This window comes from Flagellimonas yonaguniensis (assembly GCF_029193885.1).
GTDB classification, from domain to species: domain Bacteria; phylum Bacteroidota; class Bacteroidia; order Flavobacteriales; family Flavobacteriaceae; genus Flagellimonas; species Flagellimonas yonaguniensis.
This window is the reverse complement of the sequence record NZ_JARFVB010000002.1, coordinates 288,103-345,773: the sequence shown is the minus strand read 5'-3', so window position 1 is coordinate 345,773 and position 57,671 is coordinate 288,103. Positions and strand designations below refer to the sequence as shown.

Sequence of the window (57,671 nt, the reverse complement as noted above, 5' to 3'; positions counted from 1 at the left end):
TTAGAAAAGGATGGGACTTTTGAATATTTGGTCCCCGAAGCAAAGGAAAAAATAACCGAACCGATTCGATATAACTTGGTGCTCCGTGGAGGAGCCAACGAGAGTGATGTCATTAATATGGGCCAATATGGCTTTGCCATTGTTTCGGCTTATGCAGATAAACGTTTGGGGAACCGGAGTGCCATTCAGTTGGGTACAGATGTGTTCTTTTCCAATTTTTTAAAGGAATTGATACGTTACCAAGCTATATCGTTTCCTGAATTGGATGTATCCCCGGATACCGATTACAAGCGCGTAGGTGTGTTTTTGGGGCACGAACTTTTTGTGAACAAATTAAGTGTGGTGGCCCAATTGGGTTATTATGTCTATTATCCTTTTGATTTTGAGGGAAGAATGTACAACCGAATCGGTTTGAAACGATATTTTGGAGATAAGATATTCGGAGCGGTAACCCTAAAATCACATGGTGCCAAAGCAGAAGCCATTGAATTTGGAATAGGTGTCAGATTATAGAATTGAGATGTTGGAAGTTGGAAATTTATTTAGGTTTAAGGATGTCATCTCGAGCGCAGTCGAGAGGTACTTCGTGTTGGCTATTTTTCTAATATTGATTTCTTGCAACGGCGATAACGTTCCCGATTGTTTTCGAAATGCTGGAGAAATGGTAAGGCAACCAGTTGATGTTGCAGAATTTAACGCTATCACGGTTTTTGAAAACCTGAACGTGGTCTTGAAACAGGGTGATGAACAACAGGTCGAAGTGGAAACTGGGGAGTATCTCTTGAACGATGTCTCTGTGGAGGTAAAGGATAACCGCCTTGTGCTTCGCAATGAAAACAGTTGTAATTATGTTAGGGATTACGGCTTGACCACGGTCTATATTACTTCGCCTAACATTACTGAAATTCGAAGCAGTACAGGTCTGTTGATTTCCAGTGATGGGGTTCTGAATTACCCCGGCCTCACACTATTGGCTGAAAGCTATTCCAATCCCGAAACCGAAACCACGGATGGCTCTTTCGATTTAAACCTGAATTCAACCACGGTCAGAATATTGGTCAATGGGATAGCCTATTTCAAGCTTCAAGGAAATACGGAAAATTTGAATGTGACCGTTGCCGCTGGGGATTCCAGGATTGAAGCTAACCAATTAATAGCGAATAGGGCAATTGTTAGCCATAGGGGTTCCAATGATGTTTTTGTGAATCCGCAACAAAGTTTGAGCGGCGTAATCAGGGGAACAGGAAATGTGATCAGTGTAAACATCCCTCCTGAAGTGGATGTTGATGAATTGTTCACAGGTAAGTTGATATTTGAAGATTGATATGGTTTCAAACTATGACATTGATTCCCAGTTTCTATAATATTTCTCTTTAATTTCGAAATTCAAATCGAGTTTTTGGGAAATCTCTTCGCACATATTAAAAATCTCTTCTCTCCTTTTCCAAAGGTAAAATCATTGGAAGGGCTTCAAGGGCTGGATAAAGCGGATATGCTTTTCCATAATCTCATTGCAGAAAAAAAAGTACCAGGTTTGGCCGTTACTGTTTTGAACAAAGGTCAAATGGTGCTTCAAAAAGGGTATGGTTTTGCAGATGTCGATAAAAGAATCAAGGTCCATCCAAAGGATACGGTTTTCCGCATCGCAAGCATTTCCAAATGTATCACAGGATTGGCGTTGGGTAAAATGGAGGAAGATGGTTTAGTGGATTTGGATGAATCTTTCTACTCCTATGTGCCTTACTATCCAAAAAAGAAATACGACTTCACGCTTAGGCAACTGGCAAGTCATACAGCTGGTATTCGAGGGTACCGGGGCAAGGAATATGCACTGAATCGGGATTACTCCATCAAAGATGGAATGGAAGTGTTTAAAAATGACCCTTTGTTTTTTGAACCCGGTACCGGTTATCTTTACAATAGTTTTGATTTTGTGTTATTGTCCTTGGCTATGCAGGAAGCGAGTGGTGTTCCATTTAACGAATATGTGAAAGATCATATTTTGACACCCTTGGGGTTGAAAAATACCTTTTCTTCAGTGGATATCGATTTCAGTTCGAGCGCAGACGAGAACAAAACCCGGTTCTACACCAAACGGGCATTGTGCTTCACCGAAGCTGTTGCCGTGAACAATAACTACAAATTGGCAGGGGGAGGTTATTTGGCCACCTGCGAGGATGTGGCCAAACTGGGGCAGGCGATTTTAGAACAAAAATTACTCGAGGGAGCAACCTACGAGCAGTTACTGACTTCCCAAATCATAGAAGATAAACCCACATATTATGGTCTTGGGTTTCAGGTCAGTCAGGATTCCAACGGTAGGCCATTTGTGGGACACGTTGGCAACAGCGTAGGAGCTTACACCAACCTTTTTGTGTATCCAAAACAAGAAAAAGTTGTAGCTATCCTGATCAATTGCACAGATCCAAAGGTGCAACCTTTTTTAGATGAAGCAATTGATGCTGTTTTCGAGAAGCTAGCTTAGACTTTACTTGCCAACTGCTCCTCAATTTCCAAGGCGTATTTTTTGCAAAGGTCGAAGGTGTCTGTAACGTCCTTCATCGTTGTCCTCGGATTGATGAGGCACATCCGAAGCACAATCTGTCCATTTAAAATAGTGGTGACGAGCAAAGCCTTGCGTGAATCCACAACTTTGCCAGAAATGTATTGGTTGATCTTGTCCAATTCCTTTTCTGAGTATTTTTTGTTGATAGGGTTGTACCTGAAATTGATGACAGCCAAGGTAGCTGGAAACACGACTTCCCAACTTTTACTGCCACGAAGCATCGTTTCCACTTCTTCTGCCAAATCGATATTGTAGCTGATGGCATCGCGAAACTCCTTTAAACCAAAGGTTTTTAAGGACATATAAAACTTCAATGCCCGAAACCTTCTGGTCAATTGAATGCCGTGATCGTAAAAATTGATTTCAGAGGTATTACCTTCAATATCCCTTAAATATTCGGGTTTTTCAGTAAAGGTGTGGCTCAGGTTTTTGTGGTTTCGCACCAAAAGGCAACCCATTTCGTAAGGTTGGAAGAACCATTTATGTGGGTCCACGGTCAAGGAATCAGCTTTTTCAATGCCTTTCATCGCCTGTTTGCCTTTTTGGGATAAAATGGCCGCTCCACCATAGGCACCATCAATGTGAAACCAGATATCCTCTTTCTTGCAAATTTTTCCCAATTCCACCAAAGGGTCCACAGTGCCTGTATTGGTTGTTCCTGCGGTGGCGATCAAACAAAATGGATAAAGACCTTCCAACCTGTCCTTGGCAATACAGTTTTTCAATTTGTTTACGGAAAACTTGAGTTCGCTGTCAGTTGGAATGATCCTGATTTGTTCTTTTTTAAATCCCAACACCCGAATGGCCTTGATATTGGAAGAGTGTGCTTGATCGGATAGATAAATAACCGCTTTGGAAAAATCATCCCCACATTTTATTCTACGAGCTGTTACCACAGCAGTGAGGTTGGCCATGGACCCCCCGCTGGTAAAGATGCCTCCACCTTTTTTCTTGGGAAATCCAAAAATCTTCAACAGCCACTGAATGGTCACGATCTCCAGTTCGGCTGCAGCTGGACTTGCGGCCCATCCTCCAGAGAAAATATTATATCCCGTGGCCAAAGCATCGGCCATTACACTGATATAGTTGCTAGGGCCAGGTACAAAAGAAAACGATCGTGGGTGAGCCATATTGGCGCTATTGGTCATTACTTTTTCCAAAACAAAATCGAGTACCTGTGATGGGTCCATGCCTTGTTCGGGGGCTTCCTCCAAGAACAAAGAGTCCATTTCTTCCCGCGAGCCAAGGGCAACAGGCAATTTTTCGTGTTGGGTAGCATGGTGTTCCACTATGGCATCAACGATCTGATACCCATAACTTTTCATTTCTTCTTTTGAGAGTTCCAATCTGGCGTTGTTCTTCTTCATAGGTCCGTTTTCTACTGAACCGCAAAAGTACCATATTTGGAACGGTTTTCCATCCATTTTGGATGGTTGTTCCATCTGTTAGGGTAAAAGGAAAATCAGGAGGTAAGTTCAGTAAACAAGCTCTCCAGGTTTTTGTTCTTTCTACTGAGTTGGAGTGTTTTTAGTTTATTGTCGTGAGCAAAATCAAAAACGGAAGGCCTCATGTCTTTGGATGTGCCAAAAGTGATTTCGTAGACAAATCCACCTGTGTTTTTTACATTGGAAACATGGGGCATCTGTTGCAGTAATTGTTCCTCTACACGATAATCAAATTCCACTTCAATGATTTGCTCTTCGGCTTCACGAAGTTCCTCCAGTTTTTTGTCGGCCACCAATTCCCCTTTGTTGATGATGATTACCCGGTCGCAAACGGCTTCCACTTCTTTCATAATGTGTGTGGAGAGCAAAATGGTTTTCTCCTTGCCGATTTCGCGAATCAGTTTTCGGATCTCGATCAATTGGTTGGGGTCGAGTCCCGTAGTAGGCTCATCGAGAATCAGAACTTCCGGGTTGTGCAGCAAAGCTGCCGCAAGCCCAACTCGCTGACGGTATCCTTTGGAAAGCTGTCCGATTTTTTTGTGTGCCTCTGGGGATAATCCTGTTTGTTCTATCACATCATTGATTTTGGATTTGTCCACTTTATAGACATTTGCATTGAAAGCCAAGTATTCCTTAACGTACATCTCCAAATACAGTGGATTGTGCTCTGGCAAGTACCCGATGCTTTTTTGAACATCTTTTTCCGCTTCCAAAACGTCGAACCCATTTACGGTGGCTTCTCCAGTATCGGCTTTGTGATAGGTGGTCAAAATCCGCATCATGGTGGACTTTCCTGCACCGTTGGGGCCTAAAAAGCCAACAACCTCGCCCTTGTTGATTGTAAAGGAAACATTGTTCAATGCTTTTTGGGAACCAAAGGTTTTTGTGATATTCTCTACGGTAATGGACATTCAAAATCAATTTAATGACTAGTTGGACATTTTTCAATATTACTTGACCTAAAACCGTCAATTCGAGTGAAATTCTGAAGAATTTTGTATCGAGAATCGGTTTTTTGAACTTGAAATTCTGGTTGTCGATGCAATTTTCATTCGGTTTTGACTTCACTCAACCATCAAAAAGCACTCGAACTGACAAATTTCAATCAAAATGCACAACCTTTTTGTTGATTCCAAAAATACACTTTTAGATGCTTTAATCCATCGGTTTCAAAAGCAAGGATTTTATTCCATGCATCTTTTTAAACATTATCGGTAAGATGGGAATTCTTAAAAAAGGGTGGTTTCTATAAAATAATGTGTAGTGAAAATGTCATTTTTGAAAAAAATCAAAAAAAATTTGGGAATGTATGTGTGTTTCGGATTGAATACCTAAATTAGCCAACAATTAACAACGAGATGACAAACACGTATTTCTGGAACCGTTTTTATTTTTACTTCTTTTTTCAAAGAGGAACGGGACTATTATAGATACGTTTAAAGTATAACCAATTTATAAAGTCCCGATACATCGGGGCTTTTTTTTTGCAATGGAATTAAAAGTCGCCATACAAGGAATTAAGGGTTCCAACCATCATCAGGTTGCCACCGATTTTTTTGGAGATGACATTGAGTTGCTCGAGTGCAACTCTTTTGACGCTGTTATCGATAATTTGATGATAGGTGCTGCGGACAAGGGCATTATGGCCATTGAGAACTCCATCGCAGGATCCATTATCCCCAATTACAATTTGGTTTATCACAACAATATCCATGTGATAGGGGAGCACTACCTGAACATCCACCATAACCTTATGGTCAAGAAAGGACAAACTTTTGATGATATTCAAGAGGTACATTCACACCCTATGGCATTATTGCAATGTAAGGAGTTCTTTAAGGCTCACCCGCAAATAAAATTGGTGGAAAGCGTGGATACAGCCGAGACGGCAAAGCGGATCAAAGAGGAGAAGTTGGAGCATATTGCTGCAATTGCCCCAAAAATGGCAGCCAAATTGTACGATTTGGAAATCATTGCTGACAATATCCAGACCATCGTGAACAATTCCACGAGGTTCATAGTTCTTAAAAAACAGAACAAGGTACTGCCGGAAAAGGAAATCAATAAAGCTTCATTGAGATTTATAACCGATCACAAAAGAGGCAGTTTGGCCACGGTGCTGAACGTGATGAGCGATTGCAACATGAACCTAACCAAGATTCAGTCCTTGCCCGTGATCGAGACCCCATGGAAGTATGCCTTTTTCGTGGATGTGACTTTTAATAAATATGAGCACTTTGCCAAAACCAAATCGTTGATGCAGATCATGGCCGAGGATTTCAAGGTTTTGGGAGAATATAAAAATGCATTGTTGTAATGATAACAGCAGATAGGTTAAATACCGTACAGGAATACTACTTCTCTAAAAAATTAAGAGAGGTCAGGGGATTGATGGCCGAAGGCAAGCCCATTATCAATATGGGGATTGGCAGCCCGGATTTGGCCCCATCGCCACAAGTACTGGAAACCCTTCGGGATTCCATTATCGAGGCTGGGGCGCATCAATACCAAAGCTATCAAGGATTACCACAACTAAGAGAGGCCATTGCGGATTTCTATCAACAAAAATTTCAAGTGACCGTAGACCCATCTTCCGAAATTTTGCCTTTGATGGGGTCCAAGGAAGGCATTATGCACATCAGTATGGCCTTTTTAAATGAGGGGGATGAAGCACTGTTGCCCAATCCTGGGTATCCTACCTACGCCTCTGTTACCAACTTGGTGGGTGGAGCTCCTGTTACGTATGACTTAAAAGCGGAAAATGGGTGGTTCCCCGATTTGGAAGAACTGTCCAAAAAAGATTTGACCAAAGTAAAGTTGATGTGGATCAGCTACCCACATATGCCCACAGGGGCAACGGCGACCAAGGAGCAATTGGAGTCTTTGGTGGATTTTGCCAAGGAAAATGAAATCCTTTTGGTAAACGATAATCCATATAGTTTTGTCCTCTCCAGCAATCCTACCAGTATTTTGTCCATTGAAGGGGCCAAGGATTGCACCTTGGAGCTGAACAGTTTGAGCAAGACCTTCAATATGGCAGGCTGGCGTGTTGGGATGCTGCTGGGTAGTGCAGAGCACATCACTGCGGTGTTGAAAGTAAAGAGCAATATGGATTCAGGAATGTTCTACGGTATTCAAAAAGGAGCTATTGCGGCTTTGCAAAGTGGTCCCGAATGGTTCGAAGCATTGGACAAGGTGTATACCAAACGACGAGAGTTGATGTTTCAATTGGCAGATAAATTAGGCTGTACCTACGATGAAAATGCGGTGGGCATGTTTGTATGGTGCAAATTGCCTGAGGGCGCTCCATCGTCGGAATCATTTATTGATGAGGTGCTTTACGATAAAGATATTTTTATTGCCCCTGGAACCATATTTGGGAGTAATGGAGAAGGCTATATTCGTTTTTCCCTTTGTGTGAAAGAAGAAAAAATCGAAGAAGCCATTGAAAGATTTTAGATTATGAAAGTAGTCATTATAGGAGTTGGATTGATAGGTGGTTCTTTCGCGAAGGATGTGAAAAAGCTACATCCTGACGCTGAAATTATCGGAGTGGACAAGAGTGATTCCCATTTAGATGAAGCTTTGGAACTTCAGATTATTGATAAAAAAGGGGATTACGAGTCTTTGGAAACTGCGGACATGGTCTACGTGGGCATTCCTGTGAATGTTCTGGTTACCGAATTACCCAAAATTTTGGATGCAGTTGGGGATGAAACCGTGGTAATGGATGCAGGATCCACCAAACGATTGATATGCGAACAAGTAGCAGATCATCCCAAGCGGAGAAATTTTATGGCCTGCCATCCCATAGCCGGTACCGAGTTTTCGGGACCAGCCGCGGCGTTTCAAGGATTGTATACGGGTAAGACCATGATAATTTGCGAAGTTGAAAAAACAGCCTTCAAGCTTCAAGAAAGAGCATTGGCCATTTTTCAGGATATAGGAATGCGAATTCGATATATGAATCCCGAAGCGCACGACAAACATATCGCCTACGTATCTCATTTATCACACATTAGCTCTTTTATGTTGGGAAAGACGGTTATTGAGAAAGAAAAAAATGAGCGTGATATTTTTGACATGGCGGGGAGTGGTTTTGAAAGCACCGTTCGGTTGGCGAAAAGTTCGCCCGATATGTGGACACCTATTTTTGAGCAGAACAAAGACAATGTTGTGGAAACGTTGGAAGAATACATCCAGAACCTGACCACGTTCAAACAACTGATATTGGACAATGATTTTGAAAATGTCCACCAAGAAATGAGCAATACCAATAAAATAAAACAAATACTAAAAGGAATACCACTTACAAAAAAATAGAGAGTATTATGGAAAACAAGAAGGAAATGAGGAAATGGTTGGATGACATGAATTTGGGTCATCCCTTGGTAGTAGCAGGTCCGTGCAGTGCAGAGACCGAAGACCAAGTGCTGAAAATAGCACACGATCTTAAAGATACCGATGTGAGCTATTACCGAGCTGGAATCTGGAAACCAAGAACTCGTCCAGGAAATTTTGAAGGAGTAGGAGCCATTGGATTGAAGTGGTTGCAAAAGGTAAAAGAGGAAACTGGGCTAAAAACCGCTACCGAAGTGGCCAATAGAGCACATGTAGATCTTGCGTTGGAGCACGATGTAGATTTGTTGTGGATCGGAGCACGTTCAACGGTAAGTCCATTTATCGTTCAAGAGATTGCCGATGCTTTGGAGGGAACCGACAAAATCGTTTTGGTCAAGAACCCCGTAAACCCAGATATTTCCCTTTGGTTGGGCGCTGTAGAGCGTTTGCACTCCGCAAATATTGAAAAATTGGGGGTGATCCACAGAGGTTTCTCCACTTACGAGAAAACCAAATACCGAAATATTCCAGAATGGCAGTTGGCCATCGAGTTGCAGACCAAGTTCCCTGATCTGCCCATCATCAATGACCCTAGCCATATAACGGGAAAACGTGATATGATTTTTGATGTATCGCAAACTGCTTTGGACTTGAACTTTGATGGTTTGATGATCGAAACACATTATGATCCTGACAATGCATGGAGTGATGCCGCTCAGCAGGTAACCCCAAAAACATTGGTTCAGATCATGAAAGATTTACGTATCAGAAAAGAAACAGACGAAGAAGCCGAGTACAAGAACAATTTGAGCAACCTAAGAGCTCAGATAGATATATTGGACAACCAATTGATTGACCTTTTGGGTAAAAGGATGAAGGTGTCCGATGGCATTGGCGAACTGAAAAAACAAAAGAATGTGGCAGTGCTTCAAAGCAATCGTTGGAATGCCATTTTGGGCAATATGATCTTGGAAGGAGAGCAAAGAGGATTGAGCGAGGAATTTGTTTTGAAAATGTTCAAGGCAATCCACCAGGAATCCATCAACCACCAAGAAAAAATCATCAACGCTTAGGCTGATTTTTAATCAGGTAGATTCAAGAACTATTTGTAGCTTCGATAATAATTGAAGGTGCAAATAGTTTTTTTGCTTCAAACTGTAACAAAAGTGTGAAGGGGTCATCTTTGAAAAGTAAAAACACTCTATCATGAAAAAAATATACACACTAGGTATTCTTTTGCTTCCTTTGGTTATGTTTTCGCAACGAATCATTGATACGGAAGTCGGGGAATTCAACAAAATCAAGGTTTTTGATTTGATCGAGGTCAACCTGATCCAATCAGATGAGAACAAGATCATGATCAAAGGCTGGAATGTCGACGACATTAAATGGACCAATAAAAATGGGGTCTTGAAACTTAGAATGCAGTTGGATAAAAAGTTTCAGGGAGAGGATACCATGATCGAAGTCTACTACACCAATCTGGATGTGATCGATGGTAATGAAGGAGCACAGATTACTTGCAACGAGATGGTTCAGAAAAGTAGAATAGAGTTACGAGCCCAAGAAGGGGCCACCATCCGTATAGGAATGGATGTGGATTATGCCGAGATAAGAGCCGTAACGGGTGGTATTGTCCAAGCTTCTGGTTTGGCAAAAAACCAGACAGTTGTATTGAATACAGGAGGTATTTTTGAAGGAAGGGAACTAAGAACCGCAACAACGGATGTGAAGATTTCTGCCGGAGGTGAAGCGGATGTGTTTGCTTCAGAAATGGTGGACATTAATGTAAAGGCCGGGGGGGATGTGTATGTTTACGGAAATCCAGAAACGGTACATAAAAAGACCTTTGTGGGCGGAAGGGTTCACATTAAGGATTAATGAAACTTGTTGCCATAAAAAAGCCCTCCAATTGATGGAGGGCTTTTTTATTTGTCATTTGTATGTACGGCATTTACTTTTTAAATATGTATCGGGTAATGAAAATACCTTGCCCGTCACCTTTTCCACCTTCACTTTCAACGCCGCTTACCACAAAGGCCAATTCCCATCCATTGGAAACCATATCGTTGATCATGGAAGTGATAAGTGCATCGTTTGCAGCAATGTTCTGGAAACGGATACCTCCGATGTTATAAAAATTCAAAAGTTTGGTTTCCTCAAAATTCTTTACACGGATTTCATTTCTCTTGGATTTGTTTCGAGTATTGTCGTCCTCGGTCTGTACACTTGTAAACTCTTTGTAATCCTTGTCCTCCAAAGCGTTTATGATTCGAGATCTTCCCAGTCCATTGGGGACTATGGACTCCACACTGGTAACTACATGGTACTGCTGTGCACTCATAGCAAATGTTGCTGCGAGAATTGCCACAGCGGCCAAAATGATTTTCTTCATGATTGAAATGTTAATGATCGTTAAAACTGTTAACAAAGATATACGACGAAAAAGCAGGAATATTGTTTCTTTGTAATCAAAATATAAACAAATAGTGAACGGAACTGTTTATAAATCAACGGGAAGCTGGTATACCGTAAAAGCTTCGGATGGAGAATTTTACGAATGCCGTATCAAGGGCAAGTTCCGAACACAGGGAATCAAGAGTACCAATCCGGTGGCCGTTGGCGACCATGTGGAATTCCATTTGGAAAATATTGGGGATGAAACGGTTGGTGTGATTTCCAAAATCGGGGAGCGCAAGAACTACATTGTCCGCAGGTCGGTAAAGCTTTCCAAGCAAACACACATCATTGCTTCCAATTTAGATCAAGTGTTTCTGTTGGTCACGTTGAACAACCCCCCCACTTTTACCAGTTTTATAGATCGATTTTTGGTAACGGCAGAAGCGTATGACATTCCCGTAGTGCTACTGTTCAATAAAATGGATGTGTATAGTGAAGAGGAAAAGTTCGAGGTAGACTATTTGATGGACCTTTACCGTAAAATTGGCTATACCTGCATTCAGATTGAAGCCAAACAAGGCAAAAACGTGGACAAAGTAAAAGAACTGATGCTTGGTCACACAAGTATGTTCGCGGGCCATTCCGGTGTAGGGAAATCCACCTTGGTCAATGCTCTGGAGCCAGGTTTGAAGTTGAAAACGGCAGAGATTTCGGAACAGCACATGCAAGGACAGCACACTACCACATTTGCCGAGATGTACGACCTATCTTTTGATGCTCGAATCATTGATACCCCAGGGATAAAGGGGTTTGGTATTGTGGATATGGAAAAGCACGAGATCGGCGATTATTTCCCTGAATTTTTCGAGTTGAAATCGGAATGCAAGTTCAATAACTGTCTTCATTTGGATGAGCCCAAATGTGCAGTGAAAGAAGCTTTGGAGAATAATGAAATTGCGGCAAGCCGATACCGAAGTTATGTTCAAATGTTAACAGGGGAAGAAGACAATCCGTATAGGGAAAGATAAATGAGAACAGTATTACAAAGAGTTTCAAAAGCAAGTGTTACGGTTGATGGCAAACTGATTTCATCCATAGGAAATGGTTTATTGGTGTTGTTGGGCATTGAGGACGCCGATAACAAAGAAGACATTGATTGGTTGTCCAATAAAATAGTGAACCTCCGTATCTTCAATGATGAAAACGATGTGATGAATCGCTCTGTGTTGGATATTGATGGAGATATTATCGTGGTCAGTCAATTTACGTTGCATGCGCAGACCAAAAAAGGAAATCGCCCATCTTACATAAAAGCGGCAAAACCGGATGTTGCAGTTCCAATGTACGAGGAGTTTGTCCAAGTCTTGGAGCAAAAATTAGGTAAAAAAGTGGGCACGGGAATTTTTGGTGCCGACATGAAAGTGGAACTTCTCAACGATGGTCCAGTTACCATTGCCATGGACACAAAAAACAAGGAATAATTACTTTTTATCGAAAAAAAATCGCCTTTTTTGTAGGAAATTAAAGACTTTAGTGCTGCCTGAACTAACCATTTCCCAATAAACGAATGCGATTCTATTTTCTATTCCTATTTAGCTTATTCTTTCATTTCTCGTTTTCTCAGAACTATACTGTTGACGCCATTCCAAAGGAAGTAAGGCAAAATGCCGATGCAGTTGTTCGATTGGACATAATGGATGTGGTCGTTGAGGATCAGGATAGGATGAAGGTTTCCGCCAAAAGGGTGGTTACGATTTTCAATGAGAAAGGTAATGAGCATGTTCATGCCTATGCGTTTTATGAAAAAAACGATAGGGTTTCCGAGCTGGAAGCCATTATTTACAATGCACATGGAAAAGAAATAAAGAAGATCAAGAAAAGGGATTTTTTGGACCAAAGTGCTATTGATGGCGGTACACTTTATTCCGATTCACGTGTTTTGGTCATGCGATATACCCCTACACAATATCCCTATACTGTTGAATTTGTTAAAGAGTATACAACCCCAAATACGGCATTTGCACCAAATTGGGCTTTTTTGGACGATTATAGGGTAAGTACCGAAAAAAGCGAGTTCTCCTTTACCATGGAATGTGGCATACCTTTTAGGCATAAAGAGGAGAATTTTGAGTCTTACCAAATTGACATCAAAGAGACGGAAAACTCAATTGCATACAAGGCCAAAAACCTAAAGGCCATAAAAGCGGAACCATTGTCCCCATCATTTAACGATTTTGCCCCTCAGGTAAAAATTGCCATGGACGAATTCCATCTCGAAGGTGTTGACGGAAAAGCTTCAACATGGCAAGAACTTGGTAAATGGATGAACGATGAACTTCTGGAGGGAAGGGACGATTTGGATGAAGGTACCATTCAATACGTTAAAAACTTGGTTAAAGGAGTATCCGACCCATTAGAGAAAACCAGGATAATATATAAATATGTTCAAGAAAATACCCGCTATATAAGTGTTCAATTGGGCATTGGCGGTTGGATGCCCATAAGCGCATCGGATGTGGATCGCGTAAAGTATGGCGACTGTAAGGGGCTTACCAATTATACAAAGGCCCTGTTGAGTGCAGTTGGGGTAGAATCGTACTATACCGTGGTGCATGCGGGCGGACAAATGAAAAGTTTCGATGAAGACTTCCCGTCCATGCAAGGAAACCATGTGTTTTTAAATGTACCACTCGAGAAAGAAGAAGTTTGGTTGGAATGTACCAGCCAAAAAACACCTGTCAATTACCTGGGCACTTTTACCGATAACCGAAATGTTTTGAAAGTGACTCCTAAAGGAGGGGAATTGGTCAGGACAAAAGCCTATTTGGATGAAGACAATTATCAATCCACCAAGGCAGAATTCCACGTTACAGAAGGGAAGAATGTCAAAGGGAAAGTGAAAATCCTTTCAAAGGGATTCCAATACGATGACAAGTACTGGAGAACCGGTAATACCAAGTCCGAACAAGAAGAGTTCTATAAATCATACTGGAATTATGTGCAGAACCTGAGATTGGATGAGGTCAAGTACCAAAACGATGCCAATAATATTGAGTTTATCGAAGAGGTGGCCTTCAGTGTCGAGAACTATTTGACCATTGCAGGCGATAAACTATTGTTGGTACCTAATGTGTCAAATCGCAATTATGGGGTGCCGGATAGATCTAGAAATAGAAAAAGACCATTGGTGATCAAGCGTGGCTATTTGGATGAAGATGAGTTCATCATTCACCTTCCTGAAGGATACATTCCTGAAACATGGATGTTGCCCGTCAAGGAAGAGACCAAGTTTGGGGTTTACGCTATATCCATTGAGCCCGTGGAACCAGGGATCATTGTGTACAAAAGAAAACTTTTGATCAAATCGGGAGAATACCCCAAAGAAGACTATAAACTCTATCGTGACTTCCGAAAGAAAGTCGCTAGATATGATAATTCTAAAATCGTTCTAAGTAAAAAAGAATCATGAAATTAAGACTGTTTTTTCTTCTGCTGCTCGTACAGCAAGTAGTGAGTTCCAATGAAATCAAATTCGGAAAAGTATCCAAGGAAGAAGTGGCCGCAACAGAGCATGCCACTTACCCCGAGGCCAATGCTGCCATTCTCCATAAGGAGGAAAGGGTATGGTACGATTATAAATACAACACAGGTTGGTCCCTTATCCGTGAAGTGCACTATCGCATCAAAATATACAACAAAGAGGGATTTGATTGGGCAACATTACAGGTTCCCCTTTATCTTGGAGAAAGTGAAAACGAGACCATACACGCAGTAAAAGGCTATACGTTTAATCTGGAAAATGGAAAAGTGGTAAGCCAAAAACTCAAGAATGATGGTGTCTTCATGGAAGACGTGAACAAATATAGGGAAAAAGCCTCCATTACAATGCCAGATGTGCATGAGGGGAGTGTGTTGGATATTAAATACGAAATCAACTCCCCATTGTATTGGTACATCGATGAGTTTAAGCTGCAATACGATATTCCTGTGGATTACGTGAAAGTACGATTGGATATTCCAGAGTACTTTATTTTTAAGCAATATAGTAGGGGGTTCCATCCCATTGATTTTACACAGACCAAAGAAAACCGAACGCTTAAGGTTTCATACCGATCTTCTTTGGATTCGGCGGGAAAGTATTCCAAAAATACCCAGAAAAACAATACTCTTGAATTAACTGAGAATGTGTACAACATAGCTGCATCCAATTTGCCGGCTTTGTTGGAAGAGAAATACACGAACAATATAGATAATTATAGAACAGCCATTCAGTTTGAACTCGCATCGACAAATTTTCCCAATCAAGGTTTTACGCATTACAGCACTACCTGGGAGGATGTTGCCAAGACCATTTACAACAATGATGATTTTGGAGGGGAGTTGAACAAGGACAATTATTTTGATGATGATGTTGATCGATTGATATCAGGATTATCATCCGATTCTGAAAAGACAATGGCCATTTTCCAACACGTAAAATCCAAAATGAACTGGGATGGATATACCGGGGTAGGATGTAGTCAAGGTGTGAGAAAAGCATATAAAGAAGGTACAGGGAATGTTGCCGAGGTCAATTTGATGCTCATCGCTATGCTCAAATATGCGGGTCTCGATGCAAATCCAGTTTTGGTAAGTACCAGATCGCATGGCATACCTATGTTCCCAACCAGAAATGGATTCAATTATGTGGTGGCTGGTCTTGAAATTCAAAATGACCTAGTGTTATTTGATGCCACTGATAAAAACGCCATGCCAGATGTATTACCGACACGTGCCTTGAATTGGTTTGGTAGATTGATTCGCGATGATGGTAGTTCCAGTCAAGTTAGCTTAATGCCCAAATCCAAATCTTTGGATGCTGTGATGATGAATATAGATCTGAATGAAGATGGATCCATACAGGGGAAGTATAGACAACAATACACAGCCAATAACGCATTTGCTTTTAGGAATAGCTATACAGAAGGATCCGAAGAATCATATTTGGATAATTTGGAGAAAAATGGTGATATGGAAATATCAGGTTTTGATTTACAGAATGCCGAAGAACTGTCAAAACCTATTGTACAATCCTATGAGTTTAAAAAAGAAGCGGCCTATGAGATAATAGCAGGCAAACTTTATCTGTCGCCATTGTTTCATTTGACCACACGGGTTAATCCTTTCAAAATGGAAAAAAGGGAATTCCCTGTCGATTACGGCTACCCTTGGGAGGATAAGTACATAATTTCAATTAAAATCCCAGAGGGATACACCGTTGAATCCATTCCAGAACCTATGGTGGTGGCATTGCCCGAAAATATGGGGCAGTTCAAATATAACATTTTGGTTGCCCAGGATATGATAAGGGCACGAATTGAAACGGCGCTCAACAGTCCTGTGATTCCAGCATATTATTATGCTGATCTCAAAGAGTTTTACCGCCACATTATAGATAAGGAATCCGAAAAGGTTATTCTGACAAAATCTTAAAAAATATAAAATGAGGAAAGCACTTGTGCTCTTGGTTTTGTTGAATACCTCACTGGTTTTTGCTCAGGAACCAGAATTTGGCGAGTTGTCCACTTTTGAATCTGAATTCAAAACTTATCAAAAAGATACCACGGCCCATGCGGTATATCTTTATGAAAAAGGGGAAAACTACTTCGAGGTAAGAAGAAACTATGTTTGGCTGATCACGGAGTATCATGCCAAAATAAAAATATTGGACAAGGAAGGCTTTTCCGAGGCCGAAATCGCCATTCCCTATTATCATTCAGAAAGGAAAACTGAGAAAGTGAACGATGTTCAGGCCATTACCCATACTGATGGAGTTAGGTACAATGTTATGGAGGATAATGTTTATGATGTTGAGATCAATGAGCGATGGTCGGAAAAAAGATTCACTTTTTCCAATGTTCAAGAAGGTTCGGTGCTTGAGTACGCATACGAAGTACAGTCTCCGTTTTTTTATAACCTAAATGGATGGGAGTTCCAAGAACATATTCCTAAACTGTATTCGGAATATAACGCCAAAATACCTGGGAACTATAAGTACAACAGGACGCTTATGGGCCAGCTACCATTGGATGTCAACGATGCCAGTATCAAACCCAATTGTTTTAGCATACCAGGGGTGTCGGCCCAAGCCGATTGTGAAGTGTTGAAATACGTGATGGAGGATGTTCCCGCATTCAAGGATGATGAAGAATATATGTTGGCACCTTCCAATTATAGGTCGCGTCTGGAATTTGAGCTTTCCGAGTATGAAGGTTTTGATGGGCGAAGGGAAAGATTTACCAAGTCTTGGAAGGATGTGGACAAAGAATTTAGGTCAGATCGGGATATTGGGGGACAGCTCCGAAAAAAGAATTATTTTGAAAGAAACCTTCCATTGGAAATCATCAGGGGAAAAGAAGATGACCTTACCAAGGCCATGAACCTGTATGATTTCGTCAAGTCCCATTACAGTTGGAACGGGAAATATGGCATTTTTAGGGATAACAAAGTGAAAAAAGCCTTTGATGAGGGAGTGGGCAATGTTGCGGAAATAAACATCACACTGATCAATTTGTTGAACGCATCGGGTATTGATACGGATTTAATGTTGATGTCCACCAGAATGCACGGATTGCCGAAAAAGTCCCACCCCGTTATGTCTGACTTTAACTACGTGGTCGCCAAATTGGAAATTGATGGAACCACCTACCTATTGGATGCAACGGAAAAGGCACTACCTTTCGGGATGTTGCCCTACCGATGTTTGAACTATTATGGTAGAGTGATGGATTTGGATGGCGCTAGCTATTGGTACGACATTGTGCCAGAGAAATTAAATACCAGAGCCATTCGATTGCAAGTGAAATTGGACCTTGAAAATGGTTTGGCAAGTGGTGTCTGTGATGAAATTTCAAAGGGATACGATGCTTATTTTAAGCGAAACCGATTGGCTTCGCTGTCAAACGAGGAGTATTTGGAGGAGATTGAGAAAGGGAACAGCGATGGATTTTTTGTCAAGGATTACGAAATCGTCGAAGAACAATCAGATGAGAAAAATCTGGTAGAACGTTATTCCTTCGAATTGGAAGGAGTGGAACCTTCAGGAACCATTTATTTCAATCCGTTTTTAATCCGTTTTTTTAAAAACAACCCTTTCAAAGCTGAAACCAGAAGTTACCCCGTGGATTTTGGCTATCTCAGAAAATTCAACTACATGGCCAAAATAGAAGTGCCGGAGGGATATAAAATCAAAGAAATACCAGAACCGGTTAACTTGGCCTTACCTGATGGAAGTGGAGTGTTACTTTTCAACACGACTGAAATGCAAGGGAATGTTATGGTCGTTTTTTCACTTCAATTAAAATCCACACAGTACAACAATGAAGGTTACGATTATGTGAAAAAGTTTTTCAGCAATGCCGTAGCAAGTCAAAACCAAAGTTATGTGGTTCTCGAAAAGGAATAAGCCAGTTGTGCTTACCTTTGTGTTCAAATCATAAAAACTGTTAGGGTGAACATAGAAAACGCACAAAAAGCAGTGGACGAATGGATCAAGAACCATGGGGTCCGCTATTTCAATGAACTTACCAATATGGCCCAGCTTACCGAAGAGGTAGGGGAGGTGGCCCGCATTATTGCGAGACGGTATGGTGAACAGAGCGAAAAAGAATCGGACAAGGCCAAGGACTTGGGCGAAGAGCTCGCCGATGTGGTTTTTGTGGTACTTTGTTTGGCCAACCAAACAGGAATCGATCTACAGGAAGCGTTCGACAAAAAGCTGGACCTAAAGACCAAACGCGATCACGACCGTCATCAAAATAACAAAAAGCTTAAATAAAGTTGCCCGCTTAAAGGGACATTAGGCCCGTTTTTTCTAGTTTTGAAAATTCATTCAAACCCATCAGCATTGAAACTCCAGCTTTCCTCGCCCAGCGATAATAAAATCCAAAACGCCATAGCGATTACAGGTTCCAAAAGTGAAACCAATCGCTCACTTTTATTGCAAGCCCTTTTTCCGAACATTAAAATTGAGAATCTTTCCAATTCCGATGATGGAGAGGTAATGCAAAAAGGATTGGCCAAGTCAACGGGAGAGGTGGATATTCATCATGCAGGTACCGCCATGCGATTTTTAACGGGCTATTTTGCATCCCAAGAAGGGAAACAAGTCATTCTCACAGGTTCTCAGCGTATGCAGGAGCGCCCCATAAAAGTGTTGGTGGAAGCCCTACAATCACTTGGGGCTGATATTCAATATGAAAAAGAAGCGGGTTATCCTCCCCTAAAAATATCTGGAAAGAAACTTGAAAAAAGTAAAGTGCCACTTCCAGCCAATATAAGTAGTCAATATATTTCTGCCTTGTTGTTGATAGCACCCAGCTTGGAAAATGGCCTCGAATTGGAGTTGATAGGCAAAATAACGTCGGTTCCTTATATAAAAATGACATTGGCCCTTTTGGAACAATTAGGTGTACAAACTTCTTTCGAAGGGAATAGTATCAAGGTTTCTCCCAAAAAAGCTGTGGGAGATACGACGTTGGTCGTGGAATCCGATTGGAGCTCGGCCAGTTATTTTTATAGCATTGTCGCCATGTGTGAAATAGGTGCTGAAATTCAATTGTCCTCCTACAAACAAAGTTCCTTGCAAGGAGATAGTATTTTAGCAGAAATCTATAAAGATTTTGGTGTTGAGACTACGTTTGCAAACAATACCATTCTCCTTGAAAAAATATCGGAAGTCAGTTCAAATCATTTGGAGTATGACCTTTCCAACGCTCCCGATATTGCGCAGACCATTGCGGTTAGCTGTTTAGGTATGGGCATTGGTTGTCATTTAACAGGATTGCATACCCTGCCCATCAAGGAAACCGACCGTTTGGCAGCACTTCAAACTGAGTTGGGCAAGTTTGGCGCTACGGTGGATATCGACTCAGAAAGCCTAACCTTACAACCGCAATCAACCCTTAAAAGTGAAGTTGCTGTGGATACCTATAACGACCACAGGATGGCAATGGCCTTTGGTCCGTTGGCCTTAAAAGCAGATTTTGTAGTGAACGATGCCGAGGTGGTTTCCAAGTCCTATCCCGATTTTTGGAAGGACCTCAAAACACTCGGATTCGGTATCGAGGAACTGTAATCCACATTTAATCATCAAATTACTTGACATCCGCTATCGCGAGGTTGTATATTTGCCATTCTTTAAAAAAATCGAAAAAAAGTCCACATGAAATTATCGAACTTCAATTTTGAATTGCCTAAAGAATTATTGGCAGAATATCCTGCAGAACACAGGGATGAATCCAAACTAATGGTGGTTCACAGGGATACTGGAAAAATTGAACACAAAATGTTCAAAGACCTAGTTGATTATTTTGATGAAGATGATGTAATGGTCTTGAACAATACCAAGGTATTTCCTGCAAGACTTTTTGGTAACAAGGAAAAAACCGGAGCTAGAATCGAGGTGTTCTTGTTGCGCGAGCTTAACCAAGAACAGCGCCTTTGGGATGTTTTGGTGGACCCGGCAAGAAAAATCAGAATTGGTAACAAGCTTTATTTTGGAGAAGATGAGAGCTTGGTGGCCGAAGTAATCGATAACACTACATCCAGAGGAAGAACATTGCGTTTTCTTTACGATGGTTCGTACACCGATTTTAGAAGAAAGCTTAGGGAATTGGGGGAAACACCACTTCCAAAATATATTAAAAGAGACGTTACGCCCGATGATGAGGAACGTTACCAGACCATTTACGCCAAGCACGAAGGTGCCGTTGCAGCACCTACGGCAGGTCTGCACTTTTCCAAACATTTGTTGAAGCGTTTGGAGATCAAAGGAATCAACTTTGCAGAAGTGACGCTTCATGTTGGTTTGGGAACCTTCAATCCAGTTGAGGTGGAGGATTTGTCCAAGCACAAAATGGACAGCGAAGAGTTGGTGATCGATGAGAAGGCCACCGAAATTGTAAATACGGCCAAATCAAACAAAAGAAAGGTATGCGCTGTGGGTACAACGGTTATGCGTGGATTGGAAAGTGCCGTGTCTTCCGAGCATACATTGAACACCTTTGAGGGATGGACCAATAAGTTCATCTTCCCTCCATACGAGTTCAGTATTGCCAACTGTATGATCACGAACTTCCACTTGCCAAAGTCCACCTTATTGATGATGGTCTCTGCATTTGCAGGTCACGATTTGATCAAAAAGGCATACAAGCAGGCCATTTTGGAAGGCTACCGCTTCTATTCCTACGGGGATGCGATGTTGATTCTGTAAAAACAATATCTCAAAGAAGATAAATCCCGTTCGCTATATGGCCAGCGGGATTTTTTCTTGCTTATCTTTAAGTTGTGGAAATCAAAAAAAAGGACATACGGGCATTGACGAAAGAACAGCTTCGCAACTTTTTTGTGGAGCAGGGTGACAAGGCATTTCGCGGAAATCAGGTGTACGAATGGTTGTGGCAGAAATCAGCTCACGATTTTGATGCAATGACCAATATTTCCAAGGAGACCCGAAAAATGTTGGAAGACAACTTTGTGATCAACCATATTCGAGTAGATCAAATGCAACGTAGTTCCGATGGTACCATAAAAAATGCCGTTCGTTTGCATGATGGATTGGTCGTGGAATCGGTTTTGATTCCCACGGAAACTAGAACCACAGCCTGTGTATCCAGTCAGGTAGGGTGTAGTTTGGACTGCAGATTTTGCGCTACGGCCCGCTTAAAGCGCATGCGAAACTTGAATCCAGATGAGATTTATGATCAAGTGGTGGCCATAGACAATGAAAGCCGTCTTTATTTTGATAGACCCTTGAGCAATATCGTTTTTATGGGCATGGGCGAGCCCTTGATGAACTACAACAATGTACTCAAGGCCATTGAGAAGATTACATCGCCGGAGGGATTGGGAATGTCTCCCAAAAGAATTGTGGTATCCACTTCCGGAGTTCCAAAAATCATTAAAAAAATGGCCGATGAAGAAGTGAAGTTCGGCTTGGCCGTTTCCCTGCATTCCGCAATTGATGAGGTGCGTACCTCCATCATGCCGTTTAATTCGACCTTTCCGTTAAAGGACCTTCGTGAGGCGCTGGAATATTGGTATGGCAAGACCAAGAACAGAATTACCTACGAATATGTGGTGTGGAAAGGTATCAACGATACCCAAGAAGCTGCCGATGCTTTGGTCAAGTTCTGCAAGTTTGCCCCATCAAAGGTCAATATCATTGAGTACAATCCCATTGATGATGGTGAGTTTCAGCAAGCTTCCAATAGTGCTATTGAAATGTACCAGAAGACTTTGGAGCGAAACGGCATAACGGTGACCATACGTAGGTCCCGAGGAAAGGATATTGATGCCGCCTGCGGACAGCTTGCCAATAAGAGCTAGGTTTTCAATGTTCAATTAGCAATAAACAATTCTACAATACACGCTTTACCAAAAAAATGCCACTTGTAAATCATCGATAGTTTTGGACCTGTATCTTAAAACTTCGATTTCATTCCAACAACTCTTGCATTTTCCCTACTTTTAGGGTTTCAAAACCAAACACCACACCGTTACGTTGAAAATCGTTTCGCAGATAAGGGAACCCATAGAAAATGAGATGCAACTTTTTGAGGAAAAATTCCTCAAATCCATGTCTTCCAAAGTCGCATTGTTCAACAGGATCACTTATTACATCGTTAATAGAAAGGGCAAGCAAATGCGCCCCATGTTCGTTTTTTTGACCGCCAAATTATTGAATGGGGAAGTCAATGAGCGAACCTATACGGGAGCATCGATCATAGAATTGATACATACCGCAAGTTTGGTTCATGATGATGTGGTGGACGATAGCAACAAGCGAAGGGGCTTTTTCTCCATCAATGCTTTATGGAAGAACAAAATTGCTGTGTTGGTAGGTGATTTTCTTTTCTCCAAAGGACTTTTGGTCTCCTTGGAAAACAAGGATTACGATTTACTTCATATTATTTCCAATGCGGTCCGTGATATGAGTGAAGGGGAATTGCTTCAGATTGAAAAAGCACGATTGTTGGATATTACCGAGGATGTATACTACGACATTATCCGACAGAAAACCGCAACCTTGATAGCAGCCTGTTGCAGTATGGGTGCTTGTTCCGTTAGACCCGATTCAGAAGAAGTGGAAACCTTCAGGAAATTCGGTGAGCTTTGTGGAATGGCTTTCCAAATCAAGGATGACCTGTTTGATTATGGTGCTGAGAAAATCGGTAAGCCTACGGGAATCGATATCAAGGAACAGAAAATGACACTTCCCTTGATCTATGCTTTGAACAATAGCGACAAGGAAAAGAAAAAGTGGTTGATCAACTCCATCAAAAAGCACAATAAGGACAAAAAGCGGGTAAAGGAAGTAATCGAGTACGTCAAAGAAAAGGGCGGACTGGATTATGCCGTGGTCAAAATGTTGGAGTTCAAGGATCAAGCATTGGCCATTTTGGACAATTATCCCGATTCCGAGTACAAAAGTGCCCTCGCATTTATGGTCAACTACGTGGTGGATCGCAAAAAATAATAATTTAAAATACTGATAATCAATTAAATGCCGAAAATTTTTATTTTTCAGGCAACTGTTTGTATTCATATCCCGTCTATTAAAATAGAAGCACTTTTGTAAACCAAACTTTTTGAAGATCATCGCGTTACATAGCAATGAAAAACAGCTGATCAAAAAATCGATCAAAGGGGACCAACAATCCCAAAGGTTGTTGTACGATAAATTTTCGCCCAAAATGCTAGGGGTTTGTAGACAGTACATCAAGGACCTCCATTTTGCGGAGGATGTGATGGTCAATGGATTTGTCAAGGTCTTTGACCATTTAAGTTCCTATCAACATAAAGGGAGTTTTGAAGGTTGGATCAGAATAATAATGGTACGAGAAAGTATTTCGTATTTGCGCAAAAGGCAGTTTGTGGTCTATGATGACGATGTCGTGGAAGTGAACGGAGAAATTTCAACTTCCAACAATGGCCTTTTGGATGTTGAATATGTGCAACACTTGATCGATGAACTTCCCGAAGGCTACAAAGCGGTATTCTTGCTTTATGCTATCGAAGGTTATGGCCACAAAGAGATTGCAGAGCTATTGGAAATATCCGAGGGAACCTCAAAATCGCAATTGTTCAAGGCCAGAAAGATGCTTCAGGAGAATTTAAGTTTAAAGGGAATGTCGCCCAAGTCACATTCGGCGAACAAAAAATAGAGGGTATGGATAAATTGGAAAAACATATCAAGGAGAAGCTTGAGAAGCGAACCATTGCACCATCAAAAGGGGCATGGGACAAGATTGCTACGCAAGTAAAAGAGCCAGCGCAGCGAAAAAGAAACACCTGGTTTCCTTATGCCATTGCTGCGAGCGTTGTGGGCATTGTGCTGGTGTCGGTCTTCTTTTTTGCCAATGGCGATGCCGAGGTGGAGCAACTACAAGTTGTGGAAACGGAGGCCCATGAAGAAGCCGGAATAAAATCCGTGGAGAAAGTAGAAAAAGAGCTACCTCCAGAGGTGGAGACCGAGTTGGCCGGGACGGAAGTCGAATCTATAGAACCAGAGGAAAACAGGGAGGTTCAACAGCCGATTTCCAATGTGGCGGTTGCCGAGCAGGATGTGAAAGAACCATTACAGGACGAAATCAAAATAAATTCGGATAAGCTGATAGCACAAAAGGTGGAAGAAGTGGTGGCACAGGTAGCACTGATGGAAAGTGGACAACAAGATGTCTCCGATGCCGAAGTGGATTCCCTTTTGCGAGCGGCACAACGTCAAATTTTGACCGATAAGTTATTCGCCGATGGCGGTTCCGTAGATGCCATGTCACTATTGGCAGAAGTGGAGGATGAACTGGACGAATCGTTCCGAGATCAAATATTCGATGCCTTAAAATCAGGATACCTTAAACTACGTACCGCCGTGGCAGACCGAAATCAATAAAATTATTCATCAATCAAGTCAAACCTTCTACAACTTCCTGTCCAATCGGGCAGGAGGGAGGGAGGTTTATAATCCAAAACAATCATGAAAACAATTACATTTTATTCAGCAGTTTTATTCTTGTTCCTTGTATCCCAAGTAACATTTGGGCAGGAGGACTATCAAAAGAAAATAGAGGCGTTGAGGGTCGAGAAACAACGCATTGTGGAACAGGAGAAAGAAGCTCTAAAATTAGAAGTGAAAGACATCAACCAGCGTTTGGAGGATGGGGATATTTCTGAAAATGAAACTAGGATCTTAAAAGAAGAAGTGGCCAAACAAAGGGCTCTGAACATTGAAAACCGTGTCGCGATCATTGAGAACAGAATAGCTTTGCTAGAGCGCAATAAGGGCAATGTGCTTACATTGAGTGAATTGGATTCCATCGAGGGCAGAAAAATGAGGATTGATCTGAGTATTGATGGTAGACCGGCCATAACCTTTAACTCAAAAAGAAAGAAAAAGTACATTAAGTACGATCGACGTACCTATTCCGATTTTGTAATGGCTGTTGGGTTGAACAATGCATTGATCGAGGGGCAATCATTGGACGATTCTCCTTATAAAATTGGAGGTAGCCGCTTTTTTGAAATGGGTTGGCAATGGCGGACCAGGGTTTTTAAAAACGCCAATTGGTTGCGTTTTAATTATGGATTTTCATTTCAATTCAATGGACTTAAACCAGATGGAAACCAAATATTTGTTCAAAATGGGGATCAGACTACTTTGGAAGAATTTGAATACGATTTAGAGAAGTCCAAACTTAGAATGGACAACCTTGTGTTTCCCGTGCATTTTGAGATGGGCCCATCCCGTGTTAAAGAAACAGAGCGTACTATTCGGTATTCCATTAGAAATCAATTTAGATTGGGCTTGGGCGGATATGCAGGTTTTAATTTGGGAACGCGTCAAAAACTGAAGTATACTCGGGATGGTGAGGATGTGAAAGATAAACTGAAAAGAGGCTACAATACCAGCGATCTAATTTACGGTGTAAGTGGCTATGTGGGGTTTGATGGGGTTTTGCTTTACCTTAAATATGATTTGAACCCCATATTTAAACATGCGGACACGGAACAGAACAATATATCATTGGGCCTTCGGTTCGATATTTAACCATTTTGAACCTTGAAGAAATACGGTCGGGATTTTCCTGGCCGTTTTTTTATGCGGATAGTGCCCGTTCCATTTCTGGAGTGAAATCCTCTTTGTAATACACTTTTTTACAATGGGAACATTCTGCGTAACGGATATTGTTGATGGTAAAGAGTGGAATCCAGAACAAATGGGCGTAGTTGGGTTGGGCCACCGCAGTGATTGTTCCCGTTTGTCCACAATGCGAACAGGAAACATGGGATAGCTTTTTGGTTTCCTTTTTGCCCGGTCTTGTTCCGAAGAAGAGTATCATAGGATGTATCTAGAGAGTAAAGATATTGGATTTATGTCATTCATCGAGAATCATCTGGAGTTCTATTTTTTTACGATTATTCCTCCATGTGCTTTTGTACTCTTGGTCAACAAAAAATATTTTTAGATCTGCTTTGTATTCTTGGTTCACATAATAGATGGTAAAATCTGACTTGTACTCAAAATCTGTAAAGTACCACAGGCCAACATTGTCTATGGCCTTGTATTCCCTATCCACAACATATACTAGTAAATCAGCCTTATATTCCTGGTCTACTCTAAATATTTTCACGTCTGCCTTATATTCTTGATTTACCTCGTACACTTGTTGGGCACGCACTGTTGCAGAAATAAAGATTAACACAAAAGGAGATAGCCATTTTTTCATAGAAGAAGAGATGTCAATTTTTATGCCAATGCTTTGGCATTGTTTTCAAAGGGCGAATAAAAAAATCATTTTCGTTTTTAAATATTTTCTACATTCGTTCACATTTTTGAAACATTGAGCGCCTACCACGATTTGGAGGATTGGTTGTCCTGGATGGACGACATCTCCAGTAAGGATTATGTGATTATCGATAACTTTCTTCGGGAGGAACTGTACTTGGAGATGAAATCTTTTCTTCTGGGCAAACTGCCCAATTTTAAGGAAGCTGGTATTGGTGCCCATTCCGATAATCAAATTGATGGTAAGATACGTGGCGATTTTACGTATTGGTTGGACAGAAAGCGAGATGCCCAACTGGAAATGTATTGGAACCTTTTGGATGAAACCCTCCACATTTTCAATCGATATTGCTATTTAAGTTTATCGGGTTACGAGTTTCATTTGGCACACTATCCATCCGGAGGGCATTACGATAAGCATCTAGATCAATTTGAAAGCAGAAACAACCGTATGATTTCCATGATCATTTATTTGAACGATGATTGGAAACATGGAGATGGTGGTGAATTGGAGATTTTTGAAAAAGACGGTTCTAGCTTTTTAGTGGAACCTTTGGCGGCCCGTTGTGTACTATTCAAAAGTGCCCAAGTGCCCCACGCAGTGCTAAAAGCTCAAAAAAGTAGGTTTAGTTTAACGGGTTGGTTATTGCACCAACCCTCGTCTGTGGGTAAATTGTTTGTTTGATCAATGCTTTTTGCACGGAATCTGCTGAATTAAATCTTCATTTTGTGCTGTTGATGCACCATAGGAAATTATCAAGGTTCCTTTGGTCCCATCATTGGCTTCAATGGTAAATACTATGGATTCATCACTAGGGTTTGTCATCCCTTCAAAACGATAGGAGCTGATGATTTTTAAATCACTGGGTTGATACTCTTTTTTGGAGTACAATGCCTTGATGCAGGTTTCTTCTGCTTCAAAATCCTCTTCATATCCCTCTTGGGTCAAGGTATTCACCGCTTGCGACAGTGTATCGAAACTATGTTTGTTCATGTGTTCTTAATTATGTTTTTAAATTATTGATAAAGTACAAGACCTGTTCCTTTACTTTTGGCCAGTCTGTGTATTCATGGTCTTGGCTGGTATCCACTGAACCGCCTTCTTTTTTAGCAATGGAGCGCATGATCAATTTTTTGAAATAATTGTATTCAGTGTATTTCAAAGCTCCTGCAATATGCCATATAGTTGTTGTGTTCCAGCCGGTATCTTTTAAAAAGTCATTCGCAATTTGCGCTGCCTCCTCATGTTCTTCTTTAAGGTCGGATGCTACTGCCATACTTACCGAGAAAAAAGCACTTGGCTTTTCGTTTAAGGTATCAATGTGTTCTTGAACATAGTCTTTTATCAACGTATTGTATTTGTGAATATGTATTGAACTACCAACAAGAACCGTATCAAAATTGTCCGGGACAGGAGGGTCTTCTACAGCATTGGCTATAACCACTTGATGGCCGCCTTCTTGTAGCACGTTCTCCATAAACCTTGCAATTTTTCGGGTTTGGCCTTCCACGGTGCCATAAATGATTAAAATCTTCATCACTATTGGGTTGATTGTTACACTACCCTAAAGTCATGAAATATTTTTGAAAATCTCAATGATTTTAATCAGTTACACCCAACTATAAATTATAATTTCCCTCCCACAATTGGCAGCACTAGTTCGGTGTCATCCAAGTTTATGGTCAGTTCTGTTCCCGGTTCGGGCCAAAGGGTAAACTCCTTATCGCTGGAAAAAATCATCAGACCGATTTGCTGTCCTTTGGGAATAATCTGATCATCGGGCATCAACTCAAATTCCATTTCGTAGAATTTGTTGGGAACCAAAGGTTCACTTTCGGTCAATGAACTGTGGTTTTGAGGGTCTGCCCATCCACGAGTGATAATGTTGTCCGTTATTTTGGTGTTCAAAGCATCGGTCCAAGGCAGGGATACCACCCAAACAGATAAATTGGCTGCAGGTTTGCTACTGGCCAGTTTGACCTTGATTTTGGGCACTCCAGAGATGTGAACATCTTCGGTTAAAGGAGCAGTGACATAAAGGAGTCTGTGCTCTGTGGCCTCAGCTTTTGCCAAGCTTGCACCCGAAAAGGAATAGTTGTCCACTAAGGTCTCCGTTCCTTGCTTTTTGGGCTTACTGGTGGTCAATTGTCCCTTTTCGGGTGCACCTTTTGTTAAGAACAGTTTCATATCCTTTGCCTCCGGATTGGGGTAATCCGCATAAGGAGTTGGGTTATCTTTTTTGTCGTTTTCGCGAACAATCCACGCTTTCGGTTCATTTTCAACTCCATTTTCCACCCCGTATAGATATCGGGTAAACCATCGGTTCATCATGGATATGGGCGGTGGCCCACCGTGACCGTTTTGATGGTAATAAATCCGTACGGGCAGCCCCATTTCTTTGGCTTTTTTGTAAATGCGGTAGCTATGTTCGGGCATCACGTTCCAGTCGTTGAAACCATGGGACATCAAAAGGGCCGCTTTCATGGGTTTCATATCGTTCAGGTAATCCCTTCCAGCCCAAAAGTCGTTGTAATCTCCTGTAATACGGTCCTGCCCGTTCTTCATTTCGGTATCACGAATGATTTCATTGTTTCTAGCTCTGTTGGATTCGTCTCCACTATGGATAAAATCGTAGAGCACATCGATGTCCTCGCCCAGATATCCGCCAGGAGAACGTATAAGGCCATTGGAGCGATAATAATGGTAATACGAAGTATTCGGTGCAATGGGGATTATGGCCTCTAGGCCATCGACGCCTGTGGTGGCAGCGGCCAGAGGTATGGTTCCGTTGTACGAGGTGCCCGTCATGCCCACTTTTCCTGTGGACCAATAAGCTTTGACTTCGGTGCCGCCCTCTCTCTCGGTAAAGCCCTTTGCTCTTCCATTGAGCCAATCTATAACTGCTTTTGGGGCCAAGGATTCGTTGTCGCCACCAACCGTTGGTGCCCCATCGGAAAGCCCTGTGCCCGGAGAGGAAGAGTGGACCACGATATAGCCTCGTGGGACCCATGTTCTCACTTGGGAGTTGGAAATTATCGGACGTTCGCCGACCCGTGTAACGCTAGGGTGCTTTCTTGGTTTTCCTTGTTCTCCAAGTTCATGTTGTACATCCCAAAAAATTCCTTTGGCCAAGCCAGCTGTACCAGCGTAATATGGACTGGATTCGTAGATAACGGGAAGCTTTAGGTTTTCCGTGTCCGTTTGTTCCGGGCGTGACACATCCACGTGCATACGGTCCAATTTGCCATCGCCATCCGAATCAAAAGTGGTTTCCACCCAAAGATCATGGCGTATCCATTTACTAGGGTCGGAAAAAGCCTCGACCACTTGTGCTTCGCCATTTTCTATAACAGGGCCGGACTTTTCGGCCATTTGTCCTTGGGCCACCAGCACAAAGGCCAATAAAAATGTAACTAGGATCAAATAACTTTTTGTTTCTTTCTTTACCATATCATCAATTTTTTTCTCGTTCTTACAATTGGAAGGTAATCAGTCCCCAAGATACTAAATCTAAAAGAGGGAATTCCTTTTTGGATTCATCAAAACATTGTTTTTATTTACCTTTAACAGCTATTTTAACAAAACACCTTGATTTCAAAAACCACCATAGACCAAGTTTATGAAACCGCCCGATTGGAGGAGGTCATCGGCGATTTTGTGCAATTGAAGAAGTCGGGGTCCAATTTCAAGGGACTGAGTCCTTTTACGGATGAACGTACTCCCAGTTTTATGGTATCACCCGTAAAACAGATTTGGAAGGATTTCAGTAGTGGAAAGGGAGGTAATGTGGTGGCTTTTTTGATGGAGCACGAACACTTCACCTATCCCGAAGCCATAAAATACTTGGCAAAAAAGTACAACATTGAAGTAGAGGAGACCGAACAGACGGATGAGCAGAAGGAACAGGCCAATGAGCGGGAGAGCATGTATTTGGTCTCCGAGTATGCACAAAAGTATTTTACCGAAACCCTTTGGGAATCTGAACTGGGCAAAGCCATTGGGCTGACCTATTTTAAGGAGCGCGGCTTTACCGATGAGACCATTAAAAAGTTTGGTCTGGGTTATAGTTTGGACGAGTGGGAGGCTTTTACCAAAACTGCTTTGGACAATGGTTACCAATTGGAGTTCTTGGAAAAAACGGGACTTACCATTGTTAAGGAACAGGCTGGTGGAGAAAAGCGAAAGTTTGATAGGTTCAAGGGGCGTGTGATGTTCCCTATCCATTCCATGAGCGGTAGGGTACTTGGATTCGGTGGCCGGATTTTGACAAATGATAAAAAGGCTGCAAAATATCTGAACTCGCCCGAGAGCGAAATCTATCATAAGAGCAAGGTGCTGTACGGTATTTATTATGCCAAGCAGGCCATTGCCAAGGAAGATAACTGCTTTTTGGTGGAAGGGTACACGGATGTCATTCAAATGTACCAGCGTGGGGTGGAAAATGTGGTGTCCTCAAGTGGAACGGCATTGACCCCTGAGCAGATTCGACTCATCAATAGGCTTACCAAGAACATTACCGTTCTTTTTGATGGTGATGCCGCGGGATTACGTGCATCTCTCCGTGGTATTGACCTTATTCTGGAACAGGGCATGAACGTGAAGGTCTGTACCTTTCCTGAGGGCGAGGACCCTGATAGTTTTGCCAAAAACAATACCTACGAGGATCTGGTGCAGTACTTGGATGAAAATGCCAAGGATTTTATTCAGTTCAAGACTTCCTTGTTGGCAGAGGAAGCTGCCAACGATCCTATAAAACGAGCCGATACGGTACGGGATATTGTCAACAGTATCAGTAAGATTCCAGATCGTATCCGACAGGAAATCTACGTACAGGAATGTGCAAAAATCATGCAGATTTCTGAGGATGTCCTTTATAACACCCTGGCACAGATTGATAAAAAACATCAAACGGATGCTTCCAAAAAAGTAAGGAAAGAACAGAAGGCCTTTGAAGTTGTAAAAAACGACGCTGTAGTTGAGAGGGTCGATGTACAATATGAGTTGGAACGAAAGATCATTGAAGTTCTCTTATTGTATGGTAATCAAAAGCAAGAGTTCGAGGATTTGGTACTCAAAGAAAATGAAGAGGGTGAGTTGGTGCTTGAACCCGAGGTTGTAGAGGCCAAGGTCTATGAAAAAGTGTATTTGGACCTTCAGGATGATGAAATTGAGCTGACCAACGAGCAGTTCAAAACCATTTATTACAAATTGATCGAGAAGTTGAACGAGGATTCGGAATTTTCAATCAATACCTTTTTGTCTGATTTAGACCAGGAAACGGTTTCGCAAGTGTCTTCTATCTTGATGGAAGAGGAGCAGTATGTATTGCACGATTGGGAACGAAGGGACATCTATCCAAAAGAAAAACAGATAGGCGTTGCACAATTGGTGGGCGAGACCATTCTTACCCTGCGCTGCAATTTGATAAAAAACCGTATTGAAAAATTAAAGGAAAGAACACAGGATAGTCAAGGGGACCATACGGAGGTTTTGGAAGAGATCATGAATTATCTCCAGCTCAATAAATTGTTGAACGCCAAATTGAATCGTGTACTTTCTTAACATATAAAACCCCTTTCAATTCAAATTGAAAGGGGTTTCCACAATAGTTGGTTTGGTTGGGTATTCCTTAATAGAGTTCCAGGGCTTTGGCCTGTTGCAGTAAGTCCACCAAATTATCCACGTTCAATTTTTTCATCAAACGGGCTTTGTACGTACTTACTGTTTTTTCGTTAAGATTCAAACCTTCCGCAACTTCCTTGTTTCTTTTTCCACTGGCCAATAGTTTAAGCACCTCGACCTCACGGGAAGAAAGTTTTCTAAAGAATCTACGTGGTTTTTGTGTTCCTTCGTCAAAAGCAAGACGTTGGGCCAGTTCGTTGGTAATGAACATATTGCCTTCACTTACTTTTTTGACGGCGGAAATAATGTATTCCAAATCCGCAGTTTTGGATAAGTACCCAAATGCACCTGCACGGATGGTGCTCAGAGCGTAAACATCTTCGGACTGTCCGCTGTACATCAAGGTCTTGATGTCAGGAAATTCCAATTTCATTTTTCTTAGCGTGGCAATTCCATTGATTTCTGGAATGTCCATTTCTAAAATCACTACATCGGGGGTTACAGTTTTCAATGTATTAAAAAGCTCTTCGGTAGTTGAAACATCAGCAATGACTTCAATGTCTGAGCTCGATTCAAGTACCTGTCTAATACCAAGCCTAACAATGGGATGGTTGTCAGCAATCAATACTTTTATCATTTGATTCGGTTTGTTTTAATTAATGGTTAGCTCCTAAATACTAAAAGTATAGCGAGCAAGATAACAATTTAATAATGTAAAACTGTAACTTTTTTCTTAAAACCATAGTTTTTCTGGGGTTTTTTTCGTCTTAAACTGGGATTTCCCAGACAAACCGCTACTTTAACCCGATCGGAATCTCACAAATAGGTATGGGAACCATCTTATGTTTGTTTGCAGTATTATACTTTTTATATATAGTGAATATTTCCTTTTCCCTGCCAGAAAAATCCTCGGCATTTTTGCCTTGATCATCCATTTCCATGGCCCATTCCAGTTCAGGATAGGAGGCACCGATTTGATCTTCGTCGGTTCTGCTATCTCCCCAAAGGCCATCGGTAGGCGCAGCTTCCATAATATCTTGGTTTACTCCGAGTGCAGCACCCAAAGCGTAAACCTCTGTTTTGACAAGGTCTGCAATCGGACTAAGGTCAACCCCTCCGTCACCATATTTAGTATAGAACCCGATGCCAAAATCCTCTACCTTGTTCCCTGTTCCCGCAACCAGATATCCCTTAAGGGCGGCGAAATAGTAAAGAGTGGTCATACGCAGTCTGGCCCTTGTATTGGCCAGGGACATAAAACGTTCTTCTTCGTTGTCCACTTTTGGAAAAGCGTCCACCAGACTATCAAAAACGGGGGTTAGGTTAACGGGTTGTCTGGAAACGTTGGGGAAATTCTCAATCAACCAATCAATATGTCTGTCAGCTCGGGTCACTTGATTCTTGCCCTGATGAATCGGCATTTCCAAACACAAAAGATCCAAACCGGTCTTTGCACAGAGCGTTGAGGTCACTGCGGAATCAATTCCGCCTGAAACACCAATTACAAAACCGTTGCATTTTGCGTTTTCGGCATACGTTTTTAGCCAATTCACAATATGGTCGATTACCTTTTCTGTTTGCATATCTTACTATTTAGATTCTATAAATTACCTTTGTGCCCTGTAAATTTAAACCCTGTGCCCTTAAAAATGAAGTGGTTGTTCAAATACTTTACAATTCCCGTGTTCAGAAGTTTTGTTTTAATGATGATTTTGTTGCTTTCATCCTGTGCGGAAACCGATAAGACCGAAGAAGAAATTGATAAGGTTGCCATTGATTTACAGATTTCAAGGTTTGATGAAGCGTTTGCAAATGCTGAAGCAAATGACATCCAGAACTTGAAACGGAAATACCCTTACTTGTTCCCGGAACAATTTCCCGATAGCGTTTGGATTGCCAAGCTTGCCGATACGATTCAAATTGAATTGTCTGATGAAGTTGCCAAGGCTTTTGGCAATTTTGAGCAGGAATCGGAGGATTTGGAATCTCTCTTCAAACACATAAAATATTATTTTCCAGAGACCGAAACACCTCATGTGGTTACACTCACTTCGGATGTTGGGTACGAAAGCCGGGTTATTTTGACGGATTCCCTTTTATTGATCGGTCTGGATAATTATTTGGGGCAAGACCATCATTTTTATGAAGGTATCCAAAGATACATAGCAACCTCTTTGGACAAAAAGTTTTTGATTTCCGATGTGGCAAGTGCTTTTTCCAAAAAAGTGATCAACTTTCCTCGTAACCGGACACTGCTTTCCCGCATGGTCTATTTTGGAAAAGAACTTTATCTGAAAGATAAACTGATGCCTTCTGCAACGGATGCCCAGAAAATTGGATATTCCGAAGAACAGATGGAATGGGCCAGGGCCAATGAAGAACAAATGTGGACGTATTTTGTGGAACGGGAGCTGCTGTACAGTACCGATACGGGATTGGACAGGAAATTTTTGGACCCGGCACCCTTTACCAAATTTGGATTGGAACTGGACAACGAATCGCCTCCAAGGTTGGGAAGATACATGGGGTGGCAAATTGTGAGGGCCTTTATGGAAAAAACGGATATGGGTCTTAAGCAATTATTGCAGATGCCCGCGGATGAAATTTTAAAACAGTCAAATTACAAACCAAAAAGATAAATGGCAGTAGAACACACTTCGGAGATAACCTTGAAGGTTGGATTGGATGAGAACCGAGTGCCCGAGGAATTGAAATGGTCGGCGCAGGACGGTGGTATTAATGAGGAAGAGGCCAAAGCCATGATGCTGTCCGTTTGGGATAGCAAAAACCAAGAATCGTTGAAAATCGATCTTTGGACCAAGGATATGCCCGTGGACGAGATGAAGGTGTTTTTTCATCAGACCTTGGTTACCATGGCCGATACTTTTTTCAAGGCCACACAGGACGAAAAGATGACCGCTACCATGAAGGATTTTTGTGATTACTTTGCGGAAAAGTTGGAGCTTAAAAAGTAGGCCTCCAATCTTCAGAGCCTATTTTTTGATTTCAACATAACCCATTTCTTTCATAGTTTGGGATTTAAGATGTCGATGTGAACGATTTAGGGTCTCCCCTGAACCTTTCATTAGTTTAAATCGGGAACTTTGATGTTGTGACAGGGATTCAATTTCATAATAATTTTCCTTTTCAATTACTGTAAGGCGTTCGTGTTGGTCTATTAAGGCGCGCCAAATCTTCCTCATTGATTTATAGGGGCTATTGATTTTGTGTAAAATATCCTCTATTGAACGGTGGTCGCTTTTAGTAGGTCTGTAGAATGATAGGTAATCCAAGCCATTTGAAACCGAATCTGAGTTGAAGATTGGATCAAGGGTCAAGGATTTTGAAATCAATTCAATGGATGCGCCATAATAATAGTTCGAATTAAGTGCTGCAAACTTTAGGGGCACTTGGAACTGTACCAATACTGAGCTGGCATTGGCATATACCTTTTGCTCATAAAAATCGGGTGCATTTTCCCCGATTTCCTGTTTTAAAATGTTTTGCCCCATTTTAATAATCGATTTTTTGTCTAATTTTTTAATTTTTTCCACAGTGGCGTTTTCAATTTTTGTTGCTTGACGGGAAGAAGTGCAATTGGACATGATTAAAAGAATAAGGAAAGGGCATACAAATTTAAAAAGTGCGGAACTGAACATGTGTGGACTAATTCGCTTGATTGAATTTAACTTTGTCCTTACCCCTTAAATCCAAGGCACGGATTATACTTTCCTTTTTTGGTGATTGTAAAATCATATAAACCACCATTCCTCCGATGATCATGAGGTATAGTTGGTTTTGGGTCAAATAAAAAACTGCAGCACTTATAAGTGAAGGCATTTCCAGAAGTATCATTTTCAATAAAAAGACAGTTTGGAATTTCTCAAGTTTTTTGGGTAGTGATAGGTCGGTTGAAATGCCCAAAAGATATTTTCTAAAAATCAGGTCGCTTAAATATATGCCTAGAACAATAGTGCAGATTACAAAAGCCAATAAAATATCCCATGCATGCAAAATCAATAAATATGGGTTGTCCGCCAATTGGTATACAACTATGCCAACCAGAATCGGACTTGCCATTATGGCTTTGTGAAGTAGGTTGATTCTTTTTAAAAAACTTGAAATTCCGTTATTGCTATCATTCATTTTGATGTGCGTTATTCAAAATAATGAAAGAAAACGCATTATTACGGTTGGTAATTGACGGATGCTGAGTTTCAATTGACGGATTGGGGTATGTTCAGGTCCCTTCCTGCATCCGGCATATTGATTATCCTACCTTTTTCAATTTAATTTATCCATTGATTCGCGGCAAGGCCATCGGAACTTCCATTAACAAAACTCGGCTATTGGTAAGCGATTTTAAATCAAAACTGTCCGCTTCCCATACGCCAAACCCATCTCGTTTTCCCAGTTTTTGGCCATCGATCTCAACATCTCCATCCAAAATAAATGCGTAAACCCCATTGCCTTCTTTTTTTATCCGATAGGAATCTGAGGCACCCGATTCAAATTTTCCTAAATGGAACCAAGCATCTTGATGTACCCAAACCCCTTCATCATCAGGATTGGGTGAAAGTACTTGGTAAAAGGCATTCTTTTTTTCAATGTCCCGAATGGAAATCTGGTCATATCTAGGTTCCACATTTCGCTTGTTGGGGAAAACCCATATCTGTAAAAACTTAACTTCTTGGTCTGTGTTTTTGTTGTACTCGCTATGCTGAATACCGGTGCCAGCACTCATTACCTGTACGTCCCCTTCTTTGATGGTCGTGGTATTGCCCATGCTATCCTTGTGTTCCAAATCCCCTCCCAAAGGAATGGATATGATTTCCATATTGTCGTGCGGGTGGGTTCCAAAACCTCTTCCGGGAGCCACTTGGTCATCATTCAGTACACGCAAAACCCCAAAGTGCATGCGCTCTGGGTCGTGGTAGCCTGCAAAACTAAAAGTATGATGTGAATTCAACCAGCCATGGTCAGCGTGGCCGCGAGTTGCTGCTTTGTGCAATACAGATTTCATTGTATCGATTTTTGATTTATAAAAGCTTTTTCAGGTAGCTATTAGTCGTAAAATCGGACCTAATCTTACCTTGTTTGATTAATGAGGAAAGTAGGGCTTTATGGTTATTTGTTGCTCTGGAAAAATTGTTGGTTGATACCGTCGATGAACTCAAGAAGTTCTTCCCTCCCCATTCGGTTGGTTGATGAAGTGGTAAAATGTGGAGGTGCTTCTTCCCAAGCACCTTCCAATAATTTTTGGAGGTAAGCATTTGCTTGCTTTTCGATAACGGCAGGTTTGAGTTTGTCCGCCTTGGTAAAGATTATGGCAAAAGGAATCTGGTTGGTGCCCAGCCATTCCATGAATTCAAGGTCCACAGGTTGTGGGTCGTGGCGGATATCCACCAACACAAAACCACATACCAGTTGCTTTCTTTTCTGAAAATACTCGGTAATGTATTTCTGAAAGGTTTTTTTGTCTTTTTTGGAAACCCGAGCATAGCCGTAACCTGGCAAATCCACCAAAAACCAATTGTTGTTGATCTTAAAATGGTTGATGAGTTGTGTCTTTCCGGGTCTTCCCGAGGTTTTGGCCAGTGCTTTTCGCTCCACCAGCATATTGATCAAGGATGATTTCCCTACATTGGACCTACCGATAAAGGCGTATTCGGGTAAGGGCTCATTGGGGCATTTGGCAACATTGGAGTTGCTCATCACAAATTCTGCTGAGGTAATTTTCATGCCTAGAAGTTACGCTTTTTCAGCCAAGCTTCAAGAATATGGTTAAAGTCGTTGGGGTGCTCCATCATGGGGGCATGGCCACATTTTTCTATCCAATATAAATCGGAATCAGGTAGCAATTCATGGAATTCCTTGGCCACATTCGGTGGGGTCACTGTATCGTTTTCTCCCCAAATAATACATGTTGGTGTATTCATGTGGGGCAGGTCTTTGGACATATTATGGCGAATGGCACTTTTGGCTATGGCCAATGTCTTTACCAACTTCATCCTGTCGTTCACGGTTGCAAAAACCTCGTCCACGATTTCCTTTGTGGCCACTTTTGGGTCGTAAAATACGTCCTCTGCCTTCTTTTTAATGAACTCGTAATCACCACGCTTCGGGTATCCATCACCCATGGCGCTCTCGTAGAGTCCAGAACTTCCTGTAATTACCAAAGCCTTTACCATTTCGGGGAACATTTTGGTGTGTAACAGACCAATATGTCCGCCCAAGGAATTTCCAAGCAAGATAACATCCTTCAGACCCTTGTGTTCGATAAACCCTTCCAAGAACGTGGCAAAGTTCTTTACCGTGGTTTTTAACAATGGCATATCGTAAATGGGCAATTCTGGAATAAGTACTTGGTATCCTTTAGGTGGAAAATATTCGGATACTCCTTGGAAGTTGCTCAAGCCTCCCATCAAACCGTGCAATATGATCATGGGAGTACCTTCTCCCTTTTCTATATATCGGTATTTGCCATCCTCGATTAAATGCTCTTCCATCTATAGTCAGTTGGTAGTAAGAGGCGCAAATATAGGAATTTCATATCACAAAGATTTTAGGTTTTTACATAAGTGGGGCAAGTTTCTTCATTCGGCTCAAATCTTATCACGTGTTGGACATCGGTCACAAGTTCCATTTTGGGGTACAAACAAGTGGATTTTATTCAAAAGTGGGGAATTTATTAACAAAAGTGGTTTTAAGTGGAGAAATGTGGAAATAAAATCTATATATTTGAGTTGTATTAAGTAACCAATTGATTTCTAGTGACCCATATCATAGGACAACATGATTGCAAAGCGGACTCCAAAGGAAGGGTGTTGTTGCCCATTTCTTTGAAGAACCAACTGTTGCCCGTAATCAAGGATGGGTTTGTGATCAAGCGGTCTGTTTTTCAGCAATGCCTGGAATTATACCCCAAGGCTGAGTTCGATGTGTTGATGCAGAAAGTGATGAAGAAAAGCAAAATCAACCGAAAGTATGATGCTTTTGTGAGAAATTTTGTTGCCGGAATGAAGGAAGTGAGCATTGATGGGGATTCTGGGAGATTGCAAATCCCAAAAAATTTGGTTGAGTTTGCTGGTATCGAAAAAGAAGTGGTTCTGAACGCGGTTTTTGACAAGATCGAGATTTGGAACAAGGATATGTACGAGAAAGTCTTGGCGGAAAGCGAGAAAGATTATGCGGATCTGGCCGAGGAGATTTTTGATGACGATGAGTAGTGCGTATCACAATCCGGTATTACTGAAGGAGTCAGTGGACGGATTGAATATAAAGGAAGATGGAGTGTATGTGGATGTCACCTTTGGTGGCGGTGGGCACTCCAAAGAAATTTTGAAAAGATTGGGTAGTAGCGGAAAGTTGTTCGCGTTTGATCAAGATGAAGATGCCCTTCAGAATATAATAGATGATGATAGGTTTCAATTGATCAATCAAAACTTTCGCTACCTCAAACAGTTTTTAAAGTTCTATGGCATTCGGAAAGTTGATGGAATTTTGGCGGATTTTGGGGTTTCCTCCCATCAGTTCGACGAGGCAGACCGCGGTTTCTCTATTCGATTCAATGCGGATTTGGATATGCGGATGGATAAAAACAACGAGTTGTCCGCCTATCAGGTAGTGAACTCCTATTCCCAAGAAGATTTAGCGTCGGTTCTTTTTCAATATGGTGAATTGCGAAATGCAAATGCCATGGCCAAGACTATAGTCGCAGCCAGATCGGAAGAGCCCATCAAAACAACTGATGACCTTAAAAAGGTGTTGAGCAGGTTTTTGCCAAAAATGAAGGAGAACAAAATTTTGGCGCAGATCTATCAGGCTATCAGAATAGAGGTCAACCAAGAGATTGAGGTGCTCAAGGAATTTTTGGAGCAAGTGCCCGAAATTTTGAAAGAAGGTGGTCGTTTGAGCTTGATCAGTTACCACTCCTTGGAGGATCGGTTGGCAAAGCGCTTTATCCGGGCCGGTAAGTTTGACGGCGAGCCTGAAAAGGATTTTTACGGGAACATCAATGTCCCTTTGAAGAAAGTTGGAGGATTGATTGTTCCATCAGCAGAAGAAATAGCCAATAACAATAGGGCAAGAAGTGCAAAACTCCGCATTGCGGAAAAAATATAAGGGTGTAGTTGAAATGACATTTTGAGCTGTCACCCTGAGCGCAGTCGAAGGGGCGGACGAAAGATGATTGAAGGATAGATCCCCGCCTTCGCGGGAATGACAAAACGAACACGAAATGAGAAAAGGATTACTGGACATATTAAAAGGAAAGTTTTTGGTGAGCGGCGATGCTCCCAAGAACTGGATGTTTTTGTTGTTTGCTTCCTTCTTGGCGGCCTTGATGATTTCCAGTAGTCACAATGCCGATAAAAAAGTATTGGAGATTGCAGAGTTGAACGAGGAGGTGCGAAAACTTAAAAGTGAGTTTTTTGAGGCACGTTCCAATGTGCAGCAACTGAAGCTCGAATCAACTTTGCGCGAGGTGGTGGCCGAAAAAGGATTGGCACCATCACAAAACCCGCCAAAAAAAATAAAAGTTAAATCAGCGGAATAGTGGCCATTACCGAAAAAAATATCATGAACAGATTGTACCTCGTAGCCGGGGGGCTTCTTGTGTTGGCCATTGCCGTTGTGGTAAAACTGGTGGATATCCAAATGGTGCAAGGCAAAAAGTACAAGGAGCTTGCCCTGAGTAAGACCGAAAAGATGTTTACTATTGAGCCCAATCGCGGAAACCTATATTCAGAAGACGGCAGTTTGTTGGCGGCATCCGTTCCTAAATATGAAATCCGGTTTGATGCAAAGACGGTTTCCCAAGAAAATTTTGAGAACCACGTAGCTGCCCTGTCCGATTCCTTGGGCAAAATGTTCGATAGACCCTCTTCCTATTACAGACAATTGTTCCGTAAGGCACGGGCTAATGGCAACCGATACAAACTTGTCGCTAGAAATGTCGGGTACTTGGATTATGTGCGAATCAAGCAATTTCCATTGTTCAACCTTGGGCCATACAAAGGAGGCTTTATCGAGACCCATCGTGTGGTTCGTGAATACCCTTTGGGTAAAATGGCTGCCAGAAGCATTGGTTATGAACGTGTGGATGAAAATGGTTACTATACTCGTGTAGGATTGGACGGGGCCTTTGGGGAATCTTATCTCCGTGGTAAGGAAGGTAAGCGATTAAAACAAAAAATTGCCAAAGGGCAGTGGAAGCCCGTTGGGCTGGACAATATTGTAGAGCCTCAAGATGGTCTGGACGTGGTGTCCACCATCGATGTCAATATTCAGGATATTGCCCATCACGAATTGTTAAAGCAATTGGAGAGATACAAGGCCGATCATGGTTGCGTGGTGGTCATGGAAACCAAAACAGGCGAGATCAAGGCCATTTCCAATTTGGGAAGAACGTCCGAAGGAAAGTATTATGAAAAGTTGAACTATGCGGTTGGGGAATCCCATGAACCCGGTTCCACTTTTAAATTAATGTCCATGGTGGCCGCTTTGGAAGATCAAGTTATAGATACCAATACGGTTATAGATACCGAAAAAGGGAGATACCGTATTTATGATGGTGTGGTAAAGGATTCCAAATGGGGCGGGTACGGAGAAATTACGGCCGCCAAGGCTTTTGCAGTATCATCCAACACGGCTTTTGCGAAGATCATCAATGAAAATTACAAGGAACAGCCTGAAAAATTCGTGAACCGTCTCATGAATATGGGACTTCATAAAAAATTGGGTATTCCAATAAAAGGAGAGGGGGCACCTGTAATCCGATATCCTGGCGATAAGGGTTGGTCCGGAATTTCTTTGGGTTGGATGTCGCACGGATATGAAGTTTCGTTGACGCCGATTCAAACTTTGGCTTTTTACAATGCCATAGCCAATGATGGGGAATATGTAAAACCCCGTTTGATTCAAGAAGTGCGTGAGGGCAACAAGGTGTTAAAGCGATTTGACAAGGAGGTGTTGAATTCTTCTATTTGTTCAAAAGAGACCGTTAAAAAAGCGCAGCAGCTATTAAAGGATGTTGTGGAGAAGGATTACGGAACTGGACATGGGATGTATTCCAAAAACTTTTCCATGGCAGGAAAAACGGGAACCACACAAAAAAACTATGTGCACAAGAATCCTGATAAGTTGGCGTATATCTCCTCCTTTGCGGGATACTTTCCTGCGGATAACCCAAAATATTCCTGTATTGTGGTGATTCATGAGCCAGATAAGGATGAAGGCTACTATGGAGCGGATGTTTCAGGTCCAGTGTTTAAATCCATGGCGCAAAAAATACACGCTATTTCACCTATGGTGGATGAAGTGGATAGTAGGATTATTGAAGATGCTGATTTGGAAAAAGAGTACCAGCAATACTATGTCCAAGTACAGAAGAAATACAGCACTATACCCAATGTGAAGGGAATGAGTGGAATGGATGCCGTTTCCCTGTTGGAAAACTTGGGAATTGAAGTCGAGGTGCATGGGAATGGGAAAGTAAAAAATCAGTCGGTAAACCAGGGGACCAATATCAAACAGGTCAAAAAAATAGTATTGGAGCTTTCATGAAGTTATTGAAGGACATATTGTATGGTGTAAGTCTTTCCGCTGTGAGCGGGGATACCAACGTGATGGTGAACAACGTTCATTTCGATTCCAGAAAAGTTGAAATGGACGATGTGTTCGTAGCCATTCGTGGAACCCTTACCGACGGACATAAATTTATTCAAAAGGCTGTGGATTCGGGAGCAAGGGCCATTGTGTGCGAAGAGCTTCCCGAAATTATGGTCAACGGTGTTACTTATCTGCAAGTGAACAATTGCAATAGTGCTCTGGCCGTAATTGCTTCGAACTTCTACGATAATCCATCCAAGAACCTAAAATTGGTCGGGGTTACAGGTACCAATGGGAAGACTACGGTAACCACTCTTTTGTACAACCTGTTCAAAAAAGCTGGTTTTAAGGTGGGGTTGATTTCCACTATCAAAGTGTTGGTGGATGACAAGGAGTTTAAAACCACCCATACTACCCCAGATGTACTTACCATCAATAATTATTTGTCCATGATGAATGAAGCTGGGGTGGAGTTCTGTTTTATGGAAGTGAGTTCACACGGAATCCATCAAAAAAGAGCAGAAGGGCTCTATTTTGAAGGAGCCATCTTTACCAATTTGTCCCATGATCATTTGGATTACCATAAAACCTTTGCCGAATATCGGGATACCAAGAAGGAATTGTTCGACGGATTGCCCAAAACGGCTTTTGCCCTGGTCAATATCGACGATAAGAACGGACTGGTCATGTTGCAGAACACCAGAGCCAAAAAATATACCTACGCTCTAAAGACCTTCGCCGATTACAGGGCACAGATTTTGGAAAAACAGTTCAACGGTCAGTTATTGAAAGTTGATGACAATGAACTGTGGTCCAAACTGATCGGGGATTTTAATGCGTACAATTTGCTGGCCATTTATGCCACCGCCGATATTCTGGGGCTCGAAAAAATGGAGACCCTCAGGCTGATGAGCGAGTTGGAGAATGTGGATGGCAGGTTTCAATATTACATATCAAAAGATAAGATAACGGCTATTGTTGATTATGCCCATACGCCGGATGCACTCAAAAATGTATTGATTACTATCAATGCATTGAGGACTGGAAATGAAAACGTCATCACCGTAGTGGGGTGTGGTGGTGACCGTGATAAGTCAAAGCGTCCGGTTATGGGTCATATCGCTTCAGAAATGAGCAATCAGGCCATTTTCACATCCGACAATCCAAGAACAGAGTCTCCAGCAGCCATCATAGAAGAAATGGAAACAGGAGTTGAAGCCCAAAATGTTCGAAAGGTATTGTCCATTGAAAATAGAAAGCAGGCAATAAGAACAGCGTGCAAGCTTGCAGTGGCCAACGATATCATCCTAGTGGCGGGAAAAGGCCATGAGACCTACCAGGAGACCAATGGTGTCCGGGTCGATTTTGATGATTTTAAAGAAATAAAAGAGGCTCTGGAGAGCCTAAAAAAATAATGTAGTCCATGTTATACTACTTGTTCGAATTTTTAGAGAAGCAATACCAACTGCCAGGCGCGGGGCTTTTTCAGTTCCTTACGTTCAGGGCTGCATTGTCCGTGTTGTTGTCCCTATTGATTGCCATGGTCTACGGAAAACGGATCATACTGTTCTTGCAGAAGAAACAAATAGGGGAAAGTATCCGTGATTTAGGTTTGGAGGGACAAAAACAGAAAGCTGGAACGCCTACCATGGGAGGATTGATCATTATCATGTCCACCTTATTGCCCGTGATTCTTTTTGCGGATATCAAAAATATTTATGTCATCCTGCTGATAGTGACCACCATTTGGATGGGCATCATCGGGTTTATTGACGATTACATAAAAATCTTTAAAAAAGATAAAAAAGGACTTAAAGGAAGATTTAAGGTCATGGGTCAAGTGGGATTGGGACTGATCGTTGGTTTAACGCTCTATTTCCATCCTGCGGTTACCATCAAGGAGAAGGATACGACCACCATTACCGAAAATTTTAAGGTGGAAAACGTATTTGGAGAGGAGACAAAAACACTTCGAACCAATGTCCCATTTTTTAAGAACAATGAATTGGACTATACGGATTTTATTTCTTGGATGGGCGAAGGAATGGAAGAATATGCATGGCTCATATTTGTGCCAGTGGTAATTTTGATTGTTACGGCCGTCTCCAATGGTGCCAACCTTACCGATGGTATCGATGGTTTGGCAGCGGGCTCATCGGCCATAATTGTATTGACACTGGGGATTTTTGCCTGGGTATCCGGTAACATACAATTCTCTGACTATTTGGACATTTTTTATCTGCCCAGAGTGGGGGAATTAGTGGTCTTTATTGCGGCATTTGTTGGGGCTTTAGTCGGATTTTTATGGTACAATACCTATCCCGCACAAGTATTTATGGGAGATACAGGGAGTTTGACCATTGGAGGTGTCATTGCTGTGATTGCCATTATCGTAAGAAAAGAATTGTTGATTCCAATATTATGTGGAATCTTCTTTGCCGAGTCTTTATCGGTTATGCTACAGGTGGGCTATTTCAAGCATACCAAGAAAAAATATGGAGAGGGAAAGCGCATATTCTTGATGGCGCCATTGCACCATCACTATCAGAAGAAATCATATCACGAGAGTAAAATAGTGACCCGTTTTTGGATTATAGGAATCATGTTGGCCATAATCAGCATCGTCACTCTTAAAATTCGATAGAAATGGGCCGCTTGGTGATACTTGGAGGAGGAGAAAGTGGCGTTGGAACTGCCATCTTGGGAAAGCAAAAAGGATTTGAGGTATTTGTCTCTGACAAAGGTGAAATTAAAGAAAAGTATAAAAAGGTTCTTGAACATTTTGAGATTGAATGGGAGTCCGGTGAGCATACCGAAGCCAAGATTCTGAACGCCGATTTGGTAATGAAGAGTCCAGGTATTCCTGATAAAGTGCCTTTGGTAAAAGCATTGGTGGAAAAAGGTGTTCCGGTAATTTCAGAAATAGAGTTCGCATCCAAATATACCGATGCAACCTTGATTGGAATCACGGGAAGCAACGGAAAAACCACAACCACCATGTTGACCAACCATATTTTAAAGGATGGTGGGCTCAATGTGGGGATGGCGGGCAATATAGGCGATAGCTATGCTAAAATGGTTGCTGAAAATGATTTTGACCACTATGTGTTGGAAATAAGCAGTTTTCAGTTGGACGGTATTGTGGATTTCAAACCCCACATTGCCATGATCACTAACATAACGCCCGATCATTTGGATAGGTACGAATACAAGTTTGAAAACTATATCGCATCCAAATTTAGAATAGCGATGAATCAGGATAAAGATGATTACCTGATATATGATGCTGATGATGAAGTGATTCAGGATTGGCTAAAAAAGCACCCGGTTCAATCAAAATTATTACCCTTTTCCGTGAAACAAAAACTGGAAGAGGGAGCTTGGTTGGAAGACAAAACGATTAAAATAAAGCTAGAAAATAAAACCTTGGAAATGAGTGAAGATATTTTGGCCTTGGAAGGTCAGCACAACGTAAAGAACACAATGGCGGCAAGCATGGCTGCCATGTTGGTTAAGGTCAGAAAAGAGACCATTCGCCAGAGTATTCAGTCTTTTCAGGGCGTGCCCCACAGACTGGAGAATGTATTGAAAATCAATCATGTGGAGTACATCAATGATTCCAAAGCCACCAATGTAAATGCCACGTATTATGCGTTGGACGGCATTAAAAAGCCCATTGTTTGGATTGTTGGAGGTGTCGATAAAGGAAATGATTATTCCGAGCTGATGCCGCTGGTAAGAGAAAAAGTAAAGGCGATCATTTGCTTGGGTGTGGATAATTCCAAGTTGATAGATGCCTTTGGGAACGTAATCGACCTTATGGTCGAAACTTTTTCCATGGAGGAGGCCGTCAAGGTTGCCTACAAGGTTGCGGAACGTGGAGATGCTGTTTTGTTATCGCCAGCTTGTGCCAGTTTCGACCTTTTTAAAAATTATGAGGATAGAGGAGACCAATTTAAAAATGCAATAAAAAATCTGTAAAACGTGTTGCGAGTATTCAAAAATCTGAAAGGTGATAAAGCCATTTGGGGTGTAGTGGCCCTCTTGGCACTTTTCTCATTTTTGCCAGTGTATAGTGCCAGTACCAATCTGGTTTACGTCAATGGTGACGGAACCACATTGGGCCATTTGGTAAAACATGCTGTACTACTGTTTTTGGGCTTTGGTATTATATATGCAGTGCACAGGATACCTACGCATTATTTCAAGGGACTGTCCATAATTGCGATGCCTATCGTAATACTATTGTTGATCTATACTTTAACTGTAGAAACTCGAATAGGAGGGGTAACGGCAAATCGTTGGATTAAGATTCCATTGGTCGGGGTGAACTTCCAGACATCAACTTTGGCAGCAGTGGTCTTGATGATTTGGATAGCTAGGTATCTTACCAAAATCAAAGATGTCAAGATAACTTTCAAAGAAAGTATTCTTCCACTTTGGCTTCCTGTGGCATTGGTCGTACTCTTGATTTTGCCCGAAAATTTTTCAACGGCGGCCATAATCAGTTTTATGGCTTTGGTATTGTGCTTTCTGGGCGGATATCCTTTAAAATATTTATTTGCCATGATCGGGACCGGAATCGTTCTGGCAGGAATGTTTCTGTTTGTATTGTTCAAAGCACCCGAAGTATTGCCGCAGCGTGCAGGAACGTGGAAATCGAGAATAGAAACGTTTATCCATCCGGAACAAGCCGATAAAGATGATCTACACCAATTAACCTTGGCACAGATTGCAGTGGCGGAGGGTGGCGTAGTTGGCAAAGGAGCGGGAAAAAGTGTGATGAAAAATATGTTGTCCCAGAGTACCTCGGATTTCATTTTTGCCATCATTATTGAAGAATATGGATTGCTGGGAGGAGGAGCATTGTTGTTTTTCTATCTCTTATTGTTGTTCCGAATTGTGGTCGTGGCTCATTCATCAAAAACGGTTTTTTCAAAATTATTGGTGATAGGGGTCGGGCTGCCGATTGTATTCCAGGCTTTTATCAATATGGCGGTGGTGGTGCAGTTGTTTCCCGTTACGGGTCAACCTTTACCATTGATCAGTATGGGAGGGACATCCATTTGGATGACGTGTATGGCCATTGGAATTGTATTGAGTGCCAGCAACAAAAAAGAAAATTTAGAGGAGCAATCCCAAGGAATAGATGAAACGAATCCTTTAGAAGTATTAAGTGGACAATTATAGGTTTATACTTTCTGGAGGAGGAACGGGTGGACATATTTACCCCGCAGTGGCCATAGCGAACGAGTTGAAGAGGAGATATCCCGATGCAGAATTTTTGTTCGTTGGAGCCAAGGGTAAAATGGAAATGGAAAAAGTACCGCAGGCCGGATATGAAATCAAGGGTTTGTGGATAAGTGGAATACAACGGAAACTGACATTTAAAAACCTCATGTTTCCATTTAAATTGATAAGTAGTTTGTTGGAAGCACGCAAAATAGTGAAACAATTCAAACCCCACGTAGCAATTGGTACGGGTGGTTTTGCGAGCGGACCATTGTTGCGAATGGCCGAAAGCTCGGGCGTTCCCTGTGTGCTACAAGAACAGAATTCCTTTGCAGGGATCACCAACAAACTATTGGCAGGAAAAGCGGAGAAAATCTGTGTGGCCTATGATGGGATGGAACGTTTTTTTCCAAAAGAGAAAATTGTGAAGACCGGCAATCCCATACGCACGGATTTAGTGGATTTGAAGGAAGGGAAAGATGAAGCTTCAAGATTTTTTCAGTTAGATGGAGGTAAGAAAACAGTTTTGGTGTTGGGTGGTAGCCTCGGGGCAAGACGAATCAATCAATTGATTGAAAAGGAGCTTGATTTTTTTGAAGAAAAAGGATTGCAGGTGCTTTGGCAATGTGGCAAACTGTATCACGAAGAATACAAAAAATATGGCTCGAATATGGTCAAGGTGTTGGCCTTTGTCAACCGCATGGAATTGGCTTACGCAGCTGCAGATGTCATTATTTCAAGGGCGGGTGCAGGTTCGGTTTCAGAGCTTTGTTTGGTAGGTAAACCTGTGATTTTTATCCCATCACCCAATGTGGCCGAGGACCATCAAACCAAAAATGCAATGGCACTGGTATCCAAGGATGCAGCCATTATGTTGAGGGAAAATGAGTTGGATGCTGAATTTGAACAAAGTTTTTCTGACTTAATGGGTTCTAAAGAGACCCGGGAAACACTTGGAAAGAATATAAAAAAAATGGCCATGCCCAAGGCCACACAACATATTGTGAACGAAATTGAAAAGTTGTTGAAGTGAATTTGAAGGATATACATAGCGTTTATTTTATCGGCATTGGTGGCATAGGTATGTCTGCCTTGGCGCGCTACTTCAAGTTTGTGGGCAAAGAGGTGGCCGGTTACGATCGCACTTCGACACCTATTACAGATAGCTTGAAGGAAAAGGGGATTTCGGTTCATTTTGAGGATAATGTCGATTTGATTTCAGATATCTTCAAACACCCCAACACATTAGTGGTCTACACGCCTGCAGTGCCTTCAAAGCATTCGGAATATCAGTATTATTTGAATCAGGGATTTGACTTGAAAAAACGTTCCGAGGTACTCGGAATTATTACCAAAGATTCATTTTGCTTGGCTGTAGCAGGTACACATGGAAAAACGACCACTACGTGCATATTGGCACATCTGCTCAAAGAATGTGAGATGCCGATGACAGCATTTTTAGGTGGTATTTCCGAAGATTTTGACAGTAACTTTGTGCTGGATGGCACGGAATATTCCGTAGTGGAGGCAGATGAGTTCGATCGTTCGTTTTTACGGTTGTCGCCAACAGTTGCCTGCATTACATCGATGGATGCTGACCACTTGGACATTTATGGCACCAAAGAAGAATTGGAGCGTTCGTTCCATGAATTTATTGAAAAAATCAAGCCGGGAGGGAAGTTGTTTGTGCGTAAGGGACTTCCTTTGGAGGGAATCACTTTTGGGATTGACGATGGTGCCGATTACTGTATCGAAAATATTGAAATTGAACATGGAGCCTACATATTTGATCTCGTAACGCCTTCCGAGGTCATCAAGAAAGTCAAGTTCAACAAGCCTGGAAGACACAATTTGCTCAATGGATTGGCCGCTTTTGCGATGGCGGTGCAAACGGGTTGCCCACCACATCGCCTTGCCGAGGCTTTGGCAACTTTTAAAGGGGTGCAACGTAGGTTCTCGTATCAGATCAAGGAAAAAGATTTTGTGTTTATCGACGATTACGCTCATCATCCCACAGAAATCAGTGCGGTGCATCAGGCGATTCGAGAAATGCATGCAGGGCAAAAGGTAACCGTGATATTTCAACCCCATCTTTTTTCCAGAACAAAGGATTTTGCAGATGATTTTGCAGCAAGTCTATCGGATTTTGATGAAATCATCCTACTGGATATTTACCCTGCTAGGGAAGAGCCCATCGAAGGAGTCACCTCTCAGTGGCTATTGGACAAAATAGAGAACCCCAATAAAAAACTGATTTCGAAATCAACATTATTGGAGGAGATAAAGAACTGTACGACAGGGGTCTTGGTTGCTCTTGGTGCGGGGGATATTGGAATGGAAGTACCAAAAATCAAAAAACAACTGAGTTATGCGCATTAATTGGGATTACATCAAGCTGTCAGTTTTGTCGGTTGCCGTAGTTGCGCTTTACGGTTTTGCCGATGAAAGAAACCAAGGCAAAAAGGTTGAAAATGTCACTGTGAAATTCGTTGGTGAAAACAATTTGTATTTAACTGAGGATGCGGTTAATAAATTGTTAATACAAAATTACGGAGCCCTAGAGAATACGCCCAAAGAACAGTTAGTTTTGAATACTATAGAGGAGGTTATACTATCCAATGATATGGTCAAAAATGCCCAGGTCTATCTAACTGTGAACGGGGAACTTGTATCCAAGATTGTCCAGCGAAAGCCAATTGGAAGAATAGAAGGTGTCTCCAAATTTTATTTGGATGATCAAGGGGAGCGTATGCCATTGTCAAGGTATCATTCGGCAAGGGTCCCGATAATCACTGGAAAGATTACAGGGAAAACCCTTGAGGATGCCTATGTGATTTTGGACTATATCAACAATGATGATTTCCTGAGAAAGAACATCATCGGGATACATATTGAGGACGAAGGAAAATATCAGCTTAAGTTCCGCATGGAAAACTTTGTGGTGAATTTGGGCGGAGTGGATAACCTGAACAAGAAGTTCAGCAATTTTATGGCCTTTTATGCTAAGGCCGCCAAGGACAATTCCTTGGAAGAGTATGCAACAGTTAGTTTGGAATTCAACAATCAAGTGGTTTGCACCAAAATTTAAAGTATGGAACAAGGTAATTATTCAGTTGGGTTGGATATTGGAACTACCAAGATCGTAGCGATCATCGGTAGGGAAAATGAGTATGGAAAAATTGAGATTTTGGGCACTGGACGGTCTAAAAGTTTGGGTGTTCATCGCGGAGTGGTCAACAATATCACACAGACCATCTCGTCTATTCAGCAGGCGGTGGAACAGGCCGAATTGAATTCGGGCCTTAAAATAGGTTCCGTGGTCGTGGGTATTGCTGGTCAGCATATTCGCAGCTTGCACCACAGCGATTATATCACAAGACCCAATTCTGAAGAGGTCATAGACAATGAGGATTTGGACAAATTGTGCAACCAAGTTTACAAATTGGTAATGCTTCCCGGTGAGGAAATCATCCACGTGTTGCCACAAGAGTATAAAGTGGACGGCCAGTCTGAAATAAAGGAACCTGTAGGGATGTACGGTGGTCGATTGGAAGCCAATTTTCATGTAGTGGTGGGACAGGTGTCATCCATTAAAAACATTGGCAGATGTATCAAAAGTGCTGGATTGGACTTGGGGAATATTACATTGGAACCTTTGGCGTCCGCTGATGCGGTTTTGAGTCAGGAAGAAAAAGAGGCTGGTGTTGCTTTGATTGATATAGGTGGTGGAACCACGGATCTGGCCATTTTTAAGGATGGCATTATCCGTCACACTTCCGTAATTCCATTTGGGGGTAACGTAATTACCGAGGATATCAAAGAGGGCTGCTCCATCATCGAGAAGCAGGCCGAACTATTGAAAATAAAATTCGGTTCCGCTTGGCCAGGGGAGAACAAGGACAATGAAATTGTTTCCATTCCTGGACTAAGAGGTCGTGAGCCCAAAGAAATCACATTGAAGAACCTTTCCAAGATCATCCACGCCCGTGTGGTGGAAATCGTGGAACAGGTGTATGTGGAAATCAAAAACTACGGACACGAGGAGCAAAAGAAAAAATTGATCGCGGGAATTGTACTTACAGGTGGAGGAAGCCAGTTGAAACATTTAAAGCAACTGGTGGAATACATTACTGGTATGGACACAAGAATCGGTTATCCCAACGAGCATCTTGCCGGTGATTCGGACGAGGAGGTCGCAAGCCCATTGTACGCAACGGCTGTTGGATTGCTGATGAATTCCTTGGAGGCTGAAAAGAAAAACCAAGTAGTGCACCAAGAAGAGGCACACCAAGAAGAGGTTTTGGTAGGCCAAGAACACGATATGGGAGCCAAGACAAATGTGGCTTCACATACTGAGAGAAAATCCATTTTTGACAAATGGTCAGAAAAGTTGAAGGACTTTTTGGACAACGCAGAATAATAACCCCATAAGAGAAACACAACTGTCATGAGTAAGAACACTGAATTTGACAACATCGCTTTTGATTTGCCCAAGAACAAGAGCAACGTAATTAAAGTTATTGGAGTCGGCGGTGGCGGAAGCAACGCTATCAACCACATGTTTCAGGCCGGTATCAATGGAGTGGATTTTGTAATCTGCAACACCGATGCCCAGGCATTACAAAACAGTTCAGTACCCAACAAGATCCAATTAGGGGTTTCCCTTACCGAAGGATTGGGTGCAGGAGCCAACCCCGAAGTTGGAGAGCAAGCCGCTTTGGAAAGCATGGAAGATTTAAAGGCCATGTTGGAGCACAATACCAAAATGGCATTCATTACCGCAGGAATGGGTGGTGGTACCGGTACAGGAGCAGCTCCCGTTATTGCAAAGATTGCCAAAGAAATGGATGTTCTTACGGTTGGTATCGTTACCATGCCGTTCCAGTTCGAAGGGGCCATGCGTAATAAGCAAGCACAAATGGGGATAGAAAAACTACGTGCCAACGTGGATTCCTTGATTGTGATCAACAACAATAAGCTTAGGGAAGTATATGGCAATCTTGGGTTTAAGGCCGGTTTCTCAAAGGCGGATGAGGTTTTGGCCACTGCGGCAAGGGGTATCGCAGAGGTAATAACCCATCACTATACACAAAATATTGACCTTAGGGATGCCAAGACAGTACTTTCCAATAGTGGTACGGCCATCATGGGGTCAGCTGCAGCATCTGGCTCAGCAAGAGCCACCGAGGCCATTATGAAGGCATTGGATTCACCATTGTTGAACGATAACAAGATAAACGGTGCTAAAAACGTATTGTTGCTCATTGTTTCCGGTTCTCAAGAAATCACTATCGATGAAATTGGCGAGATCAATGATCATATCCAAATCGAAGCTGGTCACGGAGCCAACATCATTATGGGTGTGGGCGAGGACGAAGCGCTTGGAGAAGCCATAGCGGTTACTGTAATCGCTACGGGGTTTAATGTGGACCAACAGGACAACATTGTGAATACTGAGTCCAAAAAAGTATTCTATACTTTGGAAGATGAGCAAACCGCTGAACAAGACCTTACTCCGGAGGCTACATCGGTACAGGAAGTTAAAGTAGAAAAAACTCCAGTTCCCGAACCAGAACCAACGCCCGAACCAGAACCACAAGTGGTGAAACATACCTTGGATATGGAAGATGAGCAAGAGGAGATCGCACCTAAAGTCGAGGCTAAAGACCCTGACTTGATTCCAACGACCAACTACATCAGAAATTTCAATGTGTTCTACGAAGAAGTGGTCGCTGAGCCAATAGAGGATGACTTTGTCATTATCGAAGCCAAGAATGTAATCAACAATATTGATGTAGTTGATGCAGAGGAAGTGCCCGCAAAGAGCAACGAAGATCAGTTTACCTTGAGTTTTGATATGCCACTGAATCAAGTTGAAGAAGAGGACGAGAAAGAACATACAGTAACCTTTAACTTGGATGATGGTTTGGGAGATGTGGAAGTGAACGATTATGTGGAGGTAAAGCCTGTTTTGGAATACAAGAAAGAGGGAGAGACCAGATACGACCTTCAAGAGTACATGGAGTTGGAGGAAAAATTGACTGGAGCTAAATCAAAAGCAGAGACGCATGAGCCAAAAATGGTGGAGAACGAGCTTGTTTTTGAAAAGAAGGAGATAAAGGTCGAAGAAAAAAGTGAAGGTTCTGGGAAAAATGAAGAGACCACAAGCAGTCTAGATCCCATGAACAGTTCCATCAGCGATATCTTGAAAGATCGAGCCGATGAACGTAGGAGAAAGTTGAAAAACTTCAATTACAAGTTCCAAAACAATAGGAGCAGTATAGATGATATAGAAAAAGAGCCGGCATATAAGCGCCAAGGAGTGGACTTGAACGATGTTCCAAAGGAACAGAAAGTGTCCAGGACCAGCTTGGGAGAGGATAGCAACGATGATTTACAGTTACGTTCCAATAACTCTTTTTTGCACGATAATGTTGATTAGTAGTGTTTAAATTAACATCCATTTTTAATGGAGAGCATAAACCCGAAAGTGACAAAACTTTCGGGTTTATTTTTTATCTTCGCGAACTAAATCAGAACAGATGGGTTTGCAAGAAAAGGTGATGACAGAAATGAAGGCCGCAATGAAGGCAAAAGATACCGTTGCCTTGGAAGCATTGCGAGCTGTTAAGTCTGCCATCTTATTGGCCAAGACCGATAAGGGTGGTGGTGCCGAGCTATCCGAAGAGGATGAGATCAAATTGGTTCAAAAATTGGTAAAACAACGTAAGGACAGTGCAGCGATTTACCAAGAACAAGGTAGAGAGGACTTGGTGGAACCAGAATTGGCGCAAGTAGCCGTAATCGAAAAGTTTTTGCCCGAACAGCTTACCGAAGAGGAAATTGAAAAAGTGGTGGTTATGACCATCGATTCCGTAGGAGCTTCAGGTATGCAGGACATGGGTAAGGTAATGGGGATTGTTTCCAAAGAATTGGCCGGTCAAGCTGATGGAAAGACCATTTCCGCCATTGTCAAAGCAAAATTGAGTTCGTGATCACGAATATAGGGCCCCTTAGCTCAACTGAATAGAGCACTGGATTTCGGCTCCAGCGGTTCGGGGTTTGAATCCCTGAGGGGTCACAAAAGGGGACTTTCTGCAAATCAAGTGGAAGTCTCCTTTTTCTTTGCCAGGGCTTTGCCGTACACAAGGTTCTGTATGGTAAACACGGGAATTGTCATTCTTTTTTAATATTGGGAGTCAGTCATGTTTCAGTAGAGATACAGTCTTTTGGTATTGGAGGGAAAATGTCGGCCACAAGAGCTGCAATTCGTTTTCCCTTTTGTTTCGAAAGAGTAGCCCTAGGATTTGTAGTAAAGGAGAAAAGGGCAAAAAGGAACAGTATGCTCAAAAAAGGTATGTGAAAACTGACATTGCCCTAAATGGAGCTTGCCCCTTATCCAAGAACTGCACTGACAAGACAAATCGCAAAGTCCAACTTATCGGAATCAGGAAAAATAGTTACTATCCTTACCATCTTCAGTGCTTTGTTTATGCTGTTCCCCTTCATATATTGCCCACTATTAAAATTATGTAAATGCTTTTTGAACATTTTTTAGATTGATAAATTATCAAAAAAAAAGTACGGAATTTTTAAAAAGAGACTAAATAGTCTTATTTTTGTTTTTAAAAGCAAATTATTTTGACTGAAAAGGGAATTAGGACAAGAAACCATTTTATAGAAGTTAGTGCCGCTTTATTCAACCATTATGGTTATGCCGGTACCTCTGTGGATACTATATTAGACAAAGCTGGATATTCCAAAGGGGCATTGTATCGCACATTTAAAGACAAAGAAGAGATTGTTGTTGAGGCATTTAAGTTCAATCTAAAGGAACTTGGAACAAGAATGCAGAAGGAAATTGATAAGGAATTAACTGCTAAGAGAAAATTAAATGCCATGTTCAGGCTATATACCGATGTCATTTTAGGAAAAATTTTTCCAAATGGTTGTCCTTTGTTGAATACTTCAGTGGAAGTTGATGATACTAATGATCAAATGCGTTTAATAGCTTCAAAAGCATTTGATACTTGGAGGGATTTGATAAGGGAAATCCTGGAAGAAGGGATAAAAAACAATGAATTTGATCAAAATATGGATATAGGGCAAGTCCCTGATTTTATTATCGCGACAATTGAAGGAAGCATAGCTATATCAAAAGCACAAAAGAACCCGAGTATCGTTGTCAACAATATTCAGATGCTTAAACAAATATTGAACTTTTAAATTTTTTTACCATAAAAAAGACTATTTGGTCTTTTTGTTAAATCATTATTTATGTCAAAAACAGCTTATATAATCGATGGATATCGAAGTCCTGTGGGTAAAAGCCATAAAGGAGCATTCAAGAACATGCGCTCTGATGATATAGCCGTACAGGTTGTGAATCACTTATTGAAAGAGGTACCAAACATAGATCCGGAACAGATTGACGACCTGATTCTTGGTTGCGCCTATCCGGAAGCCGAACAGGGTATGCAAATGGCACGTCTCATCTCATTGATGGCCCTACCGATGTCTGTTCCTGGTTTGACCATCAACCGCTTTTGTGGATCGGGGCTTGAGGCGATGGCCATTGCCGTACAAAGAATCCAAAGTGGCATGGCCGATGTTATTATAGCTGGCGGAACGGAAAGTATGACATTGATCGCCGAGGGAGGTACCAAGTTTTCACCAAACCCCGAAATGGTACAAAAACATCCAGACTATTTCATCAACATGGGATTGACTGCAGAAAATGTTGCCGCTAAATATGGGATATCACGTGAGCATCAGGATGTTTTTGCATTGGAATCCCATAAAAAAGCATGGCGGGCCCTCGTAGAACATAAATTTGAGGATGAAATTGTACCTATCATCGCCAATGGAAGGAAAATTGATGTTGATGGTAATGTAAAGAACATTTCGGAAAGAATTGATCAAGATGAGCATTTTAGGCCAACCACTTCATTGGATGCTTTGGCAAAACTTAAACCTGCTTTTAAAAAAGGTGGTACCGTAACAGCTGGGAATTCTTCTCCCCTAAGCGATGGTGCCGCCTTTACTTTGATCGCTTCGGAAGATTTTGTGAAAAAACACAATTTGACCCCTAAGGCAAGGATGTTGGGCTATGGAGCAACGGGTGTACATCCTGCTTTTATGGGAATAGGCCCTGTGGAGGCAGTGCCGATGGTCTTGGGCAAGGCCGGTCTTGGGCTAGAAGATATAGACTTGTATGAATTGAACGAAGCTTTTGCCGCCCAGGCACTTGCCGTTATCCAAGAACTTGAACTAGACCCTGAAAAAGTGAATGTCAACGGTGGGGCCATTGCATTGGGGCATCCCCTTGGGGCCACTGGAACCAAATTGGCCATTCACTTAATTCATGAGATGAGAAGGAGAAATTCCAAATACGGTATGGTCACGGCATGCACGGCAGGAGGGCAAGGAGTGGCCGGAATATTCGAGAACCTTCAAAACTAACCGTTAATCTCATGAGATCAAAAAAAGTATCATACCCGACCTATCTTTTTATAATTGCTTTTGCCCTGTTCGGTCATCAAATCTCTTTTGGTCAATCCGTATTGGACAAGTATATCGAAGAGGGAATAAAGTCAAATCAAAGATTCCTTCAGGCACAAATGGAAAGCA

57 protein-coding genes and 1 tRNA gene (2 of these 58 only partly in view) are annotated in these 57,671 nt (G+C 41.8%); 43 read left to right on the top strand and 15 right to left on the bottom strand.

Annotated features, from left to right (window positions below; all coding sequences use genetic code 11):
• From PY092_RS05975 to PY092_RS05965, 3 genes are all read left to right on the top strand, one after another.
• Nucleotides 1–513, top strand: partial view of an acyloxyacyl hydrolase gene (locus PY092_RS05975; protein ID WP_275614931.1) — the final stretch only. Its footprint begins 588 nt before the window's first position; the window shows 513 of its 1,101 coding nt (coding positions 589–1,101); the start codon falls outside the window, past its left edge; its stop codon occupies nt 511–513.
• Entirely contained in the window at nt 500–1,324 is an 825-nt protein-coding gene (locus tag PY092_RS05970; RefSeq protein WP_275614930.1) for a head GIN domain-containing protein, read from the top strand. Before PY092_RS05975 ends, PY092_RS05970 begins: the two co-directional genes overlap by 14 nt.
• A gap of 75 nt (nt 1,325–1,399) precedes the next feature.
• Complete coding sequence (locus PY092_RS05965) at nt 1,400–2,485, top strand: serine hydrolase domain-containing protein (RefSeq protein ID WP_275614929.1); 1,086 nt, start codon at nt 1,400–1,402, stop codon at nt 2,483–2,485.
• Here the strand turns inward: PY092_RS05965 and PY092_RS05960 are convergent.
• A complete protein-coding gene (locus tag PY092_RS05960; RefSeq protein WP_275614928.1) occupies nt 2,482–3,933 on the bottom strand; it encodes a pyridoxal phosphate-dependent decarboxylase family protein in 1,452 nt (483 codons plus the stop codon). The two genes, PY092_RS05965 and PY092_RS05960, sit on opposite strands and share 4 nt — an antisense overlap.
• Before the next feature lie 95 nt (nt 3,934–4,028).
• Nucleotides 4,029–4,922, bottom strand: coding sequence for a gliding motility-associated ABC transporter ATP-binding subunit GldA (gldA, locus tag PY092_RS05955; RefSeq protein ID WP_275614927.1), 894 nt, complete (start codon nt 4,920–4,922; stop codon nt 4,029–4,031).
• Nucleotides 4,923–5,500: 578 nt separating this feature from the next.
• On the opposite strand from gldA, the gene PY092_RS05950 reads away from it, so the two are divergent.
• The 5 genes from PY092_RS05950 to PY092_RS05930 all read left to right on the top strand — a co-directional run bounded on the left by PY092_RS05950 (nt 5,501) and on the right by PY092_RS05930 (nt 10,233).
• Nucleotides 5,501–6,328 (top strand): prephenate dehydratase, encoded by an 828-nt coding sequence (locus PY092_RS05950; RefSeq protein WP_275614926.1) that lies wholly within the window; start codon nt 5,501–5,503, stop codon nt 6,326–6,328.
• Nucleotides 6,328–7,470, top strand: a complete 1,143-nt coding sequence (locus tag PY092_RS05945; protein WP_275614925.1) for a pyridoxal phosphate-dependent aminotransferase — start codon at nt 6,328–6,330, stop codon at nt 7,468–7,470. Before PY092_RS05950 ends, PY092_RS05945 begins: the two co-directional genes overlap by 1 nt.
• 3 nt (nt 7,471–7,473) lie before the next feature.
• Nucleotides 7,474–8,334: a prephenate dehydrogenase gene (locus PY092_RS05940; protein WP_275614924.1), complete on the top strand. Its 861-nt coding sequence runs from the start codon at nt 7,474–7,476 to the stop codon at nt 8,332–8,334.
• A gap of 8 nt (nt 8,335–8,342) precedes the next feature.
• On the top strand, nt 8,343–9,425 hold the full coding sequence (locus PY092_RS05935) for a bifunctional 3-deoxy-7-phosphoheptulonate synthase/chorismate mutase type II (RefSeq protein ID WP_275614923.1): 1,083 nt from the start codon (nt 8,343–8,345) through the stop codon (nt 9,423–9,425).
• Between the two features lie 133 nt (nt 9,426–9,558).
• Nucleotides 9,559–10,233, top strand: coding sequence for a head GIN domain-containing protein (locus PY092_RS05930; RefSeq protein ID WP_275614922.1), 675 nt, complete (start codon nt 9,559–9,561; stop codon nt 10,231–10,233).
• A gap of 73 nt (nt 10,234–10,306) precedes the next feature.
• Here PY092_RS05930 and PY092_RS05925 read toward each other — a convergent pair whose 3' ends face one another.
• On the bottom strand, nt 10,307–10,747 hold the full coding sequence (locus PY092_RS05925) for a hypothetical protein (RefSeq protein WP_275614921.1): 441 nt from the start codon (nt 10,745–10,747) through the stop codon (nt 10,307–10,309).
• A gap of 94 nt (nt 10,748–10,841) precedes the next feature.
• Here PY092_RS05925 and rsgA point away from each other — a divergent pair, with 94 nt between their 5' ends.
• From rsgA to PY092_RS05860, 13 genes are all read left to right on the top strand, one after another.
• On the top strand, nt 10,842–11,780 hold the full coding sequence (gene rsgA, locus PY092_RS05920; RefSeq protein ID WP_275614920.1) for a ribosome small subunit-dependent GTPase A: 939 nt from the start codon (nt 10,842–10,844) through the stop codon (nt 11,778–11,780).
• Nucleotides 11,781–12,233, top strand: a complete 453-nt coding sequence (gene dtd / locus PY092_RS05915) for a D-aminoacyl-tRNA deacylase (protein WP_275614919.1) — start codon at nt 11,781–11,783, stop codon at nt 12,231–12,233.
• An 86-nt stretch (nt 12,234–12,319) separates the two neighbouring features.
• A complete protein-coding gene (locus PY092_RS05910; RefSeq protein WP_275614918.1) occupies nt 12,320–14,221 on the top strand; it encodes a DUF3857 and transglutaminase domain-containing protein in 1,902 nt (633 codons plus the stop codon).
• A complete protein-coding gene (locus PY092_RS05905) occupies nt 14,218–16,224 on the top strand; it encodes a DUF3857 domain-containing protein (RefSeq protein WP_275614917.1) in 2,007 nt (668 codons plus the stop codon). The genes PY092_RS05910 and PY092_RS05905 overlap by 4 nt, the downstream gene beginning before the upstream one ends.
• Before the next feature lie 10 nt (nt 16,225–16,234).
• A complete protein-coding gene (locus PY092_RS05900) occupies nt 16,235–18,196 on the top strand; it encodes a transglutaminase family protein (protein ID WP_275614916.1) in 1,962 nt (653 codons plus the stop codon).
• A gap of 45 nt (nt 18,197–18,241) precedes the next feature.
• The gene (locus PY092_RS05895; protein WP_090293531.1) at nt 18,242–18,568 is read left to right on the top strand and encodes a nucleotide pyrophosphohydrolase; all 327 of its coding nucleotides are present in this window, start codon (nt 18,242–18,244) and stop codon (nt 18,566–18,568) included.
• A gap of 69 nt (nt 18,569–18,637) precedes the next feature.
• The gene (locus tag PY092_RS05890) at nt 18,638–19,867 is read left to right on the top strand and encodes a 3-phosphoshikimate 1-carboxyvinyltransferase (protein WP_275614915.1); all 1,230 of its coding nucleotides are present in this window, start codon (nt 18,638–18,640) and stop codon (nt 19,865–19,867) included.
• Nucleotides 19,868–19,954: 87 nt separating this feature from the next.
• Nucleotides 19,955–21,004, top strand: coding sequence for a tRNA preQ1(34) S-adenosylmethionine ribosyltransferase-isomerase QueA (queA, locus tag PY092_RS05885; RefSeq protein WP_275614914.1), 1,050 nt, complete (start codon nt 19,955–19,957; stop codon nt 21,002–21,004).
• Nucleotides 21,005–21,078: 74 nt separating this feature from the next.
• Entirely contained in the window at nt 21,079–22,119 is a 1,041-nt protein-coding gene (gene rlmN / locus PY092_RS05880; protein ID WP_275614913.1) for a dual-specificity RNA methyltransferase RlmN, read from the top strand.
• Between the two features lie 175 nt (nt 22,120–22,294).
• Entirely contained in the window at nt 22,295–23,269 is a 975-nt protein-coding gene (locus tag PY092_RS05875) for a polyprenyl synthetase family protein (RefSeq protein ID WP_275614912.1), read from the top strand.
• A 112-nt stretch (nt 23,270–23,381) separates the two neighbouring features.
• Nucleotides 23,382–23,957, top strand: a complete 576-nt coding sequence (locus PY092_RS05870; RefSeq protein ID WP_275614911.1) for an RNA polymerase sigma factor — start codon at nt 23,382–23,384, stop codon at nt 23,955–23,957.
• Nucleotides 23,958–23,962: 5 nt separating this feature from the next.
• Nucleotides 23,963–24,682 carry a hypothetical protein gene (locus tag PY092_RS05865; RefSeq protein ID WP_275614910.1) on the top strand — a complete coding sequence of 240 codons (720 nt, stop codon included), beginning with the start codon at nt 23,963–23,965 and terminating at the stop codon, nt 24,680–24,682.
• A gap of 84 nt (nt 24,683–24,766) precedes the next feature.
• Nucleotides 24,767–25,837 carry a hypothetical protein gene (locus tag PY092_RS05860; RefSeq protein ID WP_275614909.1) on the top strand — a complete coding sequence of 357 codons (1,071 nt, stop codon included), beginning with the start codon at nt 24,767–24,769 and terminating at the stop codon, nt 25,835–25,837.
• 49 nt (nt 25,838–25,886) lie between these two features.
• On the opposite strand, the gene PY092_RS05855 is transcribed toward PY092_RS05860, so the two are convergent.
• Together PY092_RS05855 and PY092_RS05850 are read right to left on the bottom strand one after the other, a co-directional pair.
• Complete coding sequence (locus tag PY092_RS05855; protein ID WP_275614908.1) at nt 25,887–26,129, bottom strand: zinc-ribbon domain-containing protein; 243 nt, start codon at nt 26,127–26,129, stop codon at nt 25,887–25,889.
• A gap of 36 nt (nt 26,130–26,165) precedes the next feature.
• On the bottom strand, nt 26,166–26,516 hold the full coding sequence (locus PY092_RS05850; protein WP_275614907.1) for a 7(1) septoil knot domain-containing protein: 351 nt from the start codon (nt 26,514–26,516) through the stop codon (nt 26,166–26,168).
• A 114-nt stretch (nt 26,517–26,630) separates the two neighbouring features.
• On the opposite strand from PY092_RS05850, the gene PY092_RS05845 reads away from it, so the two are divergent.
• The gene (locus PY092_RS05845) at nt 26,631–27,260 is read left to right on the top strand and encodes a 2OG-Fe(II) oxygenase (protein ID WP_275614906.1); all 630 of its coding nucleotides are present in this window, start codon (nt 26,631–26,633) and stop codon (nt 27,258–27,260) included.
• Here the strand turns inward: PY092_RS05845 and PY092_RS05840 are convergent, their stop codons facing one another.
• From PY092_RS05840 to PY092_RS05830, 3 genes are all read right to left on the bottom strand, one after another.
• A complete protein-coding gene (locus PY092_RS05840; protein ID WP_275614905.1) occupies nt 27,261–27,569 on the bottom strand; it encodes a phosphoribosylpyrophosphate synthetase in 309 nt (102 codons plus the stop codon).
• A gap of 10 nt (nt 27,570–27,579) precedes the next feature.
• Nucleotides 27,580–28,113: a flavodoxin domain-containing protein gene (locus PY092_RS05835; RefSeq protein ID WP_275614904.1), complete on the bottom strand. Its 534-nt coding sequence runs from the start codon at nt 28,111–28,113 to the stop codon at nt 27,580–27,582.
• A gap of 89 nt (nt 28,114–28,202) precedes the next feature.
• Nucleotides 28,203–30,026, bottom strand: a complete 1,824-nt coding sequence (locus PY092_RS05830) for a Xaa-Pro dipeptidyl-peptidase (RefSeq protein WP_275614903.1) — start codon at nt 30,024–30,026, stop codon at nt 28,203–28,205.
• A gap of 138 nt (nt 30,027–30,164) precedes the next feature.
• On the opposite strand from PY092_RS05830, the gene dnaG reads away from it, so the two are divergent.
• Nucleotides 30,165–32,138 carry a DNA primase gene (gene dnaG, locus PY092_RS05825; protein WP_275614902.1) on the top strand — a complete coding sequence of 658 codons (1,974 nt, stop codon included), beginning with the start codon at nt 30,165–30,167 and terminating at the stop codon, nt 32,136–32,138.
• A gap of 67 nt (nt 32,139–32,205) precedes the next feature.
• Here dnaG and PY092_RS05820 read toward each other — a convergent pair whose 3' ends face one another.
• Together PY092_RS05820 and nadE are read right to left on the bottom strand one after the other, a co-directional pair.
• Nucleotides 32,206–32,835: a response regulator gene (locus tag PY092_RS05820; protein ID WP_275614901.1), complete on the bottom strand. Its 630-nt coding sequence runs from the start codon at nt 32,833–32,835 to the stop codon at nt 32,206–32,208.
• Nucleotides 32,836–32,992: 157 nt separating this feature from the next.
• Nucleotides 32,993–33,781 (bottom strand): NAD(+) synthase, encoded by a 789-nt coding sequence (gene nadE, locus PY092_RS05815; protein ID WP_275614900.1) that lies wholly within the window; start codon nt 33,779–33,781, stop codon nt 32,993–32,995.
• A 66-nt stretch (nt 33,782–33,847) separates the two neighbouring features.
• On the opposite strand from nadE, the gene gldB reads away from it, so the two are divergent.
• Both gldB and gldC read left to right on the top strand, forming a co-directional pair.
• Complete coding sequence (gene gldB / locus PY092_RS05810; RefSeq protein WP_275614899.1) at nt 33,848–34,837, top strand: gliding motility lipoprotein GldB; 990 nt, start codon at nt 33,848–33,850, stop codon at nt 34,835–34,837.
• The gene (gldC, locus tag PY092_RS05805; RefSeq protein ID WP_207029878.1) at nt 34,838–35,173 is read left to right on the top strand and encodes a gliding motility protein GldC; all 336 of its coding nucleotides are present in this window, start codon (nt 34,838–34,840) and stop codon (nt 35,171–35,173) included.
• Between the two features lie 18 nt (nt 35,174–35,191).
• Here the strand turns inward: gldC and PY092_RS05800 are convergent, their stop codons facing one another.
• The 5 genes from PY092_RS05800 to PY092_RS05780 form a co-directional block, all read right to left on the bottom strand.
• Complete coding sequence (locus PY092_RS05800) at nt 35,192–35,803, bottom strand: hypothetical protein (RefSeq protein WP_275614898.1); 612 nt, start codon at nt 35,801–35,803, stop codon at nt 35,192–35,194.
• Nucleotides 35,804–35,864: 61 nt separating this feature from the next.
• Nucleotides 35,865–36,344: a hypothetical protein gene (locus tag PY092_RS05795; RefSeq protein ID WP_275614897.1), complete on the bottom strand. Its 480-nt coding sequence runs from the start codon at nt 36,342–36,344 to the stop codon at nt 35,865–35,867.
• Nucleotides 36,345–36,492: 148 nt separating this feature from the next.
• A complete protein-coding gene (locus PY092_RS05790; RefSeq protein ID WP_275614896.1) occupies nt 36,493–37,221 on the bottom strand; it encodes a pirin family protein in 729 nt (242 codons plus the stop codon).
• A gap of 104 nt (nt 37,222–37,325) precedes the next feature.
• Complete coding sequence (yihA, locus tag PY092_RS05785; protein ID WP_275614895.1) at nt 37,326–37,940, bottom strand: ribosome biogenesis GTP-binding protein YihA/YsxC; 615 nt, start codon at nt 37,938–37,940, stop codon at nt 37,326–37,328.
• A 2-nt stretch (nt 37,941–37,942) separates the two neighbouring features.
• Entirely contained in the window at nt 37,943–38,707 is a 765-nt protein-coding gene (locus tag PY092_RS05780; protein ID WP_275614894.1) for an alpha/beta fold hydrolase, read from the bottom strand.
• 264 nt (nt 38,708–38,971) lie between these two features.
• Here PY092_RS05780 and mraZ point away from each other — a divergent pair, with 264 nt between their 5' ends.
• The 18 genes from mraZ to PY092_RS05690 form a co-directional block, all read left to right on the top strand.
• Nucleotides 38,972–39,427, top strand: coding sequence for a division/cell wall cluster transcriptional repressor MraZ (gene mraZ / locus PY092_RS05775; protein WP_127138385.1), 456 nt, complete (start codon nt 38,972–38,974; stop codon nt 39,425–39,427).
• A complete protein-coding gene (gene rsmH, locus PY092_RS05770) occupies nt 39,420–40,322 on the top strand; it encodes a 16S rRNA (cytosine(1402)-N(4))-methyltransferase RsmH (RefSeq protein ID WP_275614893.1) in 903 nt (300 codons plus the stop codon). Before mraZ ends, rsmH begins: the two co-directional genes overlap by 8 nt.
• A 115-nt stretch (nt 40,323–40,437) precedes the next feature.
• Complete coding sequence (locus PY092_RS05765; RefSeq protein ID WP_275614892.1) at nt 40,438–40,755, top strand: FtsL-like putative cell division protein; 318 nt, start codon at nt 40,438–40,440, stop codon at nt 40,753–40,755.
• On the top strand, nt 40,755–42,764 hold the full coding sequence (locus PY092_RS05760) for a penicillin-binding protein (protein ID WP_275614891.1): 2,010 nt from the start codon (nt 40,755–40,757) through the stop codon (nt 42,762–42,764). Before PY092_RS05765 ends, PY092_RS05760 begins: the two co-directional genes overlap by 1 nt.
• A complete protein-coding gene (locus PY092_RS05755) occupies nt 42,761–44,224 on the top strand; it encodes a UDP-N-acetylmuramoyl-L-alanyl-D-glutamate--2,6-diaminopimelate ligase (protein ID WP_275614890.1) in 1,464 nt (487 codons plus the stop codon). The genes PY092_RS05760 and PY092_RS05755 overlap by 4 nt, the downstream gene beginning before the upstream one ends.
• Nucleotides 44,225–44,232: 8 nt before the next feature.
• On the top strand, nt 44,233–45,453 hold the full coding sequence (mraY, locus tag PY092_RS05750; RefSeq protein WP_275614889.1) for a phospho-N-acetylmuramoyl-pentapeptide-transferase: 1,221 nt from the start codon (nt 44,233–44,235) through the stop codon (nt 45,451–45,453).
• A gap of 2 nt (nt 45,454–45,455) precedes the next feature.
• Nucleotides 45,456–46,790, top strand: coding sequence for a UDP-N-acetylmuramoyl-L-alanine--D-glutamate ligase (gene murD, locus PY092_RS05745; RefSeq protein ID WP_275614888.1), 1,335 nt, complete (start codon nt 45,456–45,458; stop codon nt 46,788–46,790).
• Nucleotides 46,791–46,793: 3 nt separating this feature from the next.
• The gene (locus tag PY092_RS05740; protein ID WP_275614887.1) at nt 46,794–47,999 is read left to right on the top strand and encodes an FtsW/RodA/SpoVE family cell cycle protein; all 1,206 of its coding nucleotides are present in this window, start codon (nt 46,794–46,796) and stop codon (nt 47,997–47,999) included.
• Entirely contained in the window at nt 47,986–49,074 is a 1,089-nt protein-coding gene (gene murG / locus PY092_RS05735) for an undecaprenyldiphospho-muramoylpentapeptide beta-N-acetylglucosaminyltransferase (protein ID WP_275614886.1), read from the top strand. Before PY092_RS05740 ends, murG begins: the two co-directional genes overlap by 14 nt.
• Entirely contained in the window at nt 49,071–50,420 is a 1,350-nt protein-coding gene (gene murC / locus PY092_RS05730; protein ID WP_275614885.1) for a UDP-N-acetylmuramate--L-alanine ligase, read from the top strand. Before murG ends, murC begins: the two co-directional genes overlap by 4 nt.
• A complete protein-coding gene (locus PY092_RS05725) occupies nt 50,410–51,129 on the top strand; it encodes a cell division protein FtsQ/DivIB (protein ID WP_275614884.1) in 720 nt (239 codons plus the stop codon). The genes murC and PY092_RS05725 overlap by 11 nt, the downstream gene beginning before the upstream one ends.
• 3 nt (nt 51,130–51,132) lie before the next feature.
• Nucleotides 51,133–52,461 (top strand): cell division protein FtsA, encoded by a 1,329-nt coding sequence (gene ftsA / locus PY092_RS05720; RefSeq protein WP_275614883.1) that lies wholly within the window; start codon nt 51,133–51,135, stop codon nt 52,459–52,461.
• 27 nt (nt 52,462–52,488) lie between these two features.
• Entirely contained in the window at nt 52,489–54,483 is a 1,995-nt protein-coding gene (gene ftsZ, locus PY092_RS05715) for a cell division protein FtsZ (RefSeq protein WP_275614882.1), read from the top strand.
• 100 nt (nt 54,484–54,583) lie between these two features.
• Complete coding sequence (locus tag PY092_RS05710; RefSeq protein WP_275614881.1) at nt 54,584–55,036, top strand: GatB/YqeY domain-containing protein; 453 nt, start codon at nt 54,584–54,586, stop codon at nt 55,034–55,036.
• 12 nt (nt 55,037–55,048) lie between these two features.
• Nucleotides 55,049–55,122: transfer RNA gene (locus tag PY092_RS05705), tRNA-Arg, on the top strand.
• A 560-nt stretch (nt 55,123–55,682) separates the two neighbouring features.
• Nucleotides 55,683–56,267 carry a TetR/AcrR family transcriptional regulator gene (locus PY092_RS05700; RefSeq protein ID WP_275614880.1) on the top strand — a complete coding sequence of 195 codons (585 nt, stop codon included), beginning with the start codon at nt 55,683–55,685 and terminating at the stop codon, nt 56,265–56,267.
• 51 nt (nt 56,268–56,318) lie between these two features.
• Nucleotides 56,319–57,503, top strand: coding sequence for a thiolase family protein (locus PY092_RS05695; protein ID WP_275614879.1), 1,185 nt, complete (start codon nt 56,319–56,321; stop codon nt 57,501–57,503).
• Nucleotides 57,504–57,514: 11 nt separating this feature from the next.
• Nucleotides 57,515–57,671, top strand: the 5' end (the start) of a protein-coding gene (locus tag PY092_RS05690) for a TolC family protein (protein WP_275614878.1). It continues 1,205 nt past the right edge of the window; 157 of the gene's 1,362 nt are visible here — the first part of the coding sequence; the start codon lies at nt 57,515–57,517; the stop codon falls past the right edge of the window.

What these genes read in the sequence shown, in the direction of transcription:
- PY092_RS05960 (WP_275614928.1), bottom strand. Translation starts at nt 3,933, where the DNA reads ATGAAGAAGAACAACGCCAGATTGGAACTCTCAAAAGAAGAAATGAAA.
- gldA (WP_275614927.1), bottom strand. Translation starts at nt 4,922, where the DNA reads ATGTCCATTACCGTAGAGAATATCACAAAAACCTTTGGTTCCCAAAAA.
- PY092_RS05950 (WP_275614926.1), top strand. Translation starts at nt 5,501, where the DNA reads ATGGAATTAAAAGTCGCCATACAAGGAATTAAGGGTTCCAACCATCAT.
- PY092_RS05945 (WP_275614925.1), top strand. Translation starts at nt 6,328, where the DNA reads ATGATAACAGCAGATAGGTTAAATACCGTACAGGAATACTACTTCTCT.
- PY092_RS05940 (WP_275614924.1), top strand. Translation starts at nt 7,474, where the DNA reads ATGAAAGTAGTCATTATAGGAGTTGGATTGATAGGTGGTTCTTTCGCG.
- PY092_RS05935 (WP_275614923.1), top strand. Translation starts at nt 8,343, where the DNA reads ATGGAAAACAAGAAGGAAATGAGGAAATGGTTGGATGACATGAATTTG.
- PY092_RS05930 (WP_275614922.1), top strand. Translation starts at nt 9,559, where the DNA reads ATGAAAAAAATATACACACTAGGTATTCTTTTGCTTCCTTTGGTTATG.
- PY092_RS05925 (WP_275614921.1), bottom strand. Translation starts at nt 10,747, where the DNA reads ATGAAGAAAATCATTTTGGCCGCTGTGGCAATTCTCGCAGCAACATTT.
- dtd (WP_275614919.1), top strand. Translation starts at nt 11,781, where the DNA reads ATGAGAACAGTATTACAAAGAGTTTCAAAAGCAAGTGTTACGGTTGAT.
- PY092_RS05910 (WP_275614918.1), top strand. Translation starts at nt 12,320, where the DNA reads ATGCGATTCTATTTTCTATTCCTATTTAGCTTATTCTTTCATTTCTCG.
- PY092_RS05905 (WP_275614917.1), top strand. Translation starts at nt 14,218, where the DNA reads ATGAAATTAAGACTGTTTTTTCTTCTGCTGCTCGTACAGCAAGTAGTG.
- PY092_RS05900 (WP_275614916.1), top strand. Translation starts at nt 16,235, where the DNA reads ATGAGGAAAGCACTTGTGCTCTTGGTTTTGTTGAATACCTCACTGGTT.
- queA (WP_275614914.1), top strand. Translation starts at nt 19,955, where the DNA reads ATGAAATTATCGAACTTCAATTTTGAATTGCCTAAAGAATTATTGGCA.
- PY092_RS05865 (WP_275614910.1), top strand. Translation starts at nt 23,963, where the DNA reads ATGGATAAATTGGAAAAACATATCAAGGAGAAGCTTGAGAAGCGAACC.
- PY092_RS05860 (WP_275614909.1), top strand. Translation starts at nt 24,767, where the DNA reads ATGAAAACAATTACATTTTATTCAGCAGTTTTATTCTTGTTCCTTGTA.
- PY092_RS05855 (WP_275614908.1), bottom strand. Translation starts at nt 26,129, where the DNA reads ATGATACTCTTCTTCGGAACAAGACCGGGCAAAAAGGAAACCAAAAAG.
- PY092_RS05850 (WP_275614907.1), bottom strand. Translation starts at nt 26,516, where the DNA reads ATGAAAAAATGGCTATCTCCTTTTGTGTTAATCTTTATTTCTGCAACA.
- PY092_RS05840 (WP_275614905.1), bottom strand. Translation starts at nt 27,569, where the DNA reads ATGAACAAACATAGTTTCGATACACTGTCGCAAGCGGTGAATACCTTG.
- PY092_RS05835 (WP_275614904.1), bottom strand. Translation starts at nt 28,113, where the DNA reads ATGAAGATTTTAATCATTTATGGCACCGTGGAAGGCCAAACCCGAAAA.
- PY092_RS05830 (WP_275614903.1), bottom strand. Translation starts at nt 30,026, where the DNA reads ATGGTAAAGAAAGAAACAAAAAGTTATTTGATCCTAGTTACATTTTTA.
- PY092_RS05820 (WP_275614901.1), bottom strand. Translation starts at nt 32,835, where the DNA reads ATGATAAAAGTATTGATTGCTGACAACCATCCCATTGTTAGGCTTGGT.
- nadE (WP_275614900.1), bottom strand. Translation starts at nt 33,781, where the DNA reads ATGCAAACAGAAAAGGTAATCGACCATATTGTGAATTGGCTAAAAACG.
- gldB (WP_275614899.1), top strand. Translation starts at nt 33,848, where the DNA reads ATGAAGTGGTTGTTCAAATACTTTACAATTCCCGTGTTCAGAAGTTTT.
- gldC (WP_207029878.1), top strand. Translation starts at nt 34,838, where the DNA reads ATGGCAGTAGAACACACTTCGGAGATAACCTTGAAGGTTGGATTGGAT.
- PY092_RS05800 (WP_275614898.1), bottom strand. Translation starts at nt 35,803, where the DNA reads ATGTCCAATTGCACTTCTTCCCGTCAAGCAACAAAAATTGAAAACGCC.
- PY092_RS05795 (WP_275614897.1), bottom strand. Translation starts at nt 36,344, where the DNA reads ATGAATGATAGCAATAACGGAATTTCAAGTTTTTTAAAAAGAATCAAC.
- PY092_RS05790 (WP_275614896.1), bottom strand. Translation starts at nt 37,221, where the DNA reads ATGAAATCTGTATTGCACAAAGCAGCAACTCGCGGCCACGCTGACCAT.
- yihA (WP_275614895.1), bottom strand. Translation starts at nt 37,940, where the DNA reads ATGAAAATTACCTCAGCAGAATTTGTGATGAGCAACTCCAATGTTGCC.
- PY092_RS05780 (WP_275614894.1), bottom strand. Translation starts at nt 38,707, where the DNA reads ATGGAAGAGCATTTAATCGAGGATGGCAAATACCGATATATAGAAAAG.
- rsmH (WP_275614893.1), top strand. Translation starts at nt 39,420, where the DNA reads ATGAGTAGTGCGTATCACAATCCGGTATTACTGAAGGAGTCAGTGGAC.
- PY092_RS05765 (WP_275614892.1), top strand. Translation starts at nt 40,438, where the DNA reads ATGAGAAAAGGATTACTGGACATATTAAAAGGAAAGTTTTTGGTGAGC.
- PY092_RS05755 (WP_275614890.1), top strand. Translation starts at nt 42,761, where the DNA reads ATGAAGTTATTGAAGGACATATTGTATGGTGTAAGTCTTTCCGCTGTG.
- mraY (WP_275614889.1), top strand. Translation starts at nt 44,233, where the DNA reads ATGTTATACTACTTGTTCGAATTTTTAGAGAAGCAATACCAACTGCCA.
- murD (WP_275614888.1), top strand. Translation starts at nt 45,456, where the DNA reads ATGGGCCGCTTGGTGATACTTGGAGGAGGAGAAAGTGGCGTTGGAACT.
- PY092_RS05725 (WP_275614884.1), top strand. Translation starts at nt 50,410, where the DNA reads ATGCGCATTAATTGGGATTACATCAAGCTGTCAGTTTTGTCGGTTGCC.
- ftsA (WP_275614883.1), top strand. Translation starts at nt 51,133, where the DNA reads ATGGAACAAGGTAATTATTCAGTTGGGTTGGATATTGGAACTACCAAG.
- ftsZ (WP_275614882.1), top strand. Translation starts at nt 52,489, where the DNA reads ATGAGTAAGAACACTGAATTTGACAACATCGCTTTTGATTTGCCCAAG.
- PY092_RS05710 (WP_275614881.1), top strand. Translation starts at nt 54,584, where the DNA reads ATGGGTTTGCAAGAAAAGGTGATGACAGAAATGAAGGCCGCAATGAAG.
- PY092_RS05695 (WP_275614879.1), top strand. Translation starts at nt 56,319, where the DNA reads ATGTCAAAAACAGCTTATATAATCGATGGATATCGAAGTCCTGTGGGT.